The following is a 57,671-nucleotide window of genomic DNA, read 5'->3' on the forward strand; positions in this document are numbered from 1 at the left end:
TACGGTTAAAGGACATGACCAGGGCGTGCTCGCCGTATTGAACGGAGATGTTGATGCCGCAGCGATTTTTCAGGATGCCAGAAACGTCGTAAAGAGCGACTATCCGACGGTATTTGAGGATACACGGGTGCTGGCGTTCACCGAGCCGATTCCGAACGACACGGTTTCCATTCGCACGGACATGAACGCAGAGTGGAGCGAGAAAATCGCCAACGCCTTCATCGATATCGGCAAGGATGAAGCAGGACGCGCGATCATTCAGGAAATATACTCGCATGAGGGTTATGTGAAATCGGAAGACAGCACCTTCGATATCGTGCGTGAATACGGGGAGAAAGTGAAGACAGAGTAAGCTGACTATTTGGAATGGGGAACCTCTGAACACCGTACGCAAAATGAGCAAGCCAGTTGGAGTGCTGCCGCACTGTGACTGGCTGTGCCTGTTCTTAGAGATGCTTAGAGCTGTTAAGCGGAATTGTTCGATAAAACTATTATAAGGAATGATCATTTACGTGATAGAGCTTACAAATGTATCCAAGACTTATCCCAACGGAACAAAGGGTCTAAACCAGATTAGCCTGTCTATTTCCCAAGGCGAGTTTGTCGTCATCGTCGGACTGTCGGGGGCAGGCAAATCAACGCTGCTGCGTGCAATGAACCGGCTGCATGACATTACCGAGGGGGACATCCGCATCGGCGGCAAGTCGATTACGAACGCATCGGGGCAGCAGCTTCGCAGCATTCGCCGCGATATCGGGATGATTTTTCAAAGCTTCAATCTGGTTAAACGCTCTACTGTGCTGCGCAACGTGATGGCCGGACGGGTCGGCTACCACTCTACGCTGCGCACCGTCCTGGGGTTATTCCCGAAGGAGGACACCGATATCGCCTTTGAGGCGCTTAGCCGCGTCAACATCGCCGAAAAAGCCTACGTTCGGGCCGACCAGCTGTCCGGCGGACAGCAGCAGAGGGTTGCTATTGCCCGCGTGCTCGCCCAGGAAGCCAAAATTATCCTCGCTGATGAGCCGGTCGCCTCTCTTGATCCATTGACGACGAAGCAGGTCATGGACGATTTAAAAAGAATCAACCAGGAGCTCGGCATTACGACGATCGTCAATCTGCATTTCATCGATTTGGCCAGAGCGTACGCCACTCGGATCATCGGGCTCAGAGCGGGAGAGGTCGTCTTTGACGGCCCTGTGTCCGAGGCAACGGACGAGGTCTTCGCTTCCATTTATGGACGGCCGATTCAACAGGATGAATTGCTGGAGGAGCGGGTCGTATGAACGCCAAGCCAAGCCTCCCTATCCATGCCCGCCCGAAGGCCCCTAGCCGGTTAAAGCATGTGCTGACGGCAGCTATTATCCTGCTTCTTCTCTGGGGAAGCGCAGTGCAAACGGAATCGACGCTCAGCGAGCTTGTAGCTGGCCTGCCCAATATGCTTGATCTGCTGCGGGAAATGTTTCCGCCGAAATGGAGCTATTTCAGCCATATTATCGATGCAATGCTTGAGACAATTCGCATGGCCCTCGTAGGAACGACGCTCGGAGCCATCGGCGCTATTCCCGTCGCCCTGCTGTGCGCCAGCAATTTGGTCAAATCCCGCTGGGTTTATTATCCGGTGCGTTTCCTCCTTAATCTCGTACGTACGATCCCGGATTTGCTGCTGGCCGCCCTGTTCGTCGCCATATTCGGGCTCGGTCCGCTGCCGGGCATATTTGCCCTGGCGGTATTCTCAATGGGACTCATCGCCAAGCTGACCTATGAAGCGCTGGAGACGATCGATAACGGCCCGCTGGAGGCGATGACCTCTGTCGGCGCGAACGCCCCGCAGCGAATCGCTTACGGCGTCATTCCGCAAATTCAGGCGCACTTCGCTTCTTACGTGCTTTATACCTTCGAAATTAATGTGCGGGCGGCGGCCATTCTCGGTCTTGTCGGCGCCGGGGGCATCGGGCACTATTACGAGGTGACTTTAGGTTTTCTGGAATATGACAAGACCAGTGCCATCATTATTTTTACATTAGCTATCGTGCTTGTGATCGACTATGTGAGCATGAAGCTGCGGGAGAAGCTGCTATGACAAAACCAGGAAACGAAATCAGGCGCAAGCCGAGGAAACGAGCCTATCGGTGGCTCATATACGCCGCGCTCGCCATTATTTATATATGGGCATTCGCCGGCATCCCTTACACCGGCATCAAAGAAACAGCCGGGCAAATTACGAAGGCAATCATAGCCGGGATCTTCTCGCCGGATTGGGATTACGTATATTTGCCCGACGGCGAAGATTTGCTGCGAGGGCTGCTGGATACGCTGGCCATTTCCATGCTTGGCACCTTTATATCGACGGTCATTTGCATTCCTTTTGCCTTCTGGGCAGCCACCAATATGAGCTCATCCCGATGGGTATCCGGCTCCGGAAAAATGATTCTGAGCTTCATCCGTACTTTTCCAGAGATTATTATGGCCATCCTGTTCATTAAGGCCGTCGGACCGGGCTCTTTCGCCGGGGTACTGGCGCTTGGACTGCATTCCGTAGGCATGCTGGGCAAGCTGTTTGCCGACGAGGTCGAAAGTTTGGACAAAGGCCCCGTCGAAGCCTTGATTGCCTCGGGAGCGAGCCGCCTGCAAATCATGTGGTTCGCCGTGATCCCTCAGGTACTGCCAGGTTTTCTGTCCTATACCTTATACCGATTTGAAATTAACGTCCGTTCCGCAACCATTCTCGGGATCATTGGGGCGGGTGGAATCGGAACGCCGCTCATTTTTGCCCTGAGCTCGCGAAACTGGGAGAGGGTCGGCATTATTCTGCTTGGCATCGTCGTCATGATTACAATCATCGACATGATCTCTGGTTCGATCCGTAAAAAGCTGGTATAATTCGTCACCTTGTGCAACATTTCCATAAACACTCCCGTCTTGGTTTGTAGAGTTACTTACAATACAAGTCGAGAGGAATGACAATGATGAATACTACTTTGAGAACTTCGCTGGCCATGCTGGCATTGTCCACGGCGATCGTAGCTTCTGGCGCTGCGGCGGCAGAGCCGGCAGCGAGCCAGCCATCGGCCTCAGCAAATATCGCGCCGATCGTTTCCTCGCCGCAGGCATCAGCTATCGCAATTGAAGTCGACGGAACGCTTCTGCCTGGGGCGGCCTACCAAGCGCATGGCGGGGAAGCCACAATGCTGCCGCTCCGTGCTGTTGCGGAGCAGCTGGGTTATACCGTGAAATGGAGTCAAGCGGATCGTTCCGCCATTATAAGCAAGGACGATATGAGCGCAGCCGTTACGGCTGGAGCGAAGGAATATGGGGTTAACGGGAGCAGCGCCTCTCTTCCCGCCGCTCCTGAGTTAACGGAGGGACAACTGCATGTGCCGTCCGCCTTTGTCGAGAATGCACTGCATGCCACCGTAGCCATCAGCGCCGGTTCTGTCTCTATTACAACTCAGGCGCAGCAGCCAGAGCAGCCGGTGCATCAGCAAACCGCCCAAACCACCGGCGTTATCACCGCCATTCAGGATGACGAGAAATACGCCTCGGTTCATATCCAGGGAGTCTGGCCTGACGGGCTTGTTCTGAAAGTCAGCGAGGACACCGTATATCAACGTGCTGACGAAACGAAGCTGGAGTGGTCGGATCTGCGGCTTGGAATGACCGTGAAGGCGGAACATTCGCTAGCCATGACCCTCAGCCTGCCGCCTCAGACAGGAGCCTACACCCTCACCGTACTAGACGCCGAATTGCCCGGCGAGCTGCTCGGAACCGCAGGGACGGTCGAGGAAATCCGCACGGATGAGCAAGGTCATGCCAGTTATCTGGTCAAGGGCCAAGGGTTGACCAACCTGTCCCAGAATGACATCGTTCTTCGGCTCAGCGACGATACGGCTATCGTGGATAAAGAGGGCAAGCCTGTAGAGCCGGGCTCCATCGAGCAAGGAACTAAGGTCATCGGGTTTTATCAGCCCGTCATGACGAAAAGCCTGCCCGCGATCAGCCAAGCGGTTAAAATTGTAGTAGAAACCGAGCTGCCCCAGCAACCATAATGAATAACAGACGCCCCGCAGTTGGAATCACTCTCCACTGCGGGGCGTCTTGCCGTATCTCTATCAATTCTCCGCAAGCATCTGCGGCTTTTGTCGCGGTTGGCCCGCAAGCTGCCTCTGCTCAGACGCGATCCCAGTGACGATGAGCCGCAATGGCCTCAATGAAGCCGGCTGCAAAATTGCTGCCGCTCTCCCCCGTAACGACACCTGGGCTGTTCTCCATTTGCGGCTCCAGCCACTTCATGCCGCCCGCGGCTGCCCCAATCGGCTTATAATGCGAGTAAGCCTCCTGAATAAAAGAAGCCGCCTTCCGGTCTGAGTCAGCAGAGGCGAGCTCACCGCCAAGTGCGTAAACCGCATCGAACAAGACGGAGTCGGCGGTCAGGAACGTATACACGACCTCGCATTCCGTATTCTCCGATCCGTGGAGCACGCCAAGCTTGTCGCTAATGAATTCAGCCTGAACCCCTTCGGCGATCAGCGCATTCAGCACCGATTTCGCCTCGGCTCCGTCAAAGCCCGTACCTACGATCACACCAACCTTGCGGGTCCTCGGCGACTTTACCGTGTTCTCCTGGCTCAGCGCCGGGGATGATTTGCTGGACTGCGATCCCGCTCCCGATGGAGGTATAGCCCCAATCGCTTCGGCGACCGGAACAGCCAGCTTCAGGCTGACATTGCCGAGCATGTCAACCACCTGCTGGCGTACCGACTTGCTCTTGACCTTGCCGAGCTCGAACGAAAAGGCGTCGATGATGTGCTGCTTCTCCGCCAGGCTCATACTGTTCCAGAAGAGGGTCGCCTGGGAAAAGTGATCCTTGAAGCTCTCGCTCCGAGCACGGATTTTGCGGCCGTCGACCTTTTCCTGGTAATGAACATAGCCGCCTTCTGCCTCCGCCGCAGGCGACGGCGTATTCCCGGCCAACGAGTTATTATGATAACTGACCTGGCCTACATTAATTGTCTGGCGCCCATAGCCGTCCCGCTGATTGTTGTGGAACGGGCACACCGGACGGTTAATCGGCAGCTCATGAAAGTTCGGTCCCCCAAGCCGAATCAGCTGCGTATCCGTATAGGAGAACAAGCGGCCCTGCAGCAGCGGGTCATTGGTGAAATCGATCCCTGGCACGACATGCCCCGGATGGAAGGCCACCTGCTCTGTCTCCGCAAATACGTTGTCCACGTTGCGATTCAGCGTCATTTTTCCAATCAGTTGTACAGGGATGTCCTCTTCCGGCCACAGCTTGGTTGCATCGAGAATATCGAAATCGAATTTGAACTCGTCTTCCTCCGGGAGAAGCTGAACGCCCAGCTCATACTCCGGATAATTGCCCTGCTCAATCGACTCCCATAGATCCCGGCGATGAAAGTCCGGGTCTTTCCCCGCAATCTTCTGCGCCTCGTCCCAGACGAGCGAATGCGTCCCTAGCACAGGCTTCCAATGGAACTTCACAAAGTGGGCCTTCCCCTGTTCGTTAACGAACCGGAAGGTATTCACCCCGAAGCCCTCCATCATCCGGAAGCTGCGCGGGATGGCGCGGTCCGACATCGCCCACATGATCATATGCGCGGATTCCTGGTTGTTCGCCACGAAATCCCAGAATGTATCATGAGCCGTGGCCGCCTGGGGCATTTCATGATGCGGCTCGGGCTTCAGCGCGTGTATCAAATCCGGAAATTTGATAGCATCCTGGATGAAGAATACGGGAATATTGTTGCCGACCAGATCATAGTTGCCTTCCTCGGTATAGAACTTCGTCGCAAACCCCCGTGCGTCACGCACCGTCTCCGCCGAGCCGCGGGAGCCTGCAACGGTAGAGAAGCGGACGAACACGGGAGTTACAGTCCCGGGCTCCTGCAGAAATTTGGCCTTTGTGTACGGCTTCATGGATGTATATAGCTCAAACTCCCCATGAGCCGCGAATCCCCGTGCATGCACGACGCGCTCCGGGATGCGTTCATGGTCGAAATGCGTCATTTTCTCCCGGAAATGAAAGTCCTCCATCAGTGTCGGGCCCCTCTCCCCGGCCTTAAGGGAGAATTCGTCCTCCGAGACGCGCAGGCCCTGGTTTGTCGTCATCTTCTGGCCTTCATCCTTCACGCGAAACTGCTCCAACTGCTCCTGCTTACGATTGCCGCCTGATTTGTGCTGCTCATCCATAACACTGATTCCTCCCCGATCGAGATCGTTAGTCAGCGTACAGAGTACGTACGCTAACCTTTACCCCAATGGGAGTCCCGGCAAACAAATATCCTTGTATACCAAGTTGTTCCAGATACAAGCACTGGGCCGTTAGTGATTCTTAACATTCCCCATGGCACCCTTATGAATGGGATACACCTTCAAGCATACCGACACTATATCAATCGCAGTCACAATGGCCACGATAGATATCAGCCAGTGCTGACCCCCGCCCCAGATCGTCTGAACCCATTCAAACGCCTCGCTGCCCGGAGTCAAAATATTTAACTGCACCAGTTGATCTACAAAATAAGGGTTCCAGACCTCAGAATCTTTGAACATAATAACCAGCAAAATAAATGTGAGCGCATTTAATGCCACATGGGACAGCACCACACCGCGCGTCCATTTGCCGAAAATAATCTTGACCGATTCCTTCAATATGCTAAGCGCTGTAAGACCCCAGATGAGCGGTAAATACCGGGCAAAGTTCTCTACATTGAAAATGGGAACGACCTCCCTGAAATTCTCCCGAAACACAATCACTCCGATCAGCTCTACCGAGAACGTAAACAAGACGGCGAACAATACGGAGAAAATAATCCCCACGATAGGCTCGCCTCGCTTAATGAGCAGCCTGCGGTCAGGGATCTCCGGCAAGTCGGCAAGAGACCATTCCCGCTTGCTTTTGTTCAAATCCTCCGGCTTCACGCCAGCATATTCAATAATGGCAAAGGTAACGGTCACCCAAGCGAAGCCTTGCACACCGATGGTTATAATCGATACGATATATGAAATAAAATGCTGCAGCGTCTCCGCTGGCGTAATGAGAGCTTCAACAGCGAAGCTCGCCGAAAGCCCGATGCCAATAGAGATCAGGACAATTCGCAGTACTGAGATATAAGCATCGAAAAATCCGGGGCCAATCAAATATCTTGGCCGGGCGCGGTATTGATCCGCCAGCTTATGCGGGCTTCCCAGCTCCCGGAGCACCGCTTCAATGTCGCCATCCGTCACCGGCCCGCCCTGCGTGCGCTCGTCCAGCATGTCCTCAATCAAGCCCTCCAGCTCCAGCCTGATTTCCTCCCTCTGTCCTTCGGGCAGCTTCTGAGTTACAGCATAAATATACCTCTGCACATAATCCAAGAGTCACTCCTCCTCAAAAATCAATTCAAGTCCAGCAAACCTTCCACACTTCGGTTCAATTCCTTCCATTCCGTGCATAGCTGCCGGTACACCTCGGTTCCGAATTCGCTCCGCCGGTAATACTTCCGCGGCCGGCTCTCCGTCGTATCCCACTCGCTGTCCAGCAGCCCCTGTTTCTCCAGTCTTCTTAGCAAGGGATACAGCGTGCCGGGGTCAATAGACATGCCCTTCTCTTCCAAGATCATCACCAGCGAATATCCGTACTGGGGCTCTGACAGCTGGCTGAGCACGCCAATAATGATCGTTCCCCGCCGCAGCTCCTGCAGTAATCCATTCACGACCTCTTGAATGTCAGTCATCTTATCAACTCCTGCTCCTAATATACTGTATGCCACACACTATTGTAAAGTGCATAATATTATTTAATATATAGTCTCATAAAAAAAGCATGGGCAAGATCCGGGGATCTTACTCATGCAAGGCAGACTGGACATGATTCAATTTATAGGGATTAAGCAGCAAATATAAATTTTGGATGCGGTTTGATTCGCTTGCCCATCGAAAGCATAATATGCCCTTCAATTGACCTTCTAACAAAAAGACAAGGTTCACTTCTCCATTGACCTCTGTCAACACAGCTTCCCACCTGCGCAATTCCTTAAATGCTTTGGGCGAAGTCAACAAAGCCAGCACACGCTTCCGGCTTGTAATCGGAAAAATAGCGGAACGAGTGTAACCGCCCCCGTCGCTTATCATTACCGCATCTTCAGAGAGCAGTTCCAGCAGCTCCTCCATTTGGTATCGCTCGAAAGCGGCAATAAACCGCTCGATCAACTTTCTTTTGTTCCCCTCATCAAGGGTAGGATGATCGTCAATCCTTATCTCCTCCGAATTGAGGCTCTTCTTCGCCCGGCTGCATATTTTGCGGCAATTGCTCTCCGATTTGCCCAGCATCTCTGAAATTGCAGGATAGTCGTACTGAAACACTTCCCGAAGCAAATATACCGCCCGCTCCATCGGGGTAAGACGCTCAAGCATGACCAGATAGGCATAAGAAATGGCGTCCTGCCGCTCCAGTGTCCGCTCGGGAGAATCGTAGTCAGAGACGAGCGGCTCTGGAAGCCATTCTCCGACATATACTTCCCTCTGCTTCCGCGCTGACTTCAATACGTTCAGGCTGCGATTCGTAATTCCTTTTGCCAAATAGGCTTTGACATCTCGAATTTCTGTCATATCCTTGGATTGCATCTCCGCAAACCAGTCCTGAACCACATCCTCGGCGTCAGATATAACGCCCAGCATCCGATAGGCTATGGAAAAAGCATATGTCCGATAATTCCGGTACAATGCGTCGATGTCCATCCCCATTTGCACGGAACGAGCATCCTCATTCTGCAATGGTTGCACCAATCCTGCACCTCCTCCCAACGCCAAAAAGAAGCCCGGGAAGGCTTCCTTTCGGCATTTCCTATGTGATTATTCTACCATTTTATGACTTGAAACAGCCAGGGAAAAGCCCTGATGAAATAGCCAGGCGATTCCAGCTGTTAATCGTATTTATGGCTATTAATAAATCTACGTACTCACTCTCGGTAAAATACTGCCTCACCTTCTCATAGACCGGCTGCGGCACCCCTTCAACCGAAATATTCGTCACGTATTCCGTGAGCTCCAAAGCGGCCCGCTCCTGATCCGAGAACAGATGCGGAACTTCCCGCCATACGCTGAGCAGCAAAATCCGGTCGGCATGATTCCCCATCGCCATCAAATCCTTAGCATGCATATCCAGGCAATAGGCGCATCCATTGATTTGAGACGCGCGAAGCTTGATCAGCTCATTCGTTACAGGATCTACGCTGCTCTCCCTGGTGTATTTCTCCAGTACGGACATCGCTTGATACGCTGCCGGGTTAGCCTTCTGTAAATTCAACCTTAGACTCATTCGTCCATCTCTCCCTCATAAATGTGATACAGGGTAGACAAATGAGCCTCCAATTTTGTGACACTATCCCCTCCTTGAATTGACGCCTTCGTGTGTAATAGCTACTATTTGGAGTGGGAGGTGTTTATATTCATGACGACATTATTGCTGCTCGGAGCAGTCATGATGTTCCTGGCCGTTGCCTTGGGGGCGTTTGGAGCCCATGCATTGAAGACGAAGCTGTCCGAGGATATGATGAAAATTTATCAAACCGGAATCCAGTACCACATCGCTCATGCGCTCGGCTTGCTGCTGTTAGGCCTGATTTCTGCGCAGACCGAATCGCCGTCTCTGGTTGTATTGGCTGGCTGGTTCCTGTTCGCGGGCATCATCCTATTCTCAGGCAGCTTGTACGCCCTAAGCCTGACAGGCATCCGCAAGCTCGGAGCGATTACGCCGCTCGGCGGCGTGGCCTTCCTGATCGGCTGGGTGATTACGGCGATCGCGGTGATTTAACCGGCGAGTCCTCCGGGTTCAGCAGGCCATACTTCGACTTAACCCGGGTAAGGATCCGCATCCATACCCCGGAGAAAAGCGTAAGAAAGAAAACATTCGATAACGCGTGGGCCAAATCGAAGTAGAAGCTGGCGGCATAAGCCGACACGAATACTGGCCAGGACAATTGATCATAGAAGCCGATCAGGAACCATAAATTCATGATCCAGCCGAACAGAAATCCCCAGAGGAATCCGAAGAGATTTCTGCCCCACATCCGTTTCATCCATAACGAGTCCTTAAGCAGTCCTGCCGTGAACCCGATCATTCCCCAGCAGAACATCTGCCACGGCGTCCATGGCCCTTGGCCCAAGAATATATTCGATACGACGGCGGCGATGCTGCCCACCAGAAATCCCGTCTCGGCTCCAAAGGCAAGCGCCGCCATAATAATGACAAAGGACGTCGGCTGCACACTGGGGAGCGGCGCAAACGGCACGCGGCTCACGGCCGCAATGGCCCCCAGCATCGCGACGAGCAGGATTTCCTCCGTCCGCAGCTTTTTTCTCTCGAAGCGGATAAAAAAGGGAATGATCGCCAGCCCGATAACCAAGAAGCTGAGCGGGAGATAATACTCCTCGAACCATAACACGGCAGCCAGCAGAACAATCACTGCAATGATGCTGCCGGCATAGACAAAACGTTTTATTTTTCCCATGGCATCCCTATATCCTTCATGGTAATCGCTGCGGGGAAGAAATCGCCCGCCGTACGATGAATAATTGTCGTGTAAAAGTAATTGTCCCGCAAAAAGTTCCTCGTCTCATCTATCGCAACCAGCTTGCCGTCAAACAGCAGCCCGCAGCGCGTCGCATAACTGGCCGCAAATTCGATATCATGACTGACCATCAGAATCGTTGTGCCCTTCCCGCGGATGGCATCAAGCTGTGCCGCCAGCTTCATTTTGGAGGTGGGATCAAGCCCCTTTGTCGGCTCGTCGAGCAGCAGCAATCGCGGCTCTGCCAGCAGGACGAGAATCAGCGCTGCCTTTTGCTGCTGTCCTCCGCTGAGGTCTAACGGATGCTTGTCCAACGATCCTTTCAGCTCAAACAGCTCCAGCAGCTCGTCTAACCGCTTCTGCCTGCTCATAGGAAAAGTTTGGCCCTGCTGGTGTCCCTTTCCGGAGCCTTGCTCCAGCCGTTCGATGCGATCCTTGAACTGCGCCCCTACCGTATCCCGCGTGAAGTAAAGCAGCGGATTCTGTGCCACGTAGCCGATTAATCGGCTCCTCTCGGCGGTACTGCTGCGCAGCAACGACTTTCCCTCCAAAAAAATGTTCCCACGTTGCGGTTTCCTGGCGCCCGCAATTTGGTGCAGAAGCGTAGATTTTCCTGAGCCATTCCCGCCGAATAATGTAAAGAATTCCCCTTGATGAATATGCAGCGAACAGCCTTTCAACACGAGAGGCGTATTTTTTTCATATGTAAAAAACAGCTCCCTGCATTCCAACAAGGGCGTTCCTTGCCTTCCGGCCTGCTGTTCCGCTTGCTGCTTCGCTGTCCGCTCTGCGTTTAACGGCACGGTTAATGCTGCGGCTAGTGGCCTATCAGTAGATGCTGATGCTTCTGCTGATGATTCAGCCTGGGTTGCCAGTGCCTTTGTATGCTGGCTAATCCATTGTCTACCTGCCCTAACAGTAAGCGGAATGGGTTCCTCCGTTATCCGGGCATCCTCACCGCCAGCTCCCAGAAATAATCGGCAGACCGCGGGCAGATAAGGGATAAAAAATTCATCCCGACCGCTCCAAATTTTACGGATGACTTCTTGCGGAGCACCAGCGTAAGCCACCTCCCCCGCCTTTAGCATGACAACTTGGTTAGCAAGCGGGAACAGCTCTTCAACTCTATGCTCGCTAATAATGATCGTAATAGACAGCTCTTCGTTGATCCGGGCAAGTAATTGAATGAACTCCTTGGCGGCAATCGGGTCAAGCTGTGCCGTCGGCTCATCCAGCAGCAGTACTTTGGGCCGTAAAGACATCACGGAAGCCAGGTTCAAAAGCTGTTTCTGGCCTCCGGACAGCTCATGCACCCCCAGCTGCAGCCAGCCTTGCATACCGAAGAACTGAACGAGCTCGCCGATTCTCCGCTGAATCTGCTCGGCAGCGTAACCCAGGTTCTCCATCGCGAAGGTAAGCTCCTGCCATACCGTATTCATGACGATCTGACTGTCCGGATCCTGAAAGACCATTCCGATTTCTTCGATGGAATGCCTTGTATCCAAACCGTCCTGCAAGATTCCCCGGTACCGTATTTCTCCTTGCCGATGTCCTTCCGGCCTAATCTCCCGCTTCAGCTGGCGAAGCAGCGTCGTCTTTCCCGATCCCGATGGTCCGCATAATAATACAAAGTCTCCCTCTTCAACGGTGATATTTATATCCGTCAGCATCGCTTCTGATGCTTCCGGGTATTGGAAGCTTACATGTTCGATCTGATATAGCGCCAATGCAGCCACTCCTTCCCATTCATCACAAGGGGGATGGCCAGGAATACAGCATAACTAAGCAAATGAATTCCCAGCTGGGACGACCACTGCCATGTCTGCAGCCGGGGATATACTTCATAATGATTTACGCCAAACAAAGCGCCGATCACGATATTCAGCCCCGTTATGATCATAATCCACAGCACGAGCTTGTCCCGGCGATCCATCCGGTAGACTGTGCCGCTGCTTCTTGGCCCGATCCCATAACCTCTTGCCCTCATGGATCCGGCCGTCTGCAGCGCTTCCTCCAAGGACCAGCCGACGAGCGTATGCATCGTCTCCATCCCCTCCCGCATCAGGTGCTTCTTGCTTCCTCCGGGGTGTAAATAACCCATTGCCCTCTGAATCGTCATGATTTGCTGCAATCTGCGGGTCAGCAGGGGGACGAAGCGAAGCGTTACAGTAATTACAAAGGCCGTTCGCGGTGCGTAAGGCGTAAGCAGATACAACAGCTTGTCCGGCGTCACGACCAAATTAAAAGCAACGAAGGCGAGCAGCATGTTAAGCAATGATAAGGCAAATATCGCGCCATACACGATGGCTTCCATCGTAACTGGACGGTCCCAGGCATAGAACAGGATCGTGGCTCCCCGGCTGGAGAAAAACGGATTCGAAATAAATATGACAAAGGCGATGAGCAAGTAGCCTTTAATTACTTTTTTCAAGGCCCTCCCCCCATCGAGAGAGATGAGGAGCGCTGCAACGCATATGAAAGACACCAGCGAATATACAGGGTGCTGGAACATCATGCAGGCTCCCAGCAATACGAGGAAATACAGCATGCTTAACTGCGGATGCAGTCCTGTAAACCCATAGACCATATCAGCTCTTCCCATCCCATAACCCGTCTTCTGCGCCTGCGCCCAGATCTTTGCCTAAGTCTTCCGTGTACAGCCACCGTATGTCATCGCCGGGGCTCAGCGGCCATATTCCCGCGCTCCGGTTCGGGAATTTGCCGTTGACGCTGTACATCCATCCGCTGCCGGAGCCTTTATCAAATTCATATAAATTGTCAATGCCCTGCACGTAAGCTGTCGCTCCGCTTCCGGTATACTCCATTTGCAGCTTCTGGCTGCGGGTAGCCTTCTTCAGTACGTCCAGTACGGTCTTGGATTCGCCGATGTCTACCTCGACCGTCCCCATAATTGTTCCGATATCCGGCGATCCAACGATTGTTAGCGTAACTGAATCACCGGAGCTGGCTCCTGTCTCCTTGGCATTGTCTTTGCCGGGCTTCGCCCCGGCACTTGGCGGCGTAGAAGATGCTGCTGTTTCCGAACCGCTCGGAATGGTTTGAGGCCCAGCACCCTCTGCTGCGTCAGCCATTTTGCCCTCATCGGCCCGCTTCCCTTCACCGATTTGACTGCCTGCAACCCCCTGCTTCCCGGCATGGGGCAGCGCTGCCTCACCGGGATCAGCAATGGATGGCTCTTCCGCCTTTGCTGTTGACCCGCCGGCTGTGCCTTGTGCAACGCCCTTGTCACTGGATTCAGCGGGTGATGGCTCTCCTATGCCCTCAGGCTGTAAAGCTGAAGACGGCTTTTCCTTGTCCGGTACCGCCTCTTGTCCCGGTCTGGCCTCTCCGTTCTCCGTAAAGTAATTCCTGGAGTCTGCTTCGGCAGACTGAGCCCCATTACGAGACGCCTCGACAGATGCATTACCAGATGCGTCACCGGCTGAACCAGTCCGTTCCGGGTTGCCACTTCCGTAGAACCATACCGCAGCTAATACGATAGCGATAACGGCCAACAGCCCGAAAAGTTTGTTTCTATTCTGCCATACTGTCCTGCTCCATTTCGGCATATGCCCACCCCAAGCTATGATAATCGTATAAATAGGGAAAGAAGGAGGCTTAAGTCTCCTTCTCCCGGTTAATGCTATGGATTGATCATGGCGTGCATTTTCACGATCACGACAGCAGCCATTTCTCTAGTGACTTGCTCCTGCGGCCGGAAATAGTCGCCGTCTCCCGACATGAGCCCGGATTGAACAGCCGAATCCACATAAACAGCAGCCCAATCGGATACTTGCTCACGGTCTTTGAGAGTACGGTTCGGGGCTGTACCCTCCCCTGCATTCGGCAGCATTTGCCCTTGCATGCGTACAAGAATCGTCGCCATTTCCTGTCTGGTTATTTGTTGATTCGGCCCGAAATGATGATCGCTCAAGCCGGAAATCAAACCTTTCTCCTTAGCCGCAGCTACATATCCGGCGTACCAGGAGCCTTGGCTGACATCCTTGAAGCCCGCCGTATTTCCAGATGGCTGCTCGCCTGCCAGCTTGACGACCAGCACCGCGAATTCCGCACGGGTCAAACCTCGTTTTGGTTCGAACTGCGGCGCCGCCGTGCCCGTTCCTGCCATCAAGCCCAGCTCGGTCGCTTTTTCAACCGCTTCCTTCGCCCATGCAGATATGGATGCTTGATCCCCATATACAACTGGAGCCGGTTTGGAGACGGCAGGTTGTATATCGGACATATCAAATAACGTGCTTTGCTTCTTCTGCATCCGCTCATACGCACCAAGCGCCATTAGCCCCTGGTGGGTTGCCATATAATCACTGGCTCCCCCTGCCGTATGGGCGAAGCCGCCATCCTTGTTCATATATGCTTGCAGCGCTGTGAGCAGATCGCCGCCGCTCTTCACGAACCGCTGATCGTCCAGTGGAATATTAAGGCTGGACAGGGCAATAATCACTTGCGAAATGCTCTCGCTCGTCTCGACGCCCCATGCTTTAAAGCCTCCGCTGGCGAGCTGCTGCTGTGACAGCCAGGCCAGCGCCTTATCCTCAGCCGCTTTGACCTCTTTGCGGTTCTGGTACTTCGCCAGAGCTTGCAGCGCCATGGCCGTCATATCGATATCGCTTTGGCCGTTGGACGACTTGCTGATCGGGAATCCGCCATCGGTGTTCTGCTGCTGCAGAAGCGAAGCGACCAGCTTGTCCCGTGTCCACAGTGCATCGTTCGGAATATTCGCCTTGGCAGCATCCAGGGACAGCAAAGCGAATACGAGTCCGTTTGTACCCTGATTCATCATGCGCGCATTGTTGTAGATTTTCTCCAGTAAATCTGTCCCCGCTACGCTGCGCGGGTCCTTTCCGATTGCGGCAACAGCCAGCACCATGCGCTCGTAGTCCGTTACTAAGCGGAATTCACCGTTGTTCTCGCGGACATGGCTCTCGAGCACCGAGTAATATTCCGCAGGCACTTGCTTGCCGGAGCGAGCTAAAGCTAAAGCGTCCCAATCGTTAAAATTATCATGCTTGGCGAAGCTGCGATTGTTCAAAATCCAAGCCGAAGCCTTAGCAATTGCTGACTTAACACGCTCCAGAGAAGCCGTTTGCTGCTCCGGTGTTGCCGCTGCGGCCTGTCCTAAGGCTCCTTCGGCAGCGCCAATGCCAGCAGGCCCGCCAGCTCCAGGCGCTCCGGCGCCCGGTGCTCCTTGTCCTGCGTCTTCATCTTCAAGATCTTTACCTAGATTTGTAGTATAACGCCAGCGGAGAACATCGCCGTTCTGCAGCGTATACAGTCCTGCGCTGTAATTTGGAAATACCCCGTTCACCTGATACATCCAGCCGCTCACAGGCCCTTTATCGAATTCACCTAAACCGTTTATTGCTTGAACATAAAGGGTAGCATCTGAACCGATGTAATTCATAGAAATACCGCGCCCTTGCAGCGCTCTCTTTAGGACAGTAAATGCGGTATCTCCATCCTGGAGCGTAACCGTGACAGGCGCAATAATGTCACCTTCGCCAATTGTATGTTTCTCCACAGACAATTTAATTGTACGCACTGCCGGCGGAGTTACTACGCCGCCTCCTGTGCCCGGATTACCGCCATTGCCAGGCGTGCCTTCCCCATTGCCGGGAGCTCCGCCATTGCCAGGAGGGGTACCGCCGTTGCCCGGGCTGCCTCCTTGTCCAGGAGTATCCTTAGTCTTCAGGTCATAGGCGATAAATTCCGTAAAATGCGTTGTCTTGATGACTAAATCCCCGCGGTCATCTGCGTAGGCATATACCGCATCCGCTCTTGCCGAGGAGTCGTTGTATTTCGGAATCGGATGGAAGCTTCCATCGCTGCCGATCCAGCCGGCATGCCTGCTGCCCTGCCCAATCAGCTTCAACGTCACATGACGGCTGAAGTCAATCCGGTCACTGCCGCCGATCTTGACGCGAATCGCAATTTGAGTAAGTTCCTCGTTCGTTAAAGACAATGTGGCGTTTACCTTATTAATCAACGAATTATCCGAGGAGCTCAGCTTGCTAGGCAGTTGAATCTGGCTGTTCCAGCCAGATGAAATGACCTCAGTATTTGGAGCAATATCGAAATACGTACTGTCCGTAACTGAAGTGACCTGCGGCAATTGCGCTTTGGCAAACTCCAGAATGACCCTGTCTTCTGTCAACGGATCTCCATATGATCCGTTCTCAAAATGAGTCTCACCATCCGGAATTGGAATGATCTGTTCGTGAACCGGCCCGGAGGAAGCTGGAACAACTACGTTCACCGCCTCGCTGTCGCTCTGCCCGGCCAAGGCTCCTGCCAATGCCTGCACGGATATTGTGCCTTCGGCAGCTTGGCCTGTAAGGGCAATGTTAGCCAGCTGGTTACTGAGCAGGGTTACGCCCGCAACCTGCAGCCCTGTCGTACCTGTGTCAATAAGCCAGTGATTTGCCTGCTCTGCAGCCGGCGTAAACGTATCTCCTACCAGCTTAATTTCAATCGCCGGGTTCAAGGCTCCATGACTGATTTCAGATGCTGCTGGCGCTATGCTCGCCCAGCGGCTGTAATAGAAATGTACCTGATCGCCGGGCTGAATGACATAATCGCCCGCTCCTACAAAAGGAGCAACACCATTGACGTTGTACATCCAGCCGTCCCAGCCGCCCAAAGTTCCTGCAGCCTGTCCGCCAATCGCCGTTACGTAAGCATTGCTGCCGCTGCCCGTAATGCTGTAACTGATCGGCGGCACAGCGGTATCAAGACCCTGCTTCATCACATCAAGCGCTGTAACTTCTCCGCCGTTCGGAGCTACCGTGACAGTCTGAGGCGCATACAGCTCCCCGTCCATTCCGGTCACTTGCAGCTGTGCCGTTACACCAGGCTGAACCGGCGTCGTTTCAGCGATACGAAACCAGGTCGACTGCCCATACTGGATGTCAAGCAGTGCAATAAGCGCCTGCTCCGTAGACATGCTGTTCATTCTCGCGTCGGCAGCTTTCCATTTGAAGGAGCCGTCAGCCAGCTGGAACAGCGCATAAGCATCCAATACCGAGTGACCGTTCTTGATCCACTCGGATGATAACGCATCGTCGCCTACAGCCACCAGTCCAGACACTGTAGTCGACAGGCTATTCGAGTTGTCTCCGGATCCCCATGTCCCGGGTGAGTTAAACCCGCCATGATCGAGCTGCCGCTGCTTCAACAGCTCCTTTGCGCGCTGAATAGCGCTGTCCACCGCGCTCTGGCCCTGGTATTTGCCAAGCGCCAACAGCGCCATACCGGTCATGTCCGTATCGCCGGACGACCCAGTCGGCGTTAAACCGAATCCGCCATCTGCGTACTGGCAAGATAGCAAATAGTCTAGAGCTTTCTTCGCCGCCGCCGCATCCCATGTGCCTACGTCCGCGCCGAGTTTGACCCCGGCATCCATAGCAAGCATGGCCCAAATATGCTTGTTAACGCCGCCGATCGCCCCTGTAGCAGGATTCTGTTGTGCTGCAAGCTCAGCCCATAAATTTCGATCGGTCTCCCAAGCATGCGCTGGGTCTTTCCCCATAGCCAGCAGCCCGAATATGTATCTGATATGCTCGGTTCCTCCGTTATTGGCCGCTAAATTAGGCGCCGTCGTCTCCCAGGAAGGCAATCTCCAGCTTCCATCCTGCAAATCTTCTCCTGCGCCCCATAAAGCTACCAGCTCCCACCATGACTCGATTCGTTTCGTCGAGCCGGCATCACTGTACTGCTTGGCATAGTAGTCCACAGTGCTCGTAATCATACTGTTCAGCTGCGTGTTGCTGGTTCCTCCTGCCGCCTTGGCGAGCTGAGGATTCACTAGAGACAGCAGCAGCATGAAGCTCATCCATAAGGGTAAGCTTCTCTTCATCCAATTCTTCCAACTGTTCAACGTCCGCTCTCCTTTACCATTGTTTTTTTTGTGGACAACAAAAAAACACCTTTCCCCTAGAGAAAGATGTTTCCGAAGATTTGTCCGTGTAACACTATACACACTCGGCCGCTCCAATGACTAAACATACGGCAGCAGCACGATAAACATCTCCATCTCATCCTCGTGAGAAATTACAGAGCTCTTACACGGCAGGTCTCCTGGCTTCGCATCATCGCTTCAACTATCCCCTTCCCGTTGATGATCCAACAGTGGTTTTATGATAGTCAGCTCCGCGTTACAGTGGCGGGACCGCGTCGAATTTTCATCGAACTTCCCTATTAAGCTGCGTCATAATACATTATGGGCAGCACCGTATAAGTAGAATATAAAATTGATTGATTCCGGGTTATTGTATCAGATTTCACGGGTTTAGACAAAGGTTTTTCTGCATTACTATCGCGCAAACGGCAATTGGGCCAATCCACCGCTAGAATTGTTCTGGCCCCTTTCTTCAAATATCCCGTTAGCCTTCCCCGGCCTAATCAAACCGCTGCGTCTTATACCATTTACTTTCCCGATGCATGATTTTGTCCATGATCATGTTATAAGAGGCACGCAGTGAAATGACAAGGAATAGCTGTGCGTAAGTAAAATACGTAATACAGGACAAAACGAAGTTCCGGACGTTGCTCTGCCCGATATCGGAAGCCAGGGCAAGGTTGATTTGCAGCACGTACAAATAATACATCAGCCCCCAGGCGATGATCAGATAAATGTACACATCGCCTTCAAATTGAAAGGGAGACAGCAACTCCGGTTTAAATAAAGCGATAAGCCAATAAGCGATGTTGACGACAATGATCAGGTCGGAAATCACGATCGTGACCAGAAACCAGAAATAGCTGGCCATATAATAGAGGATATGCAGCTTGATGCGCCAGCTCGAAGGCTTGAACAAGTGGTGAAAATTGTCCAGTACGACCTGGTAATTCCCTTTGGCCCATCGTTCGCGCTGCTTCATATATACGGATAGCTGCTCCGGCTCCTGCTGGTAAGCCTCGGCCTGCGGGGCCAGCGCAATAAGCTGGCCCCTGGAGAGAATTTCAAACGAAATGGCCGTATCCTCGGTCAGCGCCTGCTCGTCCCAACCGCCGATTTCTTTAATCAGCGGCGTTTTGATAATAAAGTTCGTGCCCGGTATCGTCCCCAGCTTGAACAGCTCCCACATTCCGGTATGGAGCACCCGCTGCATCGTCACCAGCTCCAAATTAATGCACCTGGATAAGAAGTTCTGCCCCCGGTTCCGGGCCTTGTTGCGTCCAAACACCGCCCCGTACAATTCCGGCTCCTCCATCGCCTTCTGCACGAGAAAGAGCAGCGAATTTTTCTCCGGGGCAGCGTCCGCGTCAAAAATGCAGATCCACTCCCCGGCGGCATGCTCCAATGCATCGTTCAAGGCGCCTGATTTACCGCCCGTTCCTTTACGCTCCATGATGAAGAAGTCCCGATGCCGGTACATGGGCTGAGCCTTAAGCGCCTTTAGCCGCCCTGCTGTATTATCTGTGCAGTTATCCGCCACGACGATAAACTGGATTTTGTGCTCGGGATAGTTCAGATGGAGAACATGCCTTGCCGTAGCCGTGATGACAAGCTCTTCGTTGTGGGCCGGAACGATCACGGTCACCGTGGGGAAGCCTTCCATATCGGCAGGCATTGTCAACGGCGTTATACTCTGCCGCCATACAAAGCGAATGGCCCCGGTCATAATGATGATCGATTGAAATACGGCAATCCAGATGCTAACCATGCAGAGTATCAACAATACATCAGCCACTGAATTTCCCCCGATCATATTTTTTATTGACTCTGTCCCGAAATACAAGGGTTGCAACCGTTAGAATGACAACGGTCACCGCGAATATGAAGCTGACTCCAATACATAATGGAATGAACCAGTCAACGTACGACGCCATAAGCAAACTCGGCACCTCCCTCCCGAATCCGGGGCAACCCCTCTAGCAATCAAATGTACTCCCCTATCAAATCCGTTTCGGAATATCTCTCCAGCGCAGCGATAATTGCGTCGATATCCTTATACTTGCTGAACTGCTCCTTCTGGAATACGATCGTGCCCGCGCGAATGACGAGCTTAAGGGGGTGCCCATTTCTATCCAGGAAATGAATATCCATCAGGGCCAGCTTGATCCGATCCGCCAACGCCTGCAGGAAGTCATGGTTGGTCATCGGACACAGAATGATAAACCTGCCCTGTTCCAGGGAAAATTTATAATCCTCATAACGGATCTGGGTCTGAATAATGCTTGATAGCTCCTGCAGAAGCAGGGCATAACGCTGCGAACCTAGCGATTCCTGCACCAGCGGTAGAAAATCGATTTTGAACATCGCCATGCAGAAGCTGTAGTGTTCTGAATACCTGTTGGCCAAATTAGACTGTTTGACGACAATTTCGGCCAGCGCCTCTTTGTTACCAAGCGCCGTATCAAGATCAACCTGCGGTGTACGCTGCTCCAGTTCCGCCAGACGCTGGATGACGATCTTGCTGCGAATTAGCGCCGATTTGATTACAGCGGCGATACCAACATTAGCCGGTACAAGCAAAATCCACAAAAAAGCCAAAACATCAAGACGCGCAAAAGTCGACAACCATACAAAATACCCGACCAGGAACACGAATACTCCGACGACGGACACCCCTAATGGAAGTATCAGCCCGATCAGCAGCGCCGCCAAGGCCGCGATGCTAAACGCAAATTCCGCCCCGGTATAGCTCTGCTCAAGATAAACGTTGAGAAAGACGAAGAACTGCTGTACGATTGCCAGCAAAATAAGCAGGATATAGCCCGATGCCATGCGATACGCCGGTATGTTGCGCCTCATAATCAACCTTCCTTCTATGTCGTCATCAGCCCAAGGAGAGTTCTGGCTTACAATCCATGGTGTAAAAAAATAGGCATCCCCATATAAAGCCTCATACGGGAAGTGCCGGATATTTCGATCTTTTAATACTATATTCTACAGATTCAAACTATACACTTTCTGAACAATTACCCTAAATTAAGGATTTTGCATAGCTGTCTCGGCAAGCAAGGGAAGAATATTATCAAAAAAATGGGTGTTCTTGTTAAATACATACCCGCCAGAGTAGGATGTGTCCTTATTCTTAAGGGATACCATTTGTTTGTTCAACTGCTTAGCCCATTCCTTATCTCCGCATTCCAAGGCTAACAGTATGGCAAGGCCGTAAACCGATGGCGATTCGTAAGAGACCTCCGCCATGCGGGTTGCCCGGTTATAGCGTCCTTTAATGCTCTTCTGCTGGCGGAGCTCCTTCTTCAGAAAGGAGATAAGGGGGGCCGGTTTCTTGCCCAGCTCTGCACGGTGAATGCCTATCATTAATTGATCGATGAGATTAACCTCGTCACCGTATGCATATTTCTGCTTCTGAACATCGAAGGTGACCGGAAAGAACACGCCGTCATCCGGCATTTCGGAGAGTAAGCGAACGTATTGCTCGTAAGTGCCCGAATCGATAAGCTGATGATCCTTCATCAGCCTAAGCACCGCAATATCCACATAAACCAGGCTCAGCGTTGCCGGGGATTCATCCCTCGCAAAGTCGTGGAAATCGACGAAATAGCCGTTGTTCTGCACATGCATCTGCAACGTGTCCGATATTTCCCTTGCCGCGGCTAAATATTCGTCTCTTTTCCAAAGCTGTGATGCCTCTATCAGACTGCCGATAATGCGAAAATCGTCACCAAGCGCATTCGTATTTACCTTCACCCGGCCATCCGACTCTATCTTCCAGACAATATACTTCTCCGACGTCAAAAATCGGCTGTTCAGCACCTCATAGCTGCGTTCAAACAACGCTTGGTCCCGTTTCTTTACGGCATACTGCATCCAAAATCCCAATGACTCGGAAAGCGCCTCGCGCCCAGCCACGATATCCGGATCAGTTGAGGCTCCCGGCTGCAAATAAGTGGCTAAAGTTCCATTTGCATTTGTCATATGCTTCGTAATAAATTCCTCTGTGGACGAGCCTGCCCTCTTCACGGCCTCTCCCTTGGAATACACGCCGGCAGCGGCGGATAATCCTAAAATTACTATCATGAATACCATCAGCAGCTTTGTCCAGCTATAGTGCCGTACGGTCATTACTCTCATCTCCTATTTGGGTGTAAACCCTCTTGTTTCATTATCATTATTACTAAGGCCCCAAATTTTGGGTTTTAATTTTCATTTTATCCTATATTTTCTTAACGCGCTGTAAGTATTTTATTTATAACCCCGGAAGGGTTCCATATATGTAAAAGAAGGTAGTTAGGCAGGAGTCAGCAAAAAAAACTCCCCTTAAAAAGGAGAGTCTTGATCATCATATTTAAATCAACACGATTGCGAGCAGCGTGAACAGACTTAACGTCAGAATCTCATTGCCGATAAATCCAGGGTAAAATGCCGAGGTTTTGACAACGCCCCTAGCATCGGGACGCAAATAAACATTTCGGTAGTCTACATTCGTAATCGTCCCCGTATACTGCTGTCCATCTGTGGTTAGAATGCGAACCCTCTTATCTTTGCAGTGCAAACAAGTATAATAGGCTTCAACCACTACCCTCATCCTCCTTTTTAGGTCACATATTAGTCTATGAGGAGAATGAGGGACGGTAACGGCATAGGTCTACTTAAGATATTCTTCTGTCCTTCTTAATTTGCTTGCTTCGCAGCTGACCGCAGGCGGCATCGATATCCGTGCCGTGCTCCAGGCGGACGCTGCAGTTGATTCCCTGCTTCTTCATCACATCGTAAAAGGCCAGGATCGACTCCTTGCGGCTTCTCTGGTATTGGCCGTGTTCATCGACCGGGTTATATGGAATGAGGTTGACTGTAACCCCATTTCGCCGGTCGCCGATCAGGTCGGCAAGCTCCTGCGCATGCTCTGTTCCATCGTTAACGTCTCTTAGCAAAATGTACTCCAAAGTCACCTTCCGGTTCGATTTTGCCAAATAGTAATCTATAGCCTCCATCAGCCTTTCAATCGGGATGGCCTTGTTGATCTTCATGATGCGCGTCCGCAGCTCATTGTTGGGGGCATGCAGTGAAATCGCCAGGTTGACCTTCAGATCGGAGTCGGCAAACTCAATGATTTTGTCCGCGAGGCCGCTTGTGGATACAGTAATGCGGCGCGGCCCGATGGCCAGACCCTTATGGTCCTTCACCGTGCGAATAAAGTCGGATACGTTCGTAAAGTTATCAAACGGCTCGCCGATGCCCATAACGACGATATGGCTTACCCGCTCCTCCTGTCCAGCTTCATCCAAATGGAACTGAACTTTCATGATTTGTTCCACGATTTCGGCGCTCGTTAAATCACGGCTCTTCTTCAGCAATCCGCTCGCACAGAAGCTGCAGCCGATATTGCAGCCGACCTGAGTGGTGACGCAGACAGAGAGACCGAATTTATGCCGCATTAACACCGTCTCAATCAGATTCCCGTCTGCCAGTTTAAAGAGAAACTTAACCGTTCCGTCCGCAGACTGCTGCTTCACCTGCTCTGTCAGCGTCTCCATCACGAAATTCTCTTCCAGCAGCGCAGCAACCTCAGGCTTGACGTCATTCATATCCGCGAAGCTGTGTACCCGTTTGCGGTACAGCCAATCCCATACCTGGAGCGCGCGTGATTTCTTGTGTCCCCGCTCCTCCAGCCAGGCGATCAGCTGATCTAACGTAAATCCATAAATGGATGATATATTCATCATATTTTCCTCTTTTCAGAACTTCAAATTCTGTTTATTATTGTCCCAAATCTTTTTTATGAAAACAAGGCTCTATTCATGAGAAATATATCCGAAAGTGTAACTTTGTGACCATGTTAACGTCTACATAATTAAATGGACGGCGAATTAGTCAATTTCTAGGGAACCCTTCAGGGTAGAAACGGAGTTGTTTACGCTTATGACCGGAAAAATTGTCTTGGCTGGAGGAACCGGCTTCATCGGAACTTATCTCAGTAAGAAGTATCAGCAGCAGGGGTATGAAATCATACATATTTCTAGACAGCCAGGCCACATATCATGGCGGGATCACAAGGGAATTGTAAATGCGTTGGAGCAAGCGGACATGCTGATCAATCTGGCGGGCAAATCCGTCGACTGCCGTTATACCGACAAGAACAAAAAGGCCATCATGGATTCACGTACGGAGACGACCCAGCTTCTCGGCGCAGCCGTGCTTGCCTGCAAGCAGCCGCCTGCCCTCTGGATCAATTCCAGTACGGCCACGATTTACAGACACGCGGAGGATCGGCCCATGACGGAAGCTGACGGCGAGATCGGGACTGGCTTCTCCGTCGAGGTGGCCCAAGCATGGGAGCAGGCCTTTTTTGCCTTTAAATTGCCGGCAACAAGACAAGCAGCGCTGCGGATCTCCATCGTCCTTGGAGAGGGCGGGGGCGTCATGACACCGTACAAAAACCTCGTCCGGTTCGGACTTGGCGGTATCCAAGGTCCGGGAACCCAGCGCTTCAGCTGGATTCATATCGAGGACATTTACAGCATTATTTCGTTCCTGCAGGCCAGGGAGGATTTAAGCGGCGTATTCAATTGCGCTTCTCCGAATCCTGTCACCAACCGGGAGCTCATGAGCGAAATGCGGCGGGCAATGAACCGTAGTTTCGGCCTCCCTTCGCCGAAATGGCTGCTGGAGCTTGGCGCCGTCATAATTCAGACGGAAACCGAATTAATTCTGAAGAGCCGCTGGGTGATTCCAGAGCGATTAGAGCAGGAAGGCTATGAGTTCAAATTTCCCCGTCTGGATCAGACGCTGCGCAGCATACTGCACTCCACGACGGATCGAGCTTAAGCTGTCCATGTTATAGAAGGAGGGAATGAGAAGATGAAACTTAAAAAAGGCTGGAAACGCACTTTTGTAGTTCTGCTTATTTTGTCGGCGTTCATCTATTTGAACAATACGTCCCTGCTGACTAAGGAGCGCAGCGGGTCACCTTTCCTGCTGGCGCACCGCGGTCTTGGTCAAACGTTCAGCATGGAGGGCATGGAGGGAGATACTTGCACGGCCACCCGAATTTTCGAGCCGGAGCACCCTTACCTGGAGAACACCATCCCTTCCATGCAGGCTGCCTTCGACGCCGGAGCGGACATGGTGGAACTGGATATTAAGCCGACCAAGGATGGCCAATTCGCCGTGTTCCATGACTGGACACTGGAATGCCGGACGAACGTGCAGGGCATGGTCGGTGATTATACGATGGATGAGCTGAAGGATATCGATATCGGCTACGGCTACACGGCGGATAACGGGGCGACATACCCTTTCCGCGGGAAAGGCATTGGGTTGATGCCGTCGCTGGATGAAGTGCTGGAGCATTTTCCGGAAGGAACTTTCCTGCTTCATATTAAAAGCAATGACCCGGAGGAGGGCCGCCAGCTTGCGCAGTATCTCGCGGATCTGCCGGAGGAGCGCTTGCGTGAGATGACGGTTTATGGAGGCGATGAACCTATAGCTGCCCTGCAGGAGGAATTGCCCGGGCTGAGAGTGATGTCAAAGGCTACGCTCAAAAGCTGTCTGCTTGCGTACGAAGGGGTCGGCTGGAGCGGTTACATGCCCTCGGCCTGCAGGAACACACAGCTCCATATCCCCTTGAAGTTCGCTTCGTGGCTGTGGGGTTGGCCGAATAAATTTCTTAACCGGATGGATGATGCGGGCACACGGGTAATCGTTGTCGCAGGCAGCGGAGAGTGGTCCGAGGGCTTTGACACTATAGAGGACTTAACGCTGCTTCCCAAAGGCTATACCGGCGGCATATGGACGAACCGGATTGACCGGATCGCACCGCCTTTACTGTACAATAAATGAAGCTGGATAAGATGACATAGCAAACACCCCGCTAATTGCTTTAGCGGGGTGTTTATGCATAGTGGATATACTCCGGCGGCTGGGAACGGCGTACAGGCTGACGGCTTCTTTCCGTAGCGCGCCAGTTCCTGGCGCCTCGAGGGCGGGCCAGACCACATGCCGCCCCCCACCTTAGGAGCCTGCCCCTTTATAGCGTTTGACCCCCATATTCCATGCCAGCAGGCCAATCGCTAGAAATACTGCCCCCATCACTGGGGTGAGCAGTGCCATGCCCGTCATCTCTTCGCGCTGAAGGAATAACGCTGCTGGATAAATACCGACAAAGGCGAACGGGATAACCCATGTCAGCAAAATTTGGATTGTCCGGTTATAGATCGTCACGGGATAGCGTCCATAGTTCTGGATGTTGAACATGAGTGGAAGAATCCCGGTCGGCGCGTCTGAATAGAACGACAAAGAGGTGAGCGCGGTATAAATCCCTGTATAAATCGCGACCGCGCTGAGTGTCAGAATAATCAGCGCCGGAATAGTCCACCATTCCAACGGCAGCCCGAGCTGCCCGCCGCTGATCGCCATAATAATGATGCCGACGAGACCGCCGATCAGAGCTGGCGGATCGATATTTTCCAGGAAAATTTGAAATAAATGATGCGCCGGACGCGTCAGTACGCGGTCCATCTCCCCCTTGACGATATAACGTTCGCTGAAGTTCCACATATTGACGAAACAGCTGAACACAGCATATGGCACCATAAAGAAGCCGTAAACAAAAATGACCTCATTCTGGCTCCAGCCGCCCAGGCTGTCGGTATGCATAAAGACCACCAGGATAAAAATAAAGTTCGTCGCCTGGAAGAGCAAATCCGAGATCACCTCGACCCAAAAATCGGCGCGATATGTGAGTCGGGTTTTCATGTAATTTTTGAAATATTCCATAATCAATCCCAAGTAATACAACATTCTCGTCATGCCTCTCGTCAACCTCCTTGCACGAACAGGCGCTGCCGCGCCGCCCGGTATAACAGAATCATCGGGATGATTAATGCCGCGAACCAGAACACCTGAATGCCCAGCACATTCCAGATGCCTACGCCCTGCACTCTGCCCGTAAAGACAGAGCCCGGCAAATAGGTAATTGCCTGAAAAGGCAGCACCTCAAGCACTTTGGACAGCCAGCCAGGGAACAGGCTGATCGGCACGATAAGCCCTGAGAAGAGATCGACGAGGACCCGCTTCATCCGCATAACGCCTTCATTATTCTCGATAAAGAAGGCCGAGAGGCCTGTTATGACATTAATCTGCGAATTGATTAGAAAGCTGAAGATCAGCATGACAAGAAAGCCAGCCCATGCCGACGGGGCGGTTGGCAGCTGCACCGGGAACAGGAGCATGGCGATAGCCATGCCGGGAATCATGAACAGCAGAAAGCGGAACATGCCTTCCCCGAGGCCCTGCATCATTTTGGCAAATACATAGTTGTAGGGACGTATGAATTGGATGGCAATGCTGCCGTCGCGGATATCGGACGAGATTTCCCGGTCCAGATTATTGAAATAAAATGCCCTGGCCATCCAGGATACCGCAACATACGTCGTCATCTGCACGGCGGTAAAGCCGCCCAAGGAATCACCGTCGCCGTAGATGGCTTTCCAGGTGAAATAGTTGACCCCGATATTGAGAGTATAGATTAGAATACCGGTGTAGTAATTAATTCGGTATGCAAGCATGGTCAGGAATCGGATGCGGATAAAATCCAAATACGCGTCAAGCAGCAGACGCCTTCCGCTATGACGCGGCTTCCGTCCCTCCGGGCGGGCCGGTCTGGATGAAGTCAGCTCGGACGAAGGACGTTTAGACATGGCTGACCTCTTTGGTACCATCCGCCAGGGAATCAAACGCTTCATCGGCCTTCTCCGCCGAACCGGATTGATATATGCTGCGCACGATTTCATCGGTATTCGTCTCAATAATTTTGATATCCGTAATATCTGCCTGACCCACTACCCTTCCGAGCACATCGGATACATTAAGCTCCAGCGGAATCCAGACCTTGGCATTAAGATCGTTCTCGGCCGACCATTCCACGGCCAGCCCAGCGGTCCACTGCCGCAGCGTCTCCAGCTTCGTCGCTCTTCCGAATTGGAACAGCACCTCGCGCCCCGTTCCCCAGCGCTGCTTCAGCTCCTCCAGGCCGCCGTCATAAATGATCCGCCCGTCATCCAGCATAATCACGCGGGAGCAAAGCGCCTCGATATCCTGCAAATCATGCGTCGTCAGCAGGATCGTCGTGCCGTGCTCGCGGTTCATATCCTTCAGGAAGTCGCGAATTTCCGATTTCACGACAATATCGAGCCCGATCGTCGGCTCGTCGAGGAACAGGATCGACGGATTATGCAGCAGGGCGGCGACCAGCTCGCAGCGCATGCGCTGCCCCAGGCTAAGCTTGCGCACCGGACGGTTCAGCAGATCCTGGAGCTTCAGGCGCTCCACGAGCTCGTCCAGCCGCTTCTTGAAATCCTGCTCGGATACGCGGTACACCTTCCGCAGCAGCTGGAACGATTCGATGACGCCAATGTCCCACCACAGCTGGCTGCGCTGCCCGAAAACGACGCCGATATTTTGCACGAACCGCTCCCTTTCTTCGTAGGGAACATAGCCGCCAACAGTAAGGCTGCCGGAGGTCGGTACCAGTATGCCTGTGAGCATCTTGATGGTTGTCGATTTGCCCGCGCCGTTCTCTCCGATATAGCCGCATATTTCGCCTTGAGGAATGGCGAACGTGATGTCTTTCACGGCAACGACCTCCTGGTACTGCCGCTTGAACAAGTCCGCAAAGGCCCCTTTGAGGCCTTCGCGATTTTTTTGTATTTTAAATGCTTTGCGCAGATCCTGCACTTCTATCGCGTTCATATTTACCTACCTCGCTAATTAAGTCTTGGTGTCCCGTCCCAAGCTCTTATTATAAATTACAACCTTCGAAACCTCTACACCAAATGATTAGCTGTGTGTAAAGCGAGCGTGTTATCGGCATTTGCTGGATAATCGGTGACGGCTGTTGGCCGGATTCCAGCGTGAAGTGAGAGCACCTCGGATAGTGTCGGTTACGACTACAGTAATGTGATGCGTGCGAATACAGTATGCGGTGCGCTGGTTAGTGCGGGATGTTACTACAATAATGCGATGCGCAGGATGTGTGGGTAGAGTAATTGAGTAAAGCAGCAGTGAGTCGGCAGGCTATTTGCAGAATGACAGGCGGCAGTTTAGGCAGTCAAACGTAACGGGCAGGGGATCCGTTATTTCCGGTTCCCGTCCATGAATTAGAAACTATCGGACGCAAGATTCTTTATTTGGGAAAAACTACTGCTCTTGACCATTGTTTGAGTGGAGTAGCGGAACCAGGGTCCGTCAGCAGCCTCCGGAAACTCCGAAACCTAGACCACCTCTTCTACATTATAAAAAACGCCTTTCGGCGTTTTCGATGCGACAGGTCATTTTTTAAAAAAAAAGAGCAATGAGCTATTCCTCTAAAACTGGGATCATAATCGTAAATTGGGGATTCGTGCTGTAAGGATCCTGTTCGCTAGGGTATATTTCGAAATGCGTCAGCTCCTTGCCTTCCTGCGGAAGCGTCTTGAATCCCTGCTGCTCGATCCAGGCATATATGCTGCTGTACGATTCCTCGATATTCTGGTCGGCCCGATGTTCGTACTTCGCATATTTCATCGCTGGAACTTGAAGCTTGATCATGCCTTCCGGCGCCTGCTCACCGGCATCAGCCACCTGAAATACCGCGCAATGCACAAATCCGGTTCCGCCCGGATAGGCATGGTAAGACAAGCCGTAGAAGTTGTCCAGGTCTAGGATGCCACGGATTTCACCGCGCCGCCGCTGGAGTTCCTGATGAATCGCGCGTATACCGCCCTCTCCCGCCTCGGCAAAAGTTCCCTCCCAACGCAGCCCAATCGCGCTGAAAGCCTGCATTGTTATGATCGCTGTCTCATTTACCCGTTCCATTGCCACCTCTCCCCATCAATAAAATTATCGCTTGCTTGACGCATACCATTTTACTACATCGCTTTTGCAAAACATGTGGTTATTTGTCGAAGGAATGCAAGCAGCCGAAGACTATCTTTGCGAAATTTGAGTTCCCATTATCAGAAAATAATCAGAATAAGCCGACTGCAGAACGCAGCCGGCTTATTTTTTGGTAAATCTCCTTCTTCTTACTTTGCCAAAGGCTCATTATCCGAGAACAAATCCGGGTTCTCCCGCAGCATATCCGAAAGGATATCCGTTGTTTTCACCGTATCGCACACTAGAACCTCGGCATCGCCTAGACGGGCCCGATAGAGCGCTCCCTGTTCCTCGAGCACGCCTTCGACCTTCCAGAAATGCTCCGACCAAGGCAGGCCGCAGTGGCGGCGGGAAGGCACCAGAATCTCTCTGCCGTCAGGGAGTACCGTGTAAAGCTGTTCATGGCCATCCGTCATTCTGCCCGGGATATCCACCCATTCCTCAATGCCGTGAATGAACGTATTCCTGCGCAGGTCGACCCCGACGAGCAGAATTGTCGCTTTGCGATCCAGCAGGCGGCCCCAGGCGGACTCCCGGTGACATGGCGTATCCCAGCGTTCGTCGCCGGCGGTAAACTCAGCCGCGTCCTTGCCTAGCGCCGCCACGGAATGTGTCGGATGCCAGGAACGAACCACGCCTGGACGCTTGCGGAACAGTTCAGGGAGTATGCCAACGCAGACCTCTGAGGTCTCGACATAAAATTTGGGATTATCCTTATTAATATAAGACCAGGTGTGGGTAGGCAAAACTAACAGCCCGTCTTTCATATATTCCGAAAGAGCATCCAGCACCGTGTCCGCTCCTCCATCTACTTCGCCGATACTTTTCATGGATGAATGCATCAGCACGGTGCCATGCCGGTCAATGCCAGCGCTTTCAAGCTGATCGATCAAACTTTGCTTCGTGTGCATGATAAACCTCCAACTGTTGGTAATGAATGATTCATCACCATTATACCTGTCCCACTTGGAACAACAAGCCCGGAATGGGCAATCAAGTCAGGAAAAATCACACAATATGCAGAACTTACCCTAGATCAGCTGAACAGAAATGACGCACCGGAATTATACATCTCCCGCTAAGATGCGTACCAATCCGAAGCTGCCCGAATGATGTCATCCATCCTGAAGCTGCAGCCATGCCGTTCATCCGGATATTCAATCAGCAGCCTATCCGCGGTTATTGTCCGATAGAGCGAGCGGATCTCTTCATCCCTGACCCACTCATCCATCCTGCCATGAATGAGAAGCATTGGCCGGTCGCGCCTGATATTCTCCTTTAATGCGAGAGGTTCCTCCCCTTCCACAATCACATGGGATAACCGCTCCTTGAAATAGTCGGGCAGCGCTATCCCGCTCTCCAGTACAGGGCTGACTGCGGCAACCCTGCCAATCCTCGGATGGCTTCCGCCCTCAATCGCCCAAGAACCCCCGAAGCTTATACCAAATAAATGCAGCGGCAGCTCTGGAAATTGCTGTGCCGCAAACTCGATCACTTCTTCCACAAACAGCTCCCAGCCTCTCCGTGTGGCCAGGCAGCGGTTAAACACATACGTTTCACCTTGTCCTGGACCATCAAAGCTGACTGTGACGAAGCCCTCTCTTGCAAAGCCGGTCTCAAATTTAATTGACTCCTCTTTCGCTGAATCGATCGGATTCAAAAGGATAACACAGCCACGCGGATGCTTTGGAATTCTTACCCGGCCCCGGCACTGATTTCCTTGGACTTGAATCTCCGCTTCGGAAATCATGTCTGCCGTCAAATTGTCCGCTTCCATGTTCAAGTCCCTGCAATACTCATACCACATTTGTTTGTCTGTTCCAGTATAGGGGAACATCCATTGGATCAGATAATAGTTCATCGCTGCATGCCGATAAAAGTACTCCGCCTCACTGATCAAATGCTGTCTTTGCATTTTAAGCGCTAGCTGCTCAAACATATCAGCATAGCTGTGCAGCACTTCCATCCAATCCTCAATGCCGTTGACCCGTTGGCGCAGCTCATATACCGTCGGTTTCGGCAGACCGCTTCCCAACCAACGATCCCAGAATGACTCGGACACGTAGCCCATCGATATTGTCTTCTCTATAGTTTGATTGGCATAATGCATGCGAGATCGCCCCCTTAATAATTTATACGTAACAGTCTTGAATTTTCGGGGGCATGAAATAACAAAAATAACCTCAGTCATATTATTCTTCCATAAATCCATTGAAGCTGCTTTCCTTTTCCAATATAATGTAAAAGAAATGCAGGAATTTAAGGGCAATGCTTTTCTGGCATCACCAGAGACAACCCCTCGCTTAACGAGGGATTGTCTCTTTTTTTTGATCTCAGTATAGTCTGATAACAATGAAGGAGTGAGCATGGTGGAAAATTCCCGTTACACCGAAAGACCGATATTGACCAAAAGCGATCTTAAGGAGCAATTCCGACGCTGCGGCGTATCGAATGGGCAAACGATTATTGTACATACCTCTTTAAGCAAAATCGGATTCGTGGTCGGCGGCGCCGAGACTTTAATCCGCGCTTTGCTTGAAATTGTCGGCGAAGAAGGGACGTTGGTGATGCCCTCCCAAACCTGGAAAAACCTTGACCCTGCCACGGGTGTTCATTGGGAGGTATGCCCCATACACTGGCCCATCATACGCGAGCATTGGCCAGCCTATGACAAAGAAATTACGCCAGCCATCGGTATGGGCGTGGTGGCAGAGGTATTCCGAAAATGGCCCGGAGCGGCTAGATCCGACCATCCTGCCAGGTCATTTGCTGCGGTAGGCAAACATGCGGATTATCTTACGAAGGAGCATGATTTAAGCCAGATTTTTGGCAAAGGATCGCCGCTTGATAAGTTATATGAGCTTGATGGTCATATACTGCTCATTGGAGTCGGATACGACAAGAACACTTCGCTGCACTTAGCAGAGACTAGGGCGAGCTTTCCGACAAAGCGGTTCACGGAAGAAAGCAGTGCGATCATGATCGACGGGAAGAGAACATGGGTGACCTACCGCACTCAAGCTGTAGATGATGAGGATTTCAATGAATTGGGTCAGCAATATGATAGAGCTCACGATGTGACGATTTACAAGGTTGGGGAGGCAGAAGTACGTTTTCTAAGACAAAGACAGCTCGTAGACTGGGCCGTACAGTGGATGGAGACGAACCGGAAGGAAGAATGAATCTCAAAACCTTCCATATTTTGATTGCCAGATATAAATCGTTATTCTAAGATGGTTGAGAGAGACACAAAATATACATAATTTCATAAGGAGGCTTGAATTTGAACAAGAAGCTTTTTGCCAAAGTCATCACTGCGGCAGCATTGCTCGGCACATTAGCGTCACCAGCGTCTGCGACAACGTTCATTACGGATATCAACGGCTCTTATGCGAAGGATGCCATTCAAGAGCTGGTTGATAAAGGAATTATTAATGGCCGTGGTGACGGAAGATTCGATCCAACTGGACATATCCAAAGGCAGGATTTCGCAATCATTCTCGCCAAGTCTCTAGGGCTGGATGTGAACAATGCGCCAGCAGCAGCGACATTTAGCGATGTCCCTCAAGGCCATTACTCTTTTGCAGCTGTCGAGGCAGCGGTACAAGCTGGACTTATTCACGGATACGGCAATCATCAATTCGGCAATGGCGATAGTTTATCACGGCAGGATATGGCCGTCATCTTCACCCGGGCTCTCGGGGTAGATGTTAGCGGTAAGGGGAGCATACTTACCTTCACCGATAAGGACGATATCTCCAGCTATGCCAAAGATGCGGTAGCCGCAGCTGTCGAATTGGGACTCATTCAAGGCAATACAGATGGCAGCTTTAGTCCGCTCCAGAGTGCTGACCGCCAATCCGTGGCTCTCGTAGCCAGTAAGTTCATACGGAATATTGAAGAACAGCGCCATTCCCAGCAGCCTCCTACCACACCTCCAGATGGGAATACTCCTCCTTCACCAAACGAATCTTCAGCATCAATCACACCCGAGACCAAGACACCAACAACAGGAAGCAGCAATAACGGCAGCAGCGGCGGCTCAGGTTCTGGAAGCGGCGGCAGCGGAAGTGAAAGAGATACGACTGCGCCTATCGTGAACATCCTATCGGAAACTCCGGTGTTTATTGGCAGCAGTCTTATCGCAACCAGCAATGAAACCGGCTATTTATACCTTATTCCGAGAGGATATCCATCGTCAGGTCGAGCAGAACTGGAAGTACTCGTAGCTGAAGGCCTCGCGAAAAAGGTACAAGTTACTACCGCCAACACCCCAACACCGATCGAAACGGATCAGTTAGAGGCTGGAATCTACAACGTATTTGCCGTGGATCGGGCTGGAAATCTATCCAGAGCTAGCTCGGACATAGAACTAAAGCGGCCTCTATCTTTAACCCTGGCACCGGGAGCCTCCTTTGTACTTAACCCTGCTTATGTTTACGATGAAAGCATCGTAACTATTGTGGATGATTCTATGATAGAGGATAATGATCCTTATACGGATCGCAATATCAACAGCTTCTTCCAAGTTCAACGAGAAGAAGAAGCGCTCTCGCTGCAATACAATCCTCAGGAGGGTAGATTCCATGTATTGGAGGAAGGGGCGAAGGTCGGCTATATTCTGATTTCCTCAGAGTCTGAGCTTATTGAAGCTCAAGAGACTGAGCGCGGAGTGCAGATTCTTCTTAAAGCAGGCGCAGATGAGGCCACTACAGCTTCCTTAAAGCTCACCCTCTTTGAAAATGAAGCCGAAGTCAGCAGCACAATCCTGCCTGTCATCCTGGATGCAGCACCGCCGACGGTCACGGACAGCGTCTACAGCGATGGAGTAATTACAATTACCGCGAGCGAGCCGCTGGTTTGGTATGACAGCTTCGAAATTAACATTTCACATGTGCCGGTTAACAGCAGCGGCAGCAGCTATGATCTTATGCCTTTTGAACACTTCACTCCAAGTATTCATAACGGGAATGTAGTTATTATTTTAAAGGACGAGGCTTTTAGATATTATCATCCGCTGCAGCCTGGCGATCAGTTCGAGATTACATTGTACGGGATCGGGGATTACGCTAGAAATATGATCGGTGATGAAGTGTTAATCGTAGAAATTCCATAAGATGAATAACGGAAGCTTTTCAGGGCTGAATTCCCGGCTATAGCCGAGGAATCAGCCCCTCTTCATTTTCTGCTGCTATAACCCCTCTATGCGCCAAGAAAAAATCGCCCTTCATCTGCTTGTCACATCGATGTAGAGCGATTTCATTCTAGCGTACCGCATACAGCCTCTCTACATTCACTTACTTCTGCACAGGGTTGAACTCGTGAACCCATACTCGCATCGCCGGTACCCAGCGCATGCCGGGATGAATGGACAAAATCGACTGCTTGTATTCCTCTAAATTGTTGTATCCTTCCTGCTGGGCTTGCTCTTCGGTCAGATCGCCAAGGGTCTGGGAATAGACCTGCTCTACTACAAAATCCCGCCCCTTCAGCGTCATCACTTCCCCCACATCGGCGTAGCGGCCGTTGCGGCGGGTTGCCGTCTTCCGGCCTGCCAGCACTTTCTCCACATCCTCCGGCAAAGTCACTAGCCGTTCAATCGAACAGGTTTTCGGCGGCAATGCCTCATGATCTGCATGATTTTGCATGTAGTAGCCCTCCTCGTCAATTCTTCCTTTTAACTTTACCATAATATCAACGACACCGTTTCCCCGGATGCCCGGATCCCGTTCTAACGGCCTGCTTTGACTGGCTTCATGTACTCCTCCAGCGTAGAGCCTTTAACATAAATATCAGGCGAAATGTAGGAGTTCATGATATTATTCTGCCGGACATTCCAATAATGATTTACCGCGAGGATCATCAATTTGTTCTGCTTGTCCTCGAATACGCGCTGCCCAACTCCTTTACCATATGTATCTTGGCCTATAATCGTCACATTGGGCAAATAAGTGCCGAGCCCCATAGTTAACAGCTCCGAGGCGCTTGCCGTATAACCATCGACCAGGATATATATTTGCTTGAATGGGACATAATCGGCATCTGAATAGTAGCTGTCCGCATAGCCATCCCGCTCGATCAGCATGCTAGTCACGCATTCCGGCAGCAGCGCATCCAAAATATGATTCGCGCTATCCATGTTTCCCCCCGTATTCCCGCGCAAATCAATAACCAGCTTCTTATTTTCGGGGTCAGCAATACGGTCGAGTTCTTCAATAAAACGATCGTCGGTATTATGATTAAATTCATGAATACGGAAATAGGCGATGGACCCTTGATCTTCATAGATCACGTCCTGGCCGGAAGGCGCTGTTAACAGATCGTATTCCTCCCCATAAATAACGGAGGTAAATACATCCCTCTTGTACTGAGCTTGGCCAATAATATCGGCGATTTCCGCCGGGGTCATATTTTCCTTATCCAGCTTAGACAAAATCTCATCCATATCCGGAACGCTGCTTATGTATAGATAATTATCTCTAAAAAATTTCTTAACCCGCTCCCCAAGCGGCTTGCGGCTGTCTAGTATTGCATCCTGGATACGCAGGGCCGTCGAATTGCCGGAGTATATCTCCAGGGTTTTCTCGCAGAACTCTTCCGCAAGGTCATAATCCTCCATCATAAAGTAGGAGTAGGCGATCATGGCGTAAGCCTCGTCATCCTCAGAATCAAGCTCGATCACTCGCTCCATAGCCTGAATGGCTTCGTCGTACTGATCCAAATCAAAGTGGCATTCTCCCGTAAACCAGGGGATCAGCGAAGAATTGACCTTGCGCTTCATAACCTCATCGCCAAAGGCGATACACTGGTAATTTCTGCGCCCGTTGTATAGCGCCCTCAATTTATTGATCATGCTCTTTTCATCCTGAGGATTGAGCCGAACAGCATGATCATAATATTTGGCAGCCTGGACATACATGGACTGCTCCATATAAACATCCCCCATAGCTATATGTATATCTGCAAAGTTCTTATCCTTCTGGATGGCCGCATCATAGCTGATCTTCGCCCGGTCCAAATCGCCCATCGTCGTATAGGACTTGATCATTTGTACATAGACGTCCATATGATCAGGAAACTTGTCGATCATGCCGTTATAATGCTCAGCAAGAATGTCCAAATCATCCAAATCCTCGAGCACGGCCGCTTTGATGCGATACGCATCATAATTATCTGGCTCCTCCCGGATCAAACCATCAACAAGCTTGCTCGCCTCCTCATACCGGTCTAGCCAGAGAAGGGCGTATGCCTTCATTTCGTACCCATCCATATCCGCATCATCCAAGCCGATATAAATGTCGAACTGCTCCAACGCTTCTTCATACCGCTCCAGATCGAACAATACTCTGCCTTTGCCGTAATAAGCGTATTTCTCATCGCCCAGTTCAAGAGCATGATTGAAGCTCTCAAGCGCCTCTTCATACCGGTACAATCCGTACAGAGCATTGCCCTTATTCACGTATTCCATGTCTCTGTTCGGTACAATAAGAAGCGACTTCCCGATATATTCAAGGCTCTTCTCGTAATCCTCCAGCTCATTGTAGGCCCAGCTCAAATTATTGAATGGAGCTCCCATGGGCTCATCCAGCTTTATTTCGCGATCCAAATCAACGAGAGCCGGCTCTATTTCATAAGCGTGCTCTACCGCCTCCTCCAAATACTCGATAGCCTCCTCGTACCTTCCCTTATCGACTAGAAGGTAGCCCTTGGTGTTGTTCGCTATCATTTCCTCCCAATGGATAGATTCTTTGTAAACGCCCGTCGAGCAAGCGCCCAGCATGCTTATTGCACAAATGATGACCACCAAGGCACTAACCCGAATCAAAATTCTCTTCTTCAAACTGTTCCCCCACTCTTCCCAGCTATAAGCTCTTGTTAGAATATTTATATCTTATCACGGAGCGTTCAGGGGAGGAATGACTTTGGAGTAAAATACTGGGTGTTGCTATAATGGAAGAGTATGAGAATTGAAATGAACATAGGTGGGACAAGCATATGATAGAAATCTACGGTATCCGGCTGGAGACAAATACCGACTCGCTCCCTATTTGGAAGCTGGTTCAAGCGCTTCCGCCCGAGAGGCAGGAGCGGATTCATAGATTCAGGCGTAAGGAAGATGCGCTAAGAACCTTAGCAGCGGATCTCCTGTCAAGGCTCCTCATCTGCAGCTGGCTGAACATCCGGAACAAAGATATCCGGCTGACTCAAAATGCTTACGGCAAGCCGCTGCTCGAAGAGAATTCCGGGCTGTATTTCAATAACTCCCACTCCGGGGAATGGGTAGTTTCTGCCATCGCCGGCTCCCCGGTCGGCATCGATGTAGAAAAGGTAGAGGAGATCGACTTCAGCATCGCCGGGCGTTTTTTCTCAGAGCAGGAATGTATTGACCTTGATTTGCGGCGGGGGGAAGCGAAATTAAACTATTTCTTTGACCTGTGGACGCTCAAAGAGAGCTACATAAAAGCCGCAGGCATGGGCCTCTCCATGCCGCTCGACTCCTTCACCGTTCGCGCCGGGGATGACGGCCAGATCGAGCTGATCACCCTCAATGAATTCAGAGGCTGCTCCTTCAGGCAATACCCGATTGGCCCCGGTTACAAATTGTCCGTCTGTACGCAGGATAACCGTTTTCCGGATCATATTGGCTTGCTAAGCATGGATGAGCTGCACGAGCGGTTCATGGCATATGTATGAGGGGGCGGACATGAAACACGAAGGGCCGTCCCCTGTCATCCGCGATGACATATGGGACAGCCCCTCATGTTTATCTTAAATCCGCCTGCTATTCTTAGCGCTCTGCAAAATATAGGGGAATTACTATCCCCTCTCATCATAATTAAGAAAAATCAACTTGCAAAGCTTTAAATCGGATAACAGACCAGCTTCTATAACGAGCCCAAAATAAAATAGAGCAGGAAGAAGAAGGCGATGAGGTACATTGCCATCGATACTTCCGACCGGCGGCCCGTCACCCACTTCACGATCGGGTAGGCGATGAAACCAAACGCAATCCCGTTCGCAATGCTGAAGGACAAGGGCATAACGGCCAGCATCATGTAAGCCGGGAAGGCTTCAGTGAAATCGTCAAAAGGAACTTCCTTAATCGACATAATCATCAGGCAGCCTACGATAATCAGCACCGGCGCAATCGCACTGTTCGGGATGACTTTGAACAAAGGCACCAGGAACAGCGCGGGGATGAACAACAACCCGGCGGTTAGAGAGGTAAGTCCGGTTCTTCCGCCGGAGGCGATGCCGGTCGCGCCTTCTGCCGCTGTCGTCATCGGACTGCAGCCGAGCAGCCCTGCGCTGATGACGGAGAATGAATTGGCTTGAAACGATTTTCTGAATTTTGACTTATTCGGAAGCATGCCGAGCTGCGCCCCCATGTTCTGGAAAATAATGACCATCGATAACGAGAACACCGCTGTCCAAAACTGGAAGCTGCCCACTCCGCTGAAATCCAAAGCCAGAAACAGCTCGCCGTAACCGCCAAAAGAAATGCTGAAGTCCCGCAGGACCGAGAAATCCACGATGCCCAATGCGGCACCCATGCCGGTTCCCGCCAGGATTGTGATCAGGAAGTTCCCCTTGACGTTCCGTAAAAATAACGGCAGTGCAATGACCAGCGTTAGTACCGTCGTAAGCGCGTGCGGTTCGCTCAAATTCGCCAGGGTGACAAAGGTGCTTTCACTAGCAACGATCAATCCGCCGTTTTTCAGTCCCAAGAAGGCAATAAAAAATCCGATCCCTGCCGTCATCGCATGAACCATCGACTTCGGAATCGACCGCGATAAATAATCCGCCCACTTCGTCACCGTCGTAATCATGAATACAAGCCCGGCAACGAATACCGCTGCGAGCGCCTGCTGCCAGGTTAACCCCAAAGAAAAGACAAGAGTAAATACAAAAAACGCATTATCCCCCATGCCGGGAACAAGAATCAGGGGCGAGTTGGCCCATAGCGCCATCAGCATACAGCCGAGGAAGGAGCAGATCACCGTCACGATCGTGGCTGCTTCATAAGGCATCCCTACCATGCTCAAAATAGCGCCGTTCACGGCAATAATATAAGCGACGGTCATAAAGGTAGTTAATCCTGCCACCATTTCAGTACGTATCGTCGTTTTTTCCTCTTGCAGATGAAACCATCTTTCTAATCTGCGATCCAATTTGAACACCTCTTTATTCAGCACTGCCATCCATTTAAAAAGGGCTGGACGTCTACACCGGCTCCAGCCCTCATTGCTCTATGATGCCCGGCTATATGCCGCGGCGGCTATCGTTTCCCTACCTCGTAAGGCTCTCCTAGCGCCTTCGGTGCCCGTGCCTTGCCTACCGCGCCAATCAAGACGAGCATAGTCAGGACATACGGCAGCATATAGAAAAATTCATTCGGAATACGGGCGGCAAATTCGAAGATCTGCAGCTGATCCTTGATGGCTTGAGCCAAGCCGAAGAACAAGGAAGCCAGCATAGCCCCGATCGGATTCCATTTGCCGAAAATAACCGCTGCGAGCGCAATATAACCTTGTCCTGAAATCGTGTTGAATGCAAAGTTGCCGTTCGAGGTCAGGACGATTGTAGCTCCGCCCAGCGCTGCAATCGATCCGCTGAGAATAACAGCCATGTACCGCATCCGGTTGACTTTGACCCCTACTGTATCCGCGGCGCCCGGATGCTCTCCGACAGCACGCAGCCTTAGTCCGATAGCGGTTCTATAGATTACAAAGTAAATGACGATGACGAGCGCAATCGCAATATACGTCGTCGGATAGTTGTTGAAAAATGCATTCCCAAGGAACGGAATATCGCCTAGCAACGGCACTTTATATTTATGAAATACCGTCGTCAGCAGCGGACTTTCCGCCGAGCCTTCAAAAATCAGCTTCACCAGAAAGAACGTCGAGCTTGCCGCGAGAATGTTAATAACGACCCCGCTGACCACCTGGTTCGCCTTGAATCTGATCGTGGCGATGGCATGGATACTGGAGAAAATCGCTGTGAAGACAAAGGCCCCGATAATGCCCAGCCACGGGGACAGCTTGCCCAGTCCCGCCGTCTCTGCATAATATGCAATGACCGCCGAGAAGAAGGCCCCGGACACCATGAAACCCTCAAGACCAATGTTAATGACGCCCGAACGCTCGGAAATGAGCCCGCCGAGGGCGGCAAAGATAAAGGCTGTGGAGAATACGAGCGTCCCATTTATGAGATTGCTGATAATGTCCATCACTTACACCTTCTTCTTCATTTTATGGAATAGCGGACGGAAGAAGAGCCTCACAATGCCGGGTGCGGCAACGAAAAAGATAATGAAGCCGATGACCATCCGAATGATCTCGCCCGGCACTTCCGCGCCAAAGCTCATGCCTTGCGAACCGTAGGTCAGCGCCCCAATCAGCATCCCGGAAAGGAGCACGCCGAGCGCCGAATTTCCGCCAAGCAGAGCAACCGCGATACCGTCAAAACCAAGTCCCGAGGTCACCGAGTTAATGGCGATGTATTTAAATACGCCCAGTACCTCAAACGTACCGACCAGACCTCCGAATACGCCGGAAATAAACATCGTGCGTACCATGACTTTCGACACCTTCATCCCCGCATATTCGGCTGCATCAGGACTAAGCCCGACCGCACGAAGCTCGTAACCCCATTTCGTCCTGTTCAGATAAATGGCGTAGAAAATGACGGCAAGAATCGTAAGCAGGAATCCCCAGTGAATACGGGCGCCGCCCATAAGCTCGGACAGCCAGCCGATCTGAATGCTCGCAGATTCCTGAATCATCGCGGAACGCTGCGTTCCTGCCTGCGGCATGAAGTACCGAATAAGATAATGACTCAGGTACAGTGCTATGAAGTTGAACATAATGCTGGTAATAACCTCATTAATGCCTCGCTTCGCCTTAATATACCCTACAAGCGCCCCCCACAACCCTCCAAGGATAGCGCCAAAAATAACGGCGACAATGGCATGAAACGGTGCCGGCAGGCTCAGCTTCGTGCCTACAAGGAGCGCACCGACGGAGCCCATGATGATCTGTCCGTCAACCCCGATATTAAACAGGCCGGCGCGAAAGGCGATACCTACCGCCAGACCACACATGACGAGAGGAACGATCGAACGCAGCGCTTCCCCGAAGTCATAGCTGCTGCCGAATATTTTAATCACCAAGGATTCGTAAGCGAGCAGGGGATCATATCCGCCGATCAGCATGATCAGCGCTCCCAATAATAGTCCGATAACAATAGAGACAACAGGAATAACAGCAGATTCACGCCTGAAAATACTCATTAATTTATCCATGTGTGCCATCTCCTTCATGCTTGCCTGCCATCATCAACCCAAGCTGCTGATCATTCGTCGATTCCGGTGTTGTCTCGCCTACGATCTGTCCTCCGAACAGAACGAGAATGCGGTCGGATACATTCAGAATCTCCTCCAGCTCAAAGGAAATGAGCAGCACAGCTTTTCCTTGGTCACGCTGGGCAATAAGCTGCTTGTGCACAAACTCGATCGCGCCGACGTCAAGTCCCCGCGTAGGCTGAGCTGCAATAAGAACTTGCGGTTTCTTGTCGATTTCACGGGCAATGATGACCTTCTGCTGGTTCCCTCCAGACATGGAGCGAACCTTGGTATCAATGCTTGGCGTTCTTACGTCAAACTCCTTGACGAGGCGTTCAGCCATCTTATCCCTCGCCTGCTCGTTAATGAAGCCGCGCCGGTTAAGCTCCGGATGGTCATACGTTTGCAAAATTATATTTTCACTGACTGTAAAGTCCAGAACGAGTCCATGTTTATGCCGGTCCTGCGGAATGTGGGACAATCCGCTTTCCGAGATGACGCGCGGGGATTGGTTCGTTACGTTTTGGCCTTGAAGCAGAACTTCCCCAGATCTAATGTTGCGCATACCTGTGATCGCTTCGATCAGTTCGGTCTGGCCGTTGCCGTCAACCCCGGCGATACCGACGATCTCTCCTGCGCGCACGGAGAAGGACAGTCCGTCGACCGCATTTTTTCCTTGTCCGCCTTCTACGACTAAATCCTTAACCTCGAGCAATACATCCCCAGGCTTGGCAGCCTGTTTCTCCGTCTTGAAATTAACCGCTTTCCCTACCATTTTTTCCGCCAGTTCCTGCGGATTCGTCTTGGCGACTTCCACGCTTTCAATGACCTTGCCCCGGCGAATAATCGTGCAAGTGTCGGCAATTTCCATGATTTCCTTCAATTTGTGCGTAATCAATACAATCGATTTGCCTTCGGCAACCAGACGTCTCATAATTTCCAGCAGCTCGCTGATCTCTTGAGGCGTGAGTACAGCGGTCGGCTCGTCAAAGATAAGAATGTCGGCTCCCCGGTAAAGCGTCTTGATGATCTCTACCCGCTGCTGCATGCCCACGCTGATCGATTCGATCGTAGCCATGGGATCGACATCCAGCTTATATTGCTCGGATAGCTTTTTAACCTGTGCGCTGGCCCCTTTTATGTCGATCTTCATCCCCTTCTTCGGCTCCATCCCGAGAATGATGTTCTCAGTTACCGTAAAAGGCTCAACCAATTTAAAATGCTGATGCACCATCCCGATGCCCAGATCAATCGCTTTATTCGGGCTATCGATCACTTCCTTCTGCCCGTTGACGAGGATTTCGCCTTCATCCGGCTGGTATAATCCGAATACGATGCTCATGAGCGTCGACTTACCCGCACCATTCTCGCCGAGCAAAGCGTGGATTTCGCCGCGCTTCAATTGAAAACTGATTGAATCGTTGGCCACTACTCCCGGGAATCTCTTCGTGATTCCTCTCAGCTCTAGCGCAATGTCTGCCTTAGTCAAAGTAGACCCCTCCATCAAAGTTTCCGTCCCCTATCACACCAGGTGACAGGGGACGAAATTAATTATTGTTCAGGTACAACAATTTCACCGTTAATGATTTTCTGACGATACTCTTCGACCTTAGCCAATACTTCTGGAGCTACGTTTTTGCTGGAGGTCGCTGCGATATCCACACCGTTCTCCTTCAGACCCATCAGCGTAACCTGGCCTGCCGGGAAGCTGCCTTCGGCCAAGCTCTTGGAAATTTGATAAACGGCTTCATCCACTTTTTTCACCATGGAAGTGAGGGTTACATCATCGCCGAAAATGAGGGATTGGTCTTTATCGACTCCGATCACCCATACTTTGCCGCCCTTGCTGTTGCGTTCTTTCGCTTCGTTAAATACGCCGTTGCCCGTTAAGCCCGCAGCGTGGAAAATGATATCGGCACCATCGTTGTAAATCGTTGAAGCGGCCGATTTACCCATATCTACCCGGTTAAATAAGCCCGTGTAGTTCACGATCAATTTGGCATCCGGATTTACAGCTTTGATCCCTTCACGGAAACCGACTTCAAAGCGTTTGATCACAGGAATCTCCATGCCGCCGACAAAGCCGATTTTGTTCGTCTTCGTAGTAAGGCCTGCGATAACCCCGACAAGGAAAGAACCTTCCTGCTCCTTGAAGGATACCGAAGCGACGTTAGGCAGAACCAGATCGGAGTCTACAATTCCGAAGTTGGAATTCGGGTTCTCGTTAGCCAGCTGAGTCACCGCATCCGCTAGCGTATAGGCAGTAGCCCATGTCAGGTCATAGTTAGCTTTCACGAATTGATTCAAGTTCGGTACGACATCGGCATCAGTTTTAGGCTCGAGGTATTTAACTTCGAAGCCGTAGTCCTTTTTCAGTTGTTGAAGAGCTTCCCAGGCGCTTTGGTTAAATGATTTATCATTGACGCTGCCAAGGTCAGTAACCATACCTATTTTCAGTTTCTTTATATTTTGCTGATTGCCGGATGGGGCGTTCCCCGCTCCAGTGTTCGGATTTGCCGCTTTTTGCCCGCATGCCGTGAGCACCAGCATAAATACGAGCAGCAGTGGCAGTACTGTCTTCATTGTCTTTTTCATTGTTGATTCCTCCCTAATGTAATTTGCCTTTGAATTCCTGTCTAAATGATTGCTAGTCTTGGCTGCACGTCAGCTGCCTCAAGAAGCTTTCCCCGAGCTCCGGCTTACCCACCCCGAAGTTGTCGGCAATTGTAGCCGCCAGATCCGCAAAGGTACTTCTCGTTCCGATCGATGAGGCCTGATCCGCAAGTGCAGGGTTGTAAATCAGAATCGGGACATATTCCCGGGTATGGTCGGTACCCGGACTTGTTGGGTCATTCCCGTGATCGGCTGTAATGATAAGCAAATCTCTTTCCCCCGTCCGCTTCATTAACTCTGGAATATACTGGTCCAATTCTTCTAGGCAGACGGCATAACCTGCAGGGTCGCGACGATGCCCGTACAGGGAATCAAAATCCACCAAATTCGTAAACAACAAACCCTTAAACGAACGCTCCAAAAGCCGGATTGTTGTTTCAATACCGTGCAGATTATTCTTTGTTGGGAAAGACTCCTTTATTCCTTGTCCTGTAAATATATCATAAATTTTACCAACAGAGATAACATCATAATTTTCTGCCTGCAAATGGTCTAACACGGTGCTTCCAAACGGGGCCAGGGCATAATCGTGCCGGTTTGGTGTCCGTACAAAGGCCCCTGGTTGCCCGACATAGGGCCTTGCTATAATGCGGCCAACCACGTATGGATCATGAAGCGTCAATTCACGGGCGATCTCGCAAGCACGATACAGCTCCTCTAGGGGAATCACGTCCTCATGCGCCGCGATTTGAAAGACGCTGTCGGCAGAGGTATATACGATCCAGGAGCCTGTCCGCATCTGCTCCTCTCCATATTCATCGAGAATTTCCGTGCCCGAGGCCGGCTTGTTACCGATGACCTTACGCCCGGTCATCTCCTCGAATTTGCCGACGAGCTCCGCCGGGAAGCCGTTCGGATAAACCTGAAACGGCACCTCCACCTTCAGCCCCATTAGCTCCCAATGCCCGGTCATCGTATCTTTACCGACGGAGACTTCCGCCATTTTCCCATAGCTCGCTAGCGGCTTATCTGCCGGCGGAACTGCGGAAAGCGGAGCGATATTCCCGAGGCCAAGCGCAGCAAGATTGGGCAATTGAATCCCAGGAACCCGCTCGCAAATGTGGCCGAGCGTATGGCTCCCTTCATCCCCGAAGGCCGGAGCATCAGGCAATTCGCCGATTCCTACGCTATCCATGACTATGACGCATATTCGTTCGAAATTCATACTTTAACCCCGTTTCTGTAAATGGAAAATGCCGCTATGCAATGTTTTCTGCAAATCATGATACAATAATCGGTAGGGCTGCTTTACAATCTCATAACCAGGCTGTTCATACAACGAAACTGAAAGGAAGTAGAAATCATGATTGATAACCTCTCAGACATTCACATTTTTTCCGGCATGCCCGAAGAGGATTTACAATATATATTTCCGTTTCTCAAGGAGAGGCAATTTAAGAAAAACCATATTCTAATGTTTGAGAATGACGAAAGCGATGAGATCTACCTCCTTCGCTCAGGCATGGTTAAAATTTATCGCATGTACGAGGGAAAAGAAGTGGTCCTTAGCATTACGATGCCCGGCGATATTATCGGCGAGGTTGAGTCCCTGTCGAATAGTTATCATCGAATTTCATCGATCGAAGCACTGGAGAATGTCTCGGTCTGGCAAATTTCAGGCCAGGACTTCATGCACATCGTCGATAAATATCCCATCGTCTTTCGAAACGCTTACAAAATTCTTGTAGAGCGAACCCGGATGCTCAATCGCATGATCCGCTACTTGACCTTCTATGATGTCCGCGGCAAAGTCGCTAACATCATCATGGATCTTTATTATAATTTTGGGACGATCGAAGAAAGCGTTTACAAGATAAACCTGAAAATTAATCAGTCCCTAATAGCCAATATGATCGGCATCACCAGGGAATCAATCTCCAAAACCTTAGGTGATTTCCAAGCCGAAGGACTCATCGATATTCGTGATAAGCATCTATACCTCCTTGATATGAAACTGTTAGAATCCATTTGTCATGAGACGGAAGAGTTCCCTACGCTCCGCAAGTGGTATAACAATTAGGCGGCCTAGTGCTCTCAATATAACAAATGACAGCGCTTCACTTCCGTTAACGGCGTAACGATAATTTTGTTAACCAATTCACAGAGATGGGGTTAACCCCTTAACAGTTCCCGCAGCTTGCACTGTGCTATGCTTTTCATGTAATGTAGCAACAGGCACAATATAACTAAGCTGGAGGGATTTTACATGAGCTTTCACATCGAAGCCAAAGTTGGCGAAATTGCAGAATCCGTCTTACTGCCAGGCGACCCGCTGCGCGCGAAATATATTGCCGAGACTTTCCTGGAAGATGCCGTCTGTTACAATCAGGTTCGCGGCATGCTGGGTTTCACAGGCACCTATAAAGGCAAGCGCGTATCGATTCAGGGGACCGGTATGGGGATGCCTTCCGCTTCCATCTACATCCATGAATTGATTAACGACTACGGCGCCAAGCATCTCGTGCGAATCGGCACATGCGGGGCGATTCAACCGGACGTGAACATCCGCGATGTCATTATCGCTCAAGCCGCGGCCACCAATTCCGCGATTATTCGCAACCAGTTCCCTGGATACGATTTCCCGCAAATCGGAAACTTTGATTCTATTAAAGCCGCTTATGAAATCGGTGTCAGCAAAGGGCTGAATCTGCGCGTCGGCAACGTCCTTTCCTCCGACCTGTTCTATACGGACAACAGTGATGAATTCAGCAAGCTTGGCAAGCACGGCGTATTGGCCGTGGAGATGGAGACAGCAGGGCTGTACTTCCTCGCCAGCAAATTCGGCGTAAAAGGCTTAAGCCTCCTTACGGTGAGCGACCACATTCTGACCGGCGAGCAAACTACGGCTCAAGAGAGACAAACCACGTTCAACGACATGATTGAGGTTGCTCTGGAGACCGTAGTAAAATAAGCTCACGGCTATCACATTTGATGAAGTAGCACCCGTTACAAACAACATGAGGACTACCTGGCAAGCAGAGTGGGTACTGCTGCGGGGTAGTCCTTTTTAAAAGTTGATTTTATGATTGGAGGTTATTTTATTCGATTCTTAATTCGTATGCTGCTTCTTACTATGATCTGCTGCCTCGGAATACTTCCAATTACGACCTCGAGCGTCCTCGCCATGACGATACATCAAGATCGCTTTCAATTAATAGATGAAGAAATTACGCAGAATATGCAGCGGTTCAACATTCCGGGCATGGCTTTTGTGCTGGCTGATGAGAACGGTACTGTCTATTCCAAAGGTTATGGCGTACTGAAGCAAGACAGCACCCTTAAGGTTAACACATCGACCAATTTTCATATCGGTTCTATCTCTAAGGTTTTTACCTCACTTGCGATTATGCAGCTCCGGGATGCAGGACAGATCCAACTCCATGACCCTGTCACTACGTATTTGCCATGGTTCGCGACGAAAGATCCCGATCTCTCCGGCCGCATGACCATCCGTGATCTGCTGAATCATACCAGCGGGCTGCCAGGACGGCTTAATGTCCACGATCTAACCGGAGCAAGTCTGGAGACGATTGAGCCGCAACTTAGTCGGAAACTGCAAAACGTTTCTCTTGTAGCCGAGCCAGGTACAACCTATGAGTATTCCAATATAAACTATGATCTGCTCCAGCTTATTATAGAGGAAGTCAGCGCTCTTTCTTTTCCTGACTACATGAGTCAACAGATTTTTCAACCACTTGGCATGAAGCGAACATCCTTCAACCAAGATAACGAACTTGAACCTAATTCGGCCACCGGGCACCGGTACCTCTGGGGGAACCTGCGGCCTTTTCATGAGCATCTTGCCTATGCTACATTGGGCTCTGCCGGTTTATCGACGAACGCTAAAGATCTGGGTACTTACATTTCCTTTCTCTTAAACGACTCTGCAGCATCAAACAATTCTGTTCTTCAATCAGACAGTTTGCGTGAAATGCGCACGGCGGCCATTTTTGATTCGTCAATCGGTTATGGGTACGGCTGGGAAATAACCAGAAATACGATTGAAAAAAAAGGGGGCTTACCCGGGTTCACTGCGAACCTCATTATAGTTCCAGGTAAATCCTACGGCTTTGCCCTGCTTGCCAATTCCAAGCAAAATATAACCGATGAAACAAATTTTAATATTTATCGGATACTAGAGGGGGGCTCGCCTATTCATTTGGCCAAAGCCGATTACCCCGCAATTATGCCTATAGATAAGAGTCTTCTGTATATAAGCGGTCTACTTATCTTAATTATATTCATTATGTGGCTGCCCGCACTCATTAGTTGTTTTACCAAGCGAGGTGTGCTTTTCCTGATAAAACCCACAACCGCAACCATACTCGTCTGTTTCGTGTTGAATATCATTATAAATTTGGGAGTCCAGTATTACATTTACATATACGTTCCTTTCGTAAGCGGAGCTCCGTCCCTCTATCGGCTAACGACGGCTCCCGATTCAGTGAACGGATTGACGCTGCTGTCCATAACGTGGCTCGTCTTCAGCATTTCAATCGCCTGCAAGTCCTTAGTTCGCTTAAAGGCAAAGACATCCCAGGGAATTCAGAAAAGCACTAAATCAATCACTCCGCTTCGACAATGAACTCAGCCCACTTCGTCGCTACTGGTCCGCGTTCAGGGGCAGCGATGTAATTCGGGCTGTCGATTCTGATGAGGTAGTTACCCGGAGCCTCGACCCGAACTGTCCCTGAAAACTTGTCGGCCTGAATCGGGAGCCTCTTGGTGCTGACTGTCTCGTATACAACATAAGAATCTTTAGGCTTCGGATTATATTTCTGTACTACTACAGTAACTTGATCGAATAAATGATGTGGCTTCACAATCGTCCCCTCAATTGCGATTTCGGCTCCGCTCTTCACATTTACATATCCGGACGCCGGTAAATGAAGTGTAACGTATTGCTGGCCTTCCTCCGTCAGTTTCACAGGAACCGCAGCAGGGTCGTTAACCTTGCGTAATACCGTGAAGTCAGCCTCGCCTGCAGAAACGGCATATAACTTAAGAGGATTAATGCCTGGCCGCAGCTCGGCCTCAAACTCCATCCGGTTGTATAAGCGGCCATCCTGCGATATGCCTTTGGCCGTTACTTGGCCCGTCCCTCCTCCCCAAGCTCCGCTGCCAAAAGAGAACAGAAATTGCGGGGCATACATATCCTCCTGATATAGCATTGAGAATTTGGCCGTATCCCCGTCGATCTCCCAGCTTGGGGTCAGCACTTCAATGATTTTCTCGCTCCAATTCCAGGTAACCGTTCCCTGGTTCAGCGACGCCGTAACACCGAGCCATGCCAGCGGCTTAACGGGAATATAGGTACGTCCGTTCGCCAAGAATGGCTTCGGAATCTTCTCGCCTGAAATCGCATCCCCGTCAGGCAGGTAAATTTGATCCGAACCAATGCGGAACGACAGCTCCTGCCAGCTAGGGACAATTTGCGGCTTCATGACGACCCGTGCCTCCCTTTTCTTGGCATCCCATGTCACCGCGGCGGCGGCCCCGTTCTCCTGAAGCGTACGCAGCGGCACAAAGACCCGGCCGTTCTTTAGAATTGGTTGATCTGCACGTATGCTCTTTCCGTCTAATGTCGCGGAAGTGCCTTGCAAACTAAATTTCAATTCATGCTTGATCCGGTACATTTTCGCAATATCTCCCGCCGGGCCACTGGCCGCATCCGGCGCAGCGGCTACAGGGGCGGCTAATACACTTATGCTTAAAGCCAAAGCTGACGTGATGGACAGCACAGCGGTTGTTATTTTTTTCATCATTATTTTTCCCTCCATCCTCTTCCTATTTATATAAACTCAATTTCCTTTCTAAGGTTGCATAAAATAAAAAATCAACTGCATCGAAGGCGAATTTAACCTTTTGATACAGTTGATCTTATATAGAACGGCCTTAAGGCCGCTTATCCTCTTACTAGATTAAACTCACCTGATCATTTGCTTAATCAGTTCCCGATTGCGCGCCTTGAAAATTTCGTTGTGGGAAGAGACCATCCCGCTCTTGTGAGCGTCAGGCTGAATATACTGCTTCGCGCGGTTGACCGCATTGGCGGCATCCTGGAAAGCTCCCGCAATGAGATGCAGCTTCCCGTCGTGCTTCAAGATGTCGCCGGCGGCATACAGTCCCTCGATGGAGGACTCGCTGCCGGAACTGCCGGCAATATAATAATTGTCCGCAATGTCTATGTTCAGTTCGCTATTCTCCAGCAGGGCGGTATCGCGTTCATAGCCGTGATTAATAATGACTTCATCGACGCCAAGGAACATCACCTCGCCCGTCTCATGATTCGTCAGTTCTACACGTTCTATAGCTTCGTGGTTCTCACCAGCAATCAGCTTCGTAATCGACGTATTAAAATAACATTTAGCGGAGCTGTTCAGCAGCTGGGTTACTTGCGCCTCATGCCCGGACAACGCCTCTTTACGGTAGGTCAAGTAGACCTGGCCGGCAATCGGCTCCAGTTCATTCGCCCAATCGATGGCAGAATTGCCGCCTCCGGATATAATGACGGTCTTCCCTTTGAAACGCTGGAGCGATTTTACCGTATAGTTCAGGTTAGACACCTCGAACCTCTCCGCGCCTTCAATCTCCAGCTTCTGCGGATTCAGGATGCCGCCGCCCACGGCGACGATTACCGTGCGGGAGTAGTGCTTCCGTCCTGAAGCAGCCTGTAAAACAAAGATTCCTTCCCCGTCCCGAGAAATAGACTCCACCTTCTCATTTAATACAACCTCCGGATTAAAGGTAAGTCCCTGCTCAACGAGCTGCTCGATCAATTTCGCACCGGGAACTGGCGTCAATCCCCCAACGTCCCAAATCATCTTCTCGGGATAGACATGAACCTTGCCGCCCAGCCTGGGCTGATATTCTATCAGCTTGGTCTTCATTTCCCGAAGCCCGCTGTAAAAAGCGGAGTACAGCCCTGCAGGCCCCCCGCCAATGATCGTTACATCAAATATCTCCTGCCCTTGCTCCTCCACATCGATTCACTCCTCAGCAATATTTGTTGACCTAAAAAATGATTGACAACAATACATGGCGATTTTATAGTAATTATATTGAAATTGATAATCATTATCAAGTGGAAAAGGGGATTAACGAAGTGAAGAAGTTATGGATTCCAATAATTCTATTATTTGTGCTCCTGGTTAGCGCATGCGGCAGCCAGGCCGCAGATCATAGAGGAAACAGCGGGGGAGCCGGCCAAAATACAGACGCTGCTTCAGAGAACAAGGGAGCGCCGGACGGCAATAACAAAGCTGGAACGATCACTTACCAGTCCGAGAACGGACCGATCGAAGTGCCTGCAAATCCGCAGCGCGTTATCGTGCTGTCCTCTTATGCCGGTAATGTGATGGCTCTGAACGTAAATCTGGTTGGCGTCGATTCCTGGTCGAAGATGAACCCGCGTTTTGCCGATCAACTTAAGGATGTAGAAGAAGTCTCCGACGAAAGTCTGGAGAAAATAATTGAGCTTGACCCCGACCTGATCATCGGTCTGTCCAATATTAACAATGTCAACAAGCTGCAAGAGATTGCCCCTACCGTAACGTTTACTTATGGGAAGGTTGATTATTTGACCCAGCACCTGGAGATCGGCAAGCTGCTGAACAAGGAGAAAGAAGCGCAAGCGTGGATCGACGATTTCAAACAAAGAGCGCAGCAAGCCGGAGAAGACATTAAGGCGAAGATCGGTGCGGACGCCACCGTTTCGGTCATTGAGAACTTCGATAAGCAGATTTATGTATTTGGCGACAATTGGGGACGCGGCACGGAAATCCTGTACCAGGAGATGAAGCTGGCTATGCCGGAGAAGGTCAAGGAAATGGCGCTAAAAGACGGATACTACGCCTTATCTTTGGAGGTTCTGCCTGAATACGCCGGAGATTACCTGATCCTCAGCAAGAACCCAGATACGGACAACTCCTTCCAAGAGACCGATACGTACAAAAATATGCCGGCCGTCAAGAACAAACATGTATTCGAAGCCAATGCGAAGGAATTCTATTTCAACGATCCGGTCACCTTGGACTACCAGCTGGAATTTTTTATCGATCACTTCTTAAACAAGTAGTTACAGATTGCCTTTATCGTTAAAACAAACAGCAGGAATTCTTATGACGATGTAAGAATTCCTCTTCTTTATATTCTACCTTAAGAAAAGATGAGTGACTGATGACTATAAAAAAACGAAAAAACATCCCCTTTCCCTACAAGCTCCTGGCCGGGATCATTGCATTAATCGGCATGTTCGTCATTGCCATGGTTTTTGGAGCTGCAGACACGTCGCTTCAAGATGTATGGCTGGCGCTAACTTCTAATACTGCAGGCGATAAAATTTCCATGATTCGTGAAATCCGCCTGCCTCGCGAAGTTGCAGCTATCTTCGTCGGAGCAGCCCTGGCAGTGGCCGGAGCGGTCATGCAGGGCATGACGAAGAACCCGCTCGCCGATCCCGGCTTGCTTGGCCTGACAGCCGGGGCGAATGCGGCGCTGGCCGTAACGATCGCCTTCATTCCTGCGGCCAACTACTTCGGCATCATGATCGGCTGCTTTATTGGGGCGGCTGTCGGGGCCGCGCTGGTCTTCGGCATCGCCGCGGCTAGGAAAGGCGGCCTGTCCCATTTCCGAATCGTGCTGGCCGGGGCAGCCATCTCGGCATTCCTGTATGCGATCGCTGAGGGGATCGGGATTTATTTCAAAATATCCAAGGACGTATCCATGTGGACGGCAGGCGGCATGATCGGCACGACCTGGAAGCAGCTCTTGCTCATCGTGCCCTTTATCGTGCTCGGCATCCTGACCTCGTTATTCCTCTCCCGCCAGCTGACCATCCTCAGCTTAAGCGAAGAGGTTGCCGTAGGACTAGGCCAGAATATCGCGGTCATCAAGACGGTCCTCTTCATCGTGATCATTCTGCTGGCCGGAGCTTCTGTGGCGCTTGTCGGGAACATGGTGTTCATCGGCCTGATGATTCCGCACGTCGTCCGGGCCATCGTAGGTACCGATTATAGGTACATTATCCCGATGTCGGCGATCTCGGGAGCTGCGTTCATGCTGTTTGCCGACACGCTGGGCCGGACTGTCAACGCTCCTTACGAGACGCCCGTGGCCGCCATTGTGGCGATGATGGGTCTTCCTTTCTTCCTGTTCATCGTACATAAAGGAGGCAAAGCATTCTCATGATACAACGGGCATTACTACGCAAACAGCGCCTCATTCTGCTGATTCTGCTGGCGCTGATCATCGCCACGGTCGTTATAGGCATGGGAATCGGGTACTCTTCTTTATCCTATGACCGGTTAATCCCTACCCTGCTTGGTCAGGGCACATTCAAAGAGGAGTTTGTATTGTTCTCCGTCAGGCTGCCGCGAATCGTCATTACACTGCTGGCCGGCATGGCGCTGGCCTTGTCGGGGGCCATCCTGCAAGGAATCACGCGCAACGATTTGGCTGACCCGGGGATTATAGGCATTAACTCTGGAGCTGGCGTGGCAATTGCGGTGTTCTTTTTATTTTTTCCGATCAAGGCAGGACCGTTTGTGTACTTGCTTCCTTTGGTGGCCTTCATTGGGGCCTTTCTGACGGTGTGTGCCATCTATGTATTCTCATACAATCGGACGGCTGGCCTGCAGCCTGTACGCTTGGTGCTTACCGGGATCGGCTTCTCCATGGCGCTATCCGGGGTCATGATCGTCCTCATCTCCTCCGCAGAGCGGGCCAAGGTCGACTTCATCGCTAAGTGGATTGCCGGCAACATCTGGGGTTCCGATTGGCCCTTCATCAGGGCGATGCTGCCCTGGCTGATTGCGCTTATTCCCTTTACCTTGTATAAGGCCCATCGCCTGAACTTGATGGAGCTGAGCGAACCAGTCACGATCGGCGTAGGCGTACCCGTTGAAAAAGAGCGAATCGTGCTGCTGCTTACTGCCGTTGCCCTCGCGGCGTCTGCCGTCTCCGTCACGGGCGGAATTTCATTCATCGGCCTGATGGCTCCGCACATAGCCAAGGCGCTTATCGGGCCGCGCAACCAGCTGTTCATCCCTATTGCGGTACTCATTGGCGGATGGCTGCTGCTCGCAGCCGATACTATTGGCCGCAACATCGTTCAGCCAGACGGTATTCCAGCGGGGATCATGGTCGCCCTGATCGGCGCACCCTACTTTGTCTATTTGCTGCTCAGAAAATAACCTAACCATCAGAAAGCCCCTAAAGCGCATGGCTACCGCCTGCTGCCTTAGGGGCTTTGAACATTGCAGATTTGCTTAAATTTCTTATTCAGTTACAGCCTTTACAGCACGGTCCATGGCATCGATCACCTTGTCGCACCACGCATCGAATTCCGGATCCTCCAGCTGCAGCTCCGGATGGGCCAGTATGTACTGCACAGTCTGCTTGATGCCTTGATCAAGCCTAGTCGTTGCCACGAATTCCGGAACAAGGCGTTTCAGTTTAGAATTATCGAACACGACCGAATTGGCCTTATCCCCCAGCAGGCTGCCCCGTAAATCATCCGAACTGCACGCCGCCAAAAATTCGGAGGACACGTGAACCGCATTCAGCTTCACGCCCAAAGCATCGGCAATCATCTCATAGATTTGGTTCCAGGTTACCGTCTCATCAGACGTAATATGAACGGACTCGCCAATCGCATGAATGTTACCCATCAAGCCTATGAAGCCTTTGGCAAAATCGCTGTTATGTGTCATTGTCCAAAGTGAAGTTCCATCCCCATGAATAATGACTGGCTTGTTCTCAAGCATCCGCTTCGCGACCTGCCAGCTTCCCTTGCTGCCATGCACGCCCAACGGGATGGACCGCTCGCAATACGTATGGCTTGGCCTTACAATCGTTATCGGGAAGCCATTCTCCCGGTACTGCTTCACCAGATACTCTTCGCAGGCGATTTTATTTCTGGAATACTCCCAATAAGGGTTCGATAATGGCGTTCCTTCAGTAACTCTATAATCCGACAATGGGGTCTGATAGGCTGACGCCGAGCTGATGAAAATAAATTGCTTCGTTCTCCCGTTGAACAGGCGATAATCCCTCTCCAGCTGCTCAGGGTGGAAGGCGATAAAATCAGCCACCACATCAAAGTTCATATTCTCGATAAGCCGAGCCACGGCGGCTTCATCATTGATGTCGGCTTGCAGGATATTGATTCCGGCCGGCAATCCGCTATTTCTTGTTCCCCTGTTCAATAAATACAGCTCGCAATTCTCCATCTCGGCCAGCTGCTGCGTGATCGCTGAGCTGATCGTTCCCGTTCCGCCGATAAATAATACTTTCATTCGGACACCTCCATCCATGGTTGATTCCACTTTCAAGATATCATGCATGGTCCATCAAGACAATGACTTGATCATTCCAAATGTCCATTTAGAACATTCTCCTCCAATACGGCAAATTTATTGCCGTACACCTTGGTGATATGCTTATCCCCCCATGCGCATAAGGCATCCAAGATCCCTCGCAGGCTCTGTCCGTATTCGCTAAGTTCATACTCCACCTTAGGTGGCACTTGATTATATATAATTCTATTAATTACGCCGTCTGCCTCCAGCTCGCGCAATTGCTGCGTCAGCATCTTCTGGGTAATTTCCGGCATAAGCCGCTTCAATTCGCTCGTTCGCTTTTTGCCATGCGTCAGATGGCACAGAATCACACATTTCCACTTGCCCCCAATGACCTCCAGCGTGGCTTCTACGGAAATATTATATTTCTTCTTTTTCAAATTGCACTTCCTCCTTACATTTAAACCTTCCCATAGGTTCAAAAAAGCATCTACATTAAAACAAATATCTATAGCACTTTATAGTGCGTACTTATCCAAATGACATGCATATTTCATAATAGCACTTGTCGATGAGTTATCAAAATCCTCCCAAGCTAATAGATGAAAGAACGATTGAATAATAAGATATGATGGGATATACCTTCGTAAAGTAATATAATTAAAACTGCAGAGTTACAGGGATTTCCGTCTGAATAATCATAGGTCTAAAGGAGACGATACGATGGTAAACGTCAGAGGAAAATGGGCGCTGATTACGGGCGCAAGCCGGGGCGTCGGTTATCAGATTGCTATTTTTATGGCCAAGCAGGGCTGCAACCTAATTTTGCACAGCAGAAGTCTGGAGCATACCCGGAAAGTCGAAGAAGAGGTTAAGGCATTGGGCGTAGAAGCCTATGGTGTGCAAGCCGAGCTGGCTAACCATGAGGAAGTCGT

At 51.0% G+C, this 57,671-nt stretch carries 52 protein-coding genes and 1 riboswitch (2 of these 53 running past the window's edge); of the genes, 18 read left to right on the forward strand and 34 right to left on the reverse strand.

Features of this window, described 5'->3' with window-relative positions; genetic code table 11:
* The 5 genes from GNP95_RS18275 to GNP95_RS18295 form a co-directional block, all read left to right on the forward strand.
* A protein-coding gene (locus GNP95_RS18275; RefSeq protein ID WP_155612280.1) for a phosphate/phosphite/phosphonate ABC transporter substrate-binding protein crosses the window boundary here: on the forward strand, positions 1-352 show its end. 635 nt of this gene lie to the left of the window's left edge; only the last 352 of its 987 coding nucleotides appear in the window; its start codon lies off the left edge, out of view; it ends in the stop codon at positions 350-352.
* A gap of 160 nt (positions 353-512) precedes the next feature.
* Positions 513-1,286, forward strand: coding sequence for a phosphonate ABC transporter ATP-binding protein (phnC, locus tag GNP95_RS18280; RefSeq protein WP_283926206.1), 774 nt, complete (start codon positions 513-515; stop codon positions 1,284-1,286).
* A complete protein-coding gene (gene phnE / locus GNP95_RS18285) occupies positions 1,283-2,083 on the forward strand; it encodes a phosphonate ABC transporter, permease protein PhnE (protein WP_155612282.1) in 801 nt (266 codons plus the stop codon). Before phnC ends, phnE (GNP95_RS18285) begins: the two co-directional genes overlap by 4 nt.
* Complete coding sequence (phnE, locus tag GNP95_RS18290) at positions 2,080-2,883, forward strand: phosphonate ABC transporter, permease protein PhnE (protein ID WP_155612283.1); 804 nt, start codon at positions 2,080-2,082, stop codon at positions 2,881-2,883. Before phnE (GNP95_RS18285) ends, phnE (GNP95_RS18290) begins: the two co-directional genes overlap by 4 nt.
* 83 nt (positions 2,884-2,966) lie before the next feature.
* The gene (locus tag GNP95_RS18295; RefSeq protein ID WP_230873899.1) at positions 2,967-4,049 is read left to right on the forward strand and encodes a copper amine oxidase N-terminal domain-containing protein; all 1,083 of its coding nucleotides are present in this window, start codon (positions 2,967-2,969) and stop codon (positions 4,047-4,049) included.
* 121 nt (positions 4,050-4,170) lie between these two features.
* Here GNP95_RS18295 and GNP95_RS18300 read toward each other — a convergent pair whose 3' ends face one another.
* The 5 genes from GNP95_RS18300 to GNP95_RS18320 form a co-directional block, all read right to left on the reverse strand.
* Positions 4,171-6,210 carry a catalase gene (locus GNP95_RS18300; protein WP_155612285.1) on the reverse strand — a complete coding sequence of 680 codons (2,040 nt, stop codon included), beginning with the start codon at positions 6,208-6,210 and terminating at the stop codon, positions 4,171-4,173.
* Between the two features lie 132 nt (positions 6,211-6,342).
* The gene (locus GNP95_RS18305; protein WP_413773761.1) at positions 6,343-7,368 is read right to left on the reverse strand and encodes an HAAS signaling domain-containing protein; all 1,026 of its coding nucleotides are present in this window, start codon (positions 7,366-7,368) and stop codon (positions 6,343-6,345) included.
* Positions 7,369-7,397: 29 nt separating this feature from the next.
* Positions 7,398-7,736, reverse strand: a complete 339-nt coding sequence (locus GNP95_RS18310; protein ID WP_155612287.1) for a PadR family transcriptional regulator — start codon at positions 7,734-7,736, stop codon at positions 7,398-7,400.
* Between the two features lie 109 nt (positions 7,737-7,845).
* The gene (locus GNP95_RS18315) at positions 7,846-8,784 is read right to left on the reverse strand and encodes a sigma-70 family RNA polymerase sigma factor (RefSeq protein WP_330163512.1); all 939 of its coding nucleotides are present in this window, start codon (positions 8,782-8,784) and stop codon (positions 7,846-7,848) included.
* An 82-nt stretch (positions 8,785-8,866) separates the two neighbouring features.
* Positions 8,867-9,319, reverse strand: a complete 453-nt coding sequence (locus GNP95_RS18320) for a carboxymuconolactone decarboxylase family protein (RefSeq protein WP_155612289.1) — start codon at positions 9,317-9,319, stop codon at positions 8,867-8,869.
* 132 nt (positions 9,320-9,451) lie between these two features.
* On the opposite strand from GNP95_RS18320, the gene GNP95_RS18325 reads away from it, so the two are divergent.
* Positions 9,452-9,814: a DUF423 domain-containing protein gene (locus GNP95_RS18325; protein WP_155612290.1), complete on the forward strand. Its 363-nt coding sequence runs from the start codon at positions 9,452-9,454 to the stop codon at positions 9,812-9,814.
* Here the strand turns inward: GNP95_RS18325 and GNP95_RS18330 are convergent.
* From GNP95_RS18330 to rlmN, 11 genes are all read right to left on the reverse strand, one after another.
* Positions 9,792-10,511 carry an ECF transporter S component gene (locus tag GNP95_RS18330; protein ID WP_155612291.1) on the reverse strand — a complete coding sequence of 240 codons (720 nt, stop codon included), beginning with the start codon at positions 10,509-10,511 and terminating at the stop codon, positions 9,792-9,794. The two genes, GNP95_RS18325 and GNP95_RS18330, sit on opposite strands and share 23 nt — an antisense overlap.
* On the reverse strand, positions 10,499-12,298 hold the full coding sequence (locus tag GNP95_RS18335) for an ABC transporter ATP-binding protein (protein ID WP_155612292.1): 1,800 nt from the start codon (positions 12,296-12,298) through the stop codon (positions 10,499-10,501). The genes GNP95_RS18330 and GNP95_RS18335 overlap by 13 nt, the downstream gene beginning before the upstream one ends.
* Entirely contained in the window at positions 12,271-13,173 is a 903-nt protein-coding gene (locus GNP95_RS18340) for an energy-coupling factor transporter transmembrane component T (protein WP_155612293.1), read from the reverse strand. The genes GNP95_RS18335 and GNP95_RS18340 overlap by 28 nt, the downstream gene beginning before the upstream one ends.
* On the reverse strand, positions 13,160-14,140 hold the full coding sequence (locus GNP95_RS26270; protein ID WP_230873900.1) for a DUF4430 domain-containing protein: 981 nt from the start codon (positions 14,138-14,140) through the stop codon (positions 13,160-13,162). Before GNP95_RS26270 ends, GNP95_RS18340 begins: the two co-directional genes overlap by 14 nt.
* Positions 14,141-14,214: 74 nt before the next feature.
* On the reverse strand, positions 14,215-18,444 hold the full coding sequence (locus GNP95_RS18350) for a DUF4430 domain-containing protein (protein WP_196427236.1): 4,230 nt from the start codon (positions 18,442-18,444) through the stop codon (positions 14,215-14,217).
* Between the two features lie 194 nt (positions 18,445-18,638).
* Positions 18,639-18,837: riboswitch (cobalamin riboswitch) on the reverse strand.
* Between the two features lie 148 nt (positions 18,838-18,985).
* Positions 18,986-20,281 (reverse strand): glycosyltransferase family 2 protein, encoded by a 1,296-nt coding sequence (locus GNP95_RS18355; protein WP_330163506.1) that lies wholly within the window; start codon positions 20,279-20,281, stop codon positions 18,986-18,988.
* Positions 20,274-20,426, reverse strand: a complete 153-nt coding sequence (locus GNP95_RS18360) for a hypothetical protein (protein WP_155612296.1) — start codon at positions 20,424-20,426, stop codon at positions 20,274-20,276. The genes GNP95_RS18355 and GNP95_RS18360 overlap by 8 nt, the downstream gene beginning before the upstream one ends.
* Before the next feature lie 43 nt (positions 20,427-20,469).
* Positions 20,470-21,345 carry a diguanylate cyclase domain-containing protein gene (locus GNP95_RS18365; RefSeq protein WP_155612297.1) on the reverse strand — a complete coding sequence of 292 codons (876 nt, stop codon included), beginning with the start codon at positions 21,343-21,345 and terminating at the stop codon, positions 20,470-20,472.
* A gap of 177 nt (positions 21,346-21,522) precedes the next feature.
* The gene (locus GNP95_RS18370; protein ID WP_155612298.1) at positions 21,523-22,626 is read right to left on the reverse strand and encodes a glycosyl hydrolase family 8; all 1,104 of its coding nucleotides are present in this window, start codon (positions 22,624-22,626) and stop codon (positions 21,523-21,525) included.
* Positions 22,627-22,849: 223 nt separating this feature from the next.
* Positions 22,850-23,080 carry a hypothetical protein gene (locus GNP95_RS18375; RefSeq protein WP_330163508.1) on the reverse strand — a complete coding sequence of 77 codons (231 nt, stop codon included), beginning with the start codon at positions 23,078-23,080 and terminating at the stop codon, positions 22,850-22,852.
* 73 nt (positions 23,081-23,153) lie between these two features.
* On the reverse strand, positions 23,154-24,224 hold the full coding sequence (gene rlmN, locus GNP95_RS18380; RefSeq protein WP_155612300.1) for a dual-specificity RNA methyltransferase RlmN: 1,071 nt from the start codon (positions 24,222-24,224) through the stop codon (positions 23,154-23,156).
* A gap of 199 nt (positions 24,225-24,423) precedes the next feature.
* Here rlmN and GNP95_RS18385 point away from each other — a divergent pair, with 199 nt between their 5' ends.
* Together GNP95_RS18385 and GNP95_RS18390 are read left to right on the forward strand one after the other, a co-directional pair.
* Complete coding sequence (locus GNP95_RS18385) at positions 24,424-25,329, forward strand: TIGR01777 family oxidoreductase (protein WP_155612301.1); 906 nt, start codon at positions 24,424-24,426, stop codon at positions 25,327-25,329.
* A gap of 33 nt (positions 25,330-25,362) precedes the next feature.
* Positions 25,363-26,343, forward strand: a complete 981-nt coding sequence (locus GNP95_RS18390) for a glycerophosphodiester phosphodiesterase family protein (protein ID WP_155612302.1) — start codon at positions 25,363-25,365, stop codon at positions 26,341-26,343.
* A 171-nt stretch (positions 26,344-26,514) separates the two neighbouring features.
* Here GNP95_RS18390 and GNP95_RS18395 read toward each other — a convergent pair whose 3' ends face one another.
* The 6 genes from GNP95_RS18395 to GNP95_RS18420 form a co-directional block, all read right to left on the reverse strand.
* Positions 26,515-27,303: an ABC transporter permease gene (locus GNP95_RS18395; RefSeq protein ID WP_155612347.1), complete on the reverse strand. Its 789-nt coding sequence runs from the start codon at positions 27,301-27,303 to the stop codon at positions 26,515-26,517.
* 17 nt (positions 27,304-27,320) lie between these two features.
* Entirely contained in the window at positions 27,321-28,115 is a 795-nt protein-coding gene (locus GNP95_RS18400) for an ABC transporter permease (RefSeq protein WP_155612348.1), read from the reverse strand.
* A gap of 79 nt (positions 28,116-28,194) precedes the next feature.
* Positions 28,195-29,253: an ABC transporter ATP-binding protein gene (locus tag GNP95_RS18405; protein WP_155612303.1), complete on the reverse strand. Its 1,059-nt coding sequence runs from the start codon at positions 29,251-29,253 to the stop codon at positions 28,195-28,197.
* 606 nt (positions 29,254-29,859) lie between these two features.
* Positions 29,860-30,357, reverse strand: coding sequence for a GyrI-like domain-containing protein (locus GNP95_RS18410; RefSeq protein ID WP_155612304.1), 498 nt, complete (start codon positions 30,355-30,357; stop codon positions 29,860-29,862).
* 209 nt (positions 30,358-30,566) lie between these two features.
* A complete protein-coding gene (locus GNP95_RS18415; RefSeq protein WP_155612305.1) occupies positions 30,567-31,328 on the reverse strand; it encodes an AAC(3) family N-acetyltransferase in 762 nt (253 codons plus the stop codon).
* A gap of 167 nt (positions 31,329-31,495) precedes the next feature.
* The gene (locus tag GNP95_RS18420) at positions 31,496-32,527 is read right to left on the reverse strand and encodes an alpha/beta hydrolase (protein WP_155612306.1); all 1,032 of its coding nucleotides are present in this window, start codon (positions 32,525-32,527) and stop codon (positions 31,496-31,498) included.
* A 256-nt stretch (positions 32,528-32,783) separates the two neighbouring features.
* Here GNP95_RS18420 and GNP95_RS18425 point away from each other — a divergent pair, with 256 nt between their 5' ends.
* Entirely contained in the window at positions 32,784-33,599 is an 816-nt protein-coding gene (locus GNP95_RS18425) for an AAC(3) family N-acetyltransferase (RefSeq protein ID WP_155612307.1), read from the forward strand.
* Between the two features lie 101 nt (positions 33,600-33,700).
* Complete coding sequence (locus GNP95_RS18430) at positions 33,701-35,533, forward strand: S-layer homology domain-containing protein (protein WP_196427237.1); 1,833 nt, start codon at positions 33,701-33,703, stop codon at positions 35,531-35,533.
* Positions 35,534-35,714: 181 nt separating this feature from the next.
* Here the strand turns inward: GNP95_RS18430 and GNP95_RS18435 are convergent, their stop codons facing one another.
* The gene (locus GNP95_RS18435; RefSeq protein ID WP_155612309.1) at positions 35,715-36,065 is read right to left on the reverse strand and encodes an ASCH domain-containing protein; all 351 of its coding nucleotides are present in this window, start codon (positions 36,063-36,065) and stop codon (positions 35,715-35,717) included.
* A gap of 83 nt (positions 36,066-36,148) precedes the next feature.
* Positions 36,149-38,257 carry a tetratricopeptide repeat protein gene (locus GNP95_RS18440; RefSeq protein WP_155612310.1) on the reverse strand — a complete coding sequence of 703 codons (2,109 nt, stop codon included), beginning with the start codon at positions 38,255-38,257 and terminating at the stop codon, positions 36,149-36,151.
* 155 nt (positions 38,258-38,412) lie between these two features.
* On the opposite strand from GNP95_RS18440, the gene GNP95_RS18445 reads away from it, so the two are divergent.
* Positions 38,413-39,111, forward strand: a complete 699-nt coding sequence (locus tag GNP95_RS18445) for a 4'-phosphopantetheinyl transferase family protein (RefSeq protein ID WP_155612311.1) — start codon at positions 38,413-38,415, stop codon at positions 39,109-39,111.
* A gap of 191 nt (positions 39,112-39,302) precedes the next feature.
* Here GNP95_RS18445 and GNP95_RS18450 read toward each other — a convergent pair whose 3' ends face one another.
* The 6 genes from GNP95_RS18450 to deoB form a co-directional block, all read right to left on the reverse strand.
* Positions 39,303-40,619, reverse strand: coding sequence for an NCS2 family permease (locus GNP95_RS18450; protein ID WP_155612312.1), 1,317 nt, complete (start codon positions 40,617-40,619; stop codon positions 39,303-39,305).
* 77 nt (positions 40,620-40,696) lie between these two features.
* Positions 40,697-41,650, reverse strand: a complete 954-nt coding sequence (locus GNP95_RS18455; RefSeq protein ID WP_155612313.1) for an ABC transporter permease — start codon at positions 41,648-41,650, stop codon at positions 40,697-40,699.
* A 3-nt stretch (positions 41,651-41,653) separates the two neighbouring features.
* Positions 41,654-42,724, reverse strand: a complete 1,071-nt coding sequence (locus tag GNP95_RS18460; RefSeq protein WP_155612314.1) for an ABC transporter permease — start codon at positions 42,722-42,724, stop codon at positions 41,654-41,656.
* Entirely contained in the window at positions 42,717-44,252 is a 1,536-nt protein-coding gene (locus tag GNP95_RS18465; RefSeq protein WP_230873901.1) for an ABC transporter ATP-binding protein, read from the reverse strand. The genes GNP95_RS18460 and GNP95_RS18465 overlap by 8 nt, the downstream gene beginning before the upstream one ends.
* A 62-nt stretch (positions 44,253-44,314) precedes the next feature.
* Positions 44,315-45,358 (reverse strand): BMP family lipoprotein, encoded by a 1,044-nt coding sequence (locus GNP95_RS18470; protein WP_155612315.1) that lies wholly within the window; start codon positions 45,356-45,358, stop codon positions 44,315-44,317.
* 52 nt (positions 45,359-45,410) lie between these two features.
* The gene (gene deoB, locus GNP95_RS18475; protein WP_155612316.1) at positions 45,411-46,601 is read right to left on the reverse strand and encodes a phosphopentomutase; all 1,191 of its coding nucleotides are present in this window, start codon (positions 46,599-46,601) and stop codon (positions 45,411-45,413) included.
* Positions 46,602-46,739: 138 nt separating this feature from the next.
* Here deoB and GNP95_RS18480 point away from each other — a divergent pair, with 138 nt between their 5' ends.
* The 3 genes from GNP95_RS18480 to GNP95_RS18490 all read left to right on the forward strand — a co-directional run bounded on the left by GNP95_RS18480 (position 46,740) and on the right by GNP95_RS18490 (position 50,021).
* The gene (locus tag GNP95_RS18480; RefSeq protein WP_155612317.1) at positions 46,740-47,456 is read left to right on the forward strand and encodes a Crp/Fnr family transcriptional regulator; all 717 of its coding nucleotides are present in this window, start codon (positions 46,740-46,742) and stop codon (positions 47,454-47,456) included.
* Between the two features lie 186 nt (positions 47,457-47,642).
* Positions 47,643-48,347, forward strand: a complete 705-nt coding sequence (gene deoD, locus GNP95_RS18485) for a purine-nucleoside phosphorylase (protein WP_155612318.1) — start codon at positions 47,643-47,645, stop codon at positions 48,345-48,347.
* Between the two features lie 213 nt (positions 48,348-48,560).
* Entirely contained in the window at positions 48,561-50,021 is a 1,461-nt protein-coding gene (locus GNP95_RS18490) for a serine hydrolase domain-containing protein (protein ID WP_196427238.1), read from the forward strand.
* On the opposite strand, the gene GNP95_RS18495 is transcribed toward GNP95_RS18490, so the two are convergent.
* A complete protein-coding gene (locus GNP95_RS18495; RefSeq protein WP_196427239.1) occupies positions 50,002-51,201 on the reverse strand; it encodes a stalk domain-containing protein in 1,200 nt (399 codons plus the stop codon). The genes GNP95_RS18490 and GNP95_RS18495 overlap by 20 nt on opposite strands.
* 162 nt (positions 51,202-51,363) lie before the next feature.
* Entirely contained in the window at positions 51,364-52,419 is a 1,056-nt protein-coding gene (locus tag GNP95_RS18500) for an NAD(P)/FAD-dependent oxidoreductase (RefSeq protein ID WP_330163509.1), read from the reverse strand.
* 122 nt (positions 52,420-52,541) lie between these two features.
* On the opposite strand from GNP95_RS18500, the gene GNP95_RS18505 reads away from it, so the two are divergent.
* From GNP95_RS18505 to GNP95_RS18515, 3 genes are all read left to right on the forward strand, one after another.
* Positions 52,542-53,513 (forward strand): iron-hydroxamate ABC transporter substrate-binding protein, encoded by a 972-nt coding sequence (locus tag GNP95_RS18505; RefSeq protein WP_330163510.1) that lies wholly within the window; start codon positions 52,542-52,544, stop codon positions 53,511-53,513.
* A gap of 101 nt (positions 53,514-53,614) precedes the next feature.
* The gene (locus GNP95_RS18510) at positions 53,615-54,625 is read left to right on the forward strand and encodes a FecCD family ABC transporter permease (protein ID WP_155612322.1); all 1,011 of its coding nucleotides are present in this window, start codon (positions 53,615-53,617) and stop codon (positions 54,623-54,625) included.
* Positions 54,622-55,629: a FecCD family ABC transporter permease gene (locus tag GNP95_RS18515; protein WP_155612323.1), complete on the forward strand. Its 1,008-nt coding sequence runs from the start codon at positions 54,622-54,624 to the stop codon at positions 55,627-55,629. Before GNP95_RS18510 ends, GNP95_RS18515 begins: the two co-directional genes overlap by 4 nt.
* 84 nt (positions 55,630-55,713) lie before the next feature.
* Here the strand turns inward: GNP95_RS18515 and GNP95_RS18520 are convergent, their stop codons facing one another.
* Together GNP95_RS18520 and GNP95_RS18525 are read right to left on the reverse strand one after the other, a co-directional pair.
* Positions 55,714-56,733, reverse strand: a complete 1,020-nt coding sequence (locus tag GNP95_RS18520) for an SDR family oxidoreductase (RefSeq protein ID WP_155612324.1) — start codon at positions 56,731-56,733, stop codon at positions 55,714-55,716.
* Between the two features lie 71 nt (positions 56,734-56,804).
* Positions 56,805-57,176: a winged helix-turn-helix transcriptional regulator gene (locus GNP95_RS18525; RefSeq protein ID WP_155612325.1), complete on the reverse strand. Its 372-nt coding sequence runs from the start codon at positions 57,174-57,176 to the stop codon at positions 56,805-56,807.
* A 283-nt stretch (positions 57,177-57,459) separates the two neighbouring features.
* Here GNP95_RS18525 and GNP95_RS18530 point away from each other — a divergent pair, with 283 nt between their 5' ends.
* Positions 57,460-57,671, forward strand: partial view of an SDR family NAD(P)-dependent oxidoreductase gene (locus GNP95_RS18530; RefSeq protein ID WP_155612326.1) — the 5' end (the start) only. Its footprint extends 541 nt past the window's final position; only the first 212 of its 753 coding nucleotides appear in the window; the start codon lies at positions 57,460-57,462; its stop codon lies beyond the right edge, outside the window.

Source organism: Paenibacillus woosongensis (genome assembly GCF_009725165.1).
GTDB lineage: Bacteria > Bacillota > Bacilli > Paenibacillales > Paenibacillaceae > Fontibacillus > Fontibacillus woosongensis.

Excerpts from the sequence above, each read along its gene's own strand:
- GNP95_RS18425 (WP_155612307.1), top strand. The coding sequence starts at position 32,784 with ATGGTGGAAAATTCCCGTTACACCGAAAGACCGATATTGACCAAAAGC.
- GNP95_RS18515 (WP_155612323.1), top strand. The coding sequence starts at position 54,622 with ATGATACAACGGGCATTACTACGCAAACAGCGCCTCATTCTGCTGATT.
- GNP95_RS18470 (WP_155612315.1), bottom strand. The coding sequence starts at position 45,358 with ATGAAAAAGACAATGAAGACAGTACTGCCACTGCTGCTCGTATTTATG.
- GNP95_RS18310 (WP_155612287.1), bottom strand. The coding sequence starts at position 7,736 with ATGACTGACATTCAAGAGGTCGTGAATGGATTACTGCAGGAGCTGCGG.
- GNP95_RS18420 (WP_155612306.1), bottom strand. The coding sequence starts at position 32,527 with ATGCATTATGCCAATCAAACTATAGAGAAGACAATATCGATGGGCTAC.
- rlmN (WP_155612300.1), bottom strand. The coding sequence starts at position 24,224 with ATGAATATATCATCCATTTATGGATTTACGTTAGATCAGCTGATCGCC.
- GNP95_RS18295 (WP_230873899.1), top strand. The coding sequence starts at position 2,967 with ATGATGAATACTACTTTGAGAACTTCGCTGGCCATGCTGGCATTGTCC.
- GNP95_RS18320 (WP_155612289.1), bottom strand. The coding sequence starts at position 9,319 with ATGAGTCTAAGGTTGAATTTACAGAAGGCTAACCCGGCAGCGTATCAA.
- GNP95_RS18460 (WP_155612314.1), bottom strand. The coding sequence starts at position 42,724 with ATGGATAAATTAATGAGTATTTTCAGGCGTGAATCTGCTGTTATTCCT.
- deoD (WP_155612318.1), top strand. The coding sequence starts at position 47,643 with ATGAGCTTTCACATCGAAGCCAAAGTTGGCGAAATTGCAGAATCCGTC.
- GNP95_RS18445 (WP_155612311.1), top strand. The coding sequence starts at position 38,413 with ATGATAGAAATCTACGGTATCCGGCTGGAGACAAATACCGACTCGCTC.
- GNP95_RS18510 (WP_155612322.1), top strand. The coding sequence starts at position 53,615 with ATGACTATAAAAAAACGAAAAAACATCCCCTTTCCCTACAAGCTCCTG.
- GNP95_RS18325 (WP_155612290.1), top strand. The coding sequence starts at position 9,452 with ATGACGACATTATTGCTGCTCGGAGCAGTCATGATGTTCCTGGCCGTT.
- GNP95_RS18435 (WP_155612309.1), bottom strand. The coding sequence starts at position 36,065 with ATGCAAAATCATGCAGATCATGAGGCATTGCCGCCGAAAACCTGTTCG.
- GNP95_RS18385 (WP_155612301.1), top strand. The coding sequence starts at position 24,424 with ATGACCGGAAAAATTGTCTTGGCTGGAGGAACCGGCTTCATCGGAACT.
- deoB (WP_155612316.1), bottom strand. The coding sequence starts at position 46,601 with ATGAATTTCGAACGAATATGCGTCATAGTCATGGATAGCGTAGGAATC.
- GNP95_RS18450 (WP_155612312.1), bottom strand. The coding sequence starts at position 40,619 with ATGGCAGTGCTGAATAAAGAGGTGTTCAAATTGGATCGCAGATTAGAA.
- GNP95_RS18495 (WP_196427239.1), bottom strand. The coding sequence starts at position 51,201 with ATGATGAAAAAAATAACAACCGCTGTGCTGTCCATCACGTCAGCTTTG.
- GNP95_RS18520 (WP_155612324.1), bottom strand. The coding sequence starts at position 56,733 with ATGAAAGTATTATTTATCGGCGGAACGGGAACGATCAGCTCAGCGATC.
- GNP95_RS18365 (WP_155612297.1), bottom strand. The coding sequence starts at position 21,345 with ATGAGGCGCAACATACCGGCGTATCGCATGGCATCGGGCTATATCCTG.
- GNP95_RS18395 (WP_155612347.1), bottom strand. The coding sequence starts at position 27,303 with ATGTTGTATTACTTGGGATTGATTATGGAATATTTCAAAAATTACATG.
- phnE (WP_155612283.1), top strand. The coding sequence starts at position 2,080 with ATGACAAAACCAGGAAACGAAATCAGGCGCAAGCCGAGGAAACGAGCC.
- GNP95_RS18490 (WP_196427238.1), top strand. The coding sequence starts at position 48,561 with ATGACGATACATCAAGATCGCTTTCAATTAATAGATGAAGAAATTACG.
- GNP95_RS18415 (WP_155612305.1), bottom strand. The coding sequence starts at position 31,328 with ATGCACACGAAGCAAAGTTTGATCGATCAGCTTGAAAGCGCTGGCATT.
- GNP95_RS18455 (WP_155612313.1), bottom strand. The coding sequence starts at position 41,650 with ATGGACATTATCAGCAATCTCATAAATGGGACGCTCGTATTCTCCACA.
- GNP95_RS18390 (WP_155612302.1), top strand. The coding sequence starts at position 25,363 with ATGAAACTTAAAAAAGGCTGGAAACGCACTTTTGTAGTTCTGCTTATT.
- GNP95_RS18350 (WP_196427236.1), bottom strand. The coding sequence starts at position 18,444 with ATGAAGAGAAGCTTACCCTTATGGATGAGCTTCATGCTGCTGCTGTCT.
- GNP95_RS18330 (WP_155612291.1), bottom strand. The coding sequence starts at position 10,511 with ATGGGAAAAATAAAACGTTTTGTCTATGCCGGCAGCATCATTGCAGTG.
- phnE (WP_155612282.1), top strand. The coding sequence starts at position 1,283 with ATGAACGCCAAGCCAAGCCTCCCTATCCATGCCCGCCCGAAGGCCCCT.
- GNP95_RS18480 (WP_155612317.1), top strand. The coding sequence starts at position 46,740 with ATGATTGATAACCTCTCAGACATTCACATTTTTTCCGGCATGCCCGAA.
- GNP95_RS18340 (WP_155612293.1), bottom strand. The coding sequence starts at position 13,173 with ATGGGAAGAGCTGATATGGTCTATGGGTTTACAGGACTGCATCCGCAG.
- GNP95_RS26270 (WP_230873900.1), bottom strand. The coding sequence starts at position 14,140 with ATGCCGAAATGGAGCAGGACAGTATGGCAGAATAGAAACAAACTTTTC.
- GNP95_RS18410 (WP_155612304.1), bottom strand. The coding sequence starts at position 30,357 with ATGGAACGGGTAAATGAGACAGCGATCATAACAATGCAGGCTTTCAGC.
- GNP95_RS18300 (WP_155612285.1), bottom strand. The coding sequence starts at position 6,210 with ATGGATGAGCAGCACAAATCAGGCGGCAATCGTAAGCAGGAGCAGTTG.
- GNP95_RS18405 (WP_155612303.1), bottom strand. The coding sequence starts at position 29,253 with ATGAACGCGATAGAAGTGCAGGATCTGCGCAAAGCATTTAAAATACAA.
- GNP95_RS18370 (WP_155612298.1), bottom strand. The coding sequence starts at position 22,626 with ATGACCGTACGGCACTATAGCTGGACAAAGCTGCTGATGGTATTCATG.